52 protein-coding genes (2 of these 52 cut by a window edge) are annotated in these 57,671 nt (G+C 34.2%); 38 read left to right on the forward strand and 14 right to left on the reverse strand.

Going from position 1 to position 57,671, the window contains the following annotated elements; genetic code table 11:
- The 3 genes from OZP10_RS00780 to OZP10_RS00790 all read left to right on the forward strand — a co-directional run.
- Positions 1-514, forward strand: the 3' portion of a protein-coding gene (locus OZP10_RS00780) for a helix-turn-helix domain-containing protein (protein WP_281633065.1). 410 nt of this gene lie to the left of the window's left edge; 514 of the gene's 924 nt are visible here — the last part of the coding sequence; its start codon lies off the left edge, out of view; it ends in the stop codon at positions 512-514.
- 300 nt (positions 515-814) lie between these two features.
- Positions 815-1,540 carry an SDR family oxidoreductase gene (locus OZP10_RS00785; RefSeq protein WP_281633066.1) on the forward strand — a complete coding sequence of 242 codons (726 nt, stop codon included), beginning with the start codon at positions 815-817 and terminating at the stop codon, positions 1,538-1,540.
- Between the two features lie 113 nt (positions 1,541-1,653).
- Entirely contained in the window at positions 1,654-2,418 is a 765-nt protein-coding gene (locus OZP10_RS00790; protein ID WP_281633067.1) for an SDR family oxidoreductase, read from the forward strand.
- 314 nt (positions 2,419-2,732) lie between these two features.
- Here OZP10_RS00790 and OZP10_RS00795 read toward each other — a convergent pair whose 3' ends face one another.
- The 3 genes from OZP10_RS00795 to OZP10_RS00805 all read right to left on the reverse strand — a co-directional run bounded on the left by OZP10_RS00795 (position 2,733) and on the right by OZP10_RS00805 (position 5,068).
- Entirely contained in the window at positions 2,733-3,137 is a 405-nt protein-coding gene (locus OZP10_RS00795; protein ID WP_281633068.1) for a hypothetical protein, read from the reverse strand.
- 192 nt (positions 3,138-3,329) lie between these two features.
- Positions 3,330-4,034: a LytR/AlgR family response regulator transcription factor gene (locus OZP10_RS00800; RefSeq protein WP_111377136.1), complete on the reverse strand. Its 705-nt coding sequence runs from the start codon at positions 4,032-4,034 to the stop codon at positions 3,330-3,332.
- Positions 4,031-5,068 (reverse strand): sensor histidine kinase, encoded by a 1,038-nt coding sequence (locus tag OZP10_RS00805; RefSeq protein ID WP_281633069.1) that lies wholly within the window; start codon positions 5,066-5,068, stop codon positions 4,031-4,033. The genes OZP10_RS00800 and OZP10_RS00805 overlap by 4 nt, the downstream gene beginning before the upstream one ends.
- Before the next feature lie 175 nt (positions 5,069-5,243).
- Here OZP10_RS00805 and OZP10_RS00810 point away from each other — a divergent pair, with 175 nt between their 5' ends.
- The 6 genes from OZP10_RS00810 to OZP10_RS00835 all read left to right on the forward strand — a co-directional run bounded on the left by OZP10_RS00810 (position 5,244) and on the right by OZP10_RS00835 (position 14,411).
- Entirely contained in the window at positions 5,244-6,629 is a 1,386-nt protein-coding gene (locus OZP10_RS00810; RefSeq protein ID WP_281633070.1) for a TolC family protein, read from the forward strand.
- 12 nt (positions 6,630-6,641) lie between these two features.
- Positions 6,642-9,926 (forward strand): efflux RND transporter permease subunit, encoded by a 3,285-nt coding sequence (locus OZP10_RS00815; RefSeq protein ID WP_281633071.1) that lies wholly within the window; start codon positions 6,642-6,644, stop codon positions 9,924-9,926.
- Complete coding sequence (locus tag OZP10_RS00820; RefSeq protein WP_281633072.1) at positions 9,916-11,001, forward strand: efflux RND transporter periplasmic adaptor subunit; 1,086 nt, start codon at positions 9,916-9,918, stop codon at positions 10,999-11,001. Before OZP10_RS00815 ends, OZP10_RS00820 begins: the two co-directional genes overlap by 11 nt.
- Positions 11,002-11,246: 245 nt before the next feature.
- A complete protein-coding gene (locus OZP10_RS00825; RefSeq protein ID WP_281633073.1) occupies positions 11,247-12,533 on the forward strand; it encodes a DUF262 domain-containing protein in 1,287 nt (428 codons plus the stop codon).
- Positions 12,533-13,546: an AAA family ATPase gene (locus tag OZP10_RS00830; RefSeq protein ID WP_121360705.1), complete on the forward strand. Its 1,014-nt coding sequence runs from the start codon at positions 12,533-12,535 to the stop codon at positions 13,544-13,546. Before OZP10_RS00825 ends, OZP10_RS00830 begins: the two co-directional genes overlap by 1 nt.
- 1 nt (position 13,547) lies before the next feature.
- Positions 13,548-14,411 carry a hypothetical protein gene (locus tag OZP10_RS00835; RefSeq protein WP_121360704.1) on the forward strand — a complete coding sequence of 288 codons (864 nt, stop codon included), beginning with the start codon at positions 13,548-13,550 and terminating at the stop codon, positions 14,409-14,411.
- Between the two features lie 60 nt (positions 14,412-14,471).
- Here OZP10_RS00835 and OZP10_RS00840 read toward each other — a convergent pair whose 3' ends face one another.
- Positions 14,472-14,708 carry a hypothetical protein gene (locus OZP10_RS00840; RefSeq protein ID WP_281633074.1) on the reverse strand — a complete coding sequence of 79 codons (237 nt, stop codon included), beginning with the start codon at positions 14,706-14,708 and terminating at the stop codon, positions 14,472-14,474.
- 684 nt (positions 14,709-15,392) lie between these two features.
- Here OZP10_RS00840 and OZP10_RS00845 point away from each other — a divergent pair.
- The 4 genes from OZP10_RS00845 (at position 15,393) to OZP10_RS00860 (ending at position 17,944) form a co-directional block, all read left to right on the forward strand.
- Entirely contained in the window at positions 15,393-16,010 is a 618-nt protein-coding gene (locus tag OZP10_RS00845) for a hypothetical protein (protein ID WP_281633075.1), read from the forward strand.
- 24 nt (positions 16,011-16,034) lie between these two features.
- Complete coding sequence (locus OZP10_RS00850; protein ID WP_281633076.1) at positions 16,035-16,829, forward strand: helix-turn-helix domain-containing protein; 795 nt, start codon at positions 16,035-16,037, stop codon at positions 16,827-16,829.
- A gap of 327 nt (positions 16,830-17,156) precedes the next feature.
- Positions 17,157-17,579 (forward strand): DoxX family protein, encoded by a 423-nt coding sequence (locus OZP10_RS00855; protein ID WP_281633077.1) that lies wholly within the window; start codon positions 17,157-17,159, stop codon positions 17,577-17,579.
- A 20-nt stretch (positions 17,580-17,599) separates the two neighbouring features.
- Positions 17,600-17,944, forward strand: a complete 345-nt coding sequence (locus OZP10_RS00860; protein WP_281633078.1) for a dimethylsulfonioproprionate lyase family protein — start codon at positions 17,600-17,602, stop codon at positions 17,942-17,944.
- Positions 17,945-18,026: 82 nt separating this feature from the next.
- Here OZP10_RS00860 and OZP10_RS00865 read toward each other — a convergent pair whose 3' ends face one another.
- The gene (locus OZP10_RS00865; RefSeq protein WP_281633079.1) at positions 18,027-18,461 is read right to left on the reverse strand and encodes a cupin domain-containing protein; all 435 of its coding nucleotides are present in this window, start codon (positions 18,459-18,461) and stop codon (positions 18,027-18,029) included.
- Positions 18,462-18,586: 125 nt separating this feature from the next.
- Between OZP10_RS00865 and OZP10_RS00870 the strand changes: the two genes are divergently transcribed.
- The 22 genes from OZP10_RS00870 to OZP10_RS00975 all read left to right on the forward strand — a co-directional run bounded on the left by OZP10_RS00870 (position 18,587) and on the right by OZP10_RS00975 (position 42,800).
- Positions 18,587-18,814 (forward strand): DUF2683 family protein, encoded by a 228-nt coding sequence (locus OZP10_RS00870; RefSeq protein WP_281633080.1) that lies wholly within the window; start codon positions 18,587-18,589, stop codon positions 18,812-18,814.
- Positions 18,804-19,103 (forward strand): type II toxin-antitoxin system RelE/ParE family toxin, encoded by a 300-nt coding sequence (locus tag OZP10_RS00875; RefSeq protein ID WP_281633081.1) that lies wholly within the window; start codon positions 18,804-18,806, stop codon positions 19,101-19,103. Before OZP10_RS00870 ends, OZP10_RS00875 begins: the two co-directional genes overlap by 11 nt.
- Positions 19,104-19,288: 185 nt before the next feature.
- Complete coding sequence (locus OZP10_RS00880) at positions 19,289-20,212, forward strand: SMP-30/gluconolactonase/LRE family protein (RefSeq protein WP_281633082.1); 924 nt, start codon at positions 19,289-19,291, stop codon at positions 20,210-20,212.
- A 332-nt stretch (positions 20,213-20,544) separates the two neighbouring features.
- Positions 20,545-21,138, forward strand: coding sequence for a TetR/AcrR family transcriptional regulator (locus OZP10_RS00885; RefSeq protein ID WP_281633083.1), 594 nt, complete (start codon positions 20,545-20,547; stop codon positions 21,136-21,138).
- A gap of 247 nt (positions 21,139-21,385) precedes the next feature.
- Positions 21,386-22,603, forward strand: a complete 1,218-nt coding sequence (locus OZP10_RS00890; protein WP_281633084.1) for an efflux RND transporter periplasmic adaptor subunit — start codon at positions 21,386-21,388, stop codon at positions 22,601-22,603.
- Positions 22,604-22,615: 12 nt separating this feature from the next.
- Positions 22,616-25,780 carry an efflux RND transporter permease subunit gene (locus OZP10_RS00895; RefSeq protein ID WP_281633085.1) on the forward strand — a complete coding sequence of 1,055 codons (3,165 nt, stop codon included), beginning with the start codon at positions 22,616-22,618 and terminating at the stop codon, positions 25,778-25,780.
- 128 nt (positions 25,781-25,908) lie between these two features.
- The gene (locus OZP10_RS00900; RefSeq protein ID WP_281633086.1) at positions 25,909-27,327 is read left to right on the forward strand and encodes a TolC family protein; all 1,419 of its coding nucleotides are present in this window, start codon (positions 25,909-25,911) and stop codon (positions 27,325-27,327) included.
- A 223-nt stretch (positions 27,328-27,550) separates the two neighbouring features.
- The gene (locus OZP10_RS00905) at positions 27,551-28,003 is read left to right on the forward strand and encodes a hypothetical protein (protein WP_281633087.1); all 453 of its coding nucleotides are present in this window, start codon (positions 27,551-27,553) and stop codon (positions 28,001-28,003) included.
- 348 nt (positions 28,004-28,351) lie between these two features.
- Positions 28,352-28,957: a Crp/Fnr family transcriptional regulator gene (locus OZP10_RS00910; protein ID WP_281633088.1), complete on the forward strand. Its 606-nt coding sequence runs from the start codon at positions 28,352-28,354 to the stop codon at positions 28,955-28,957.
- 69 nt (positions 28,958-29,026) lie between these two features.
- Positions 29,027-29,758 (forward strand): GNAT family N-acetyltransferase, encoded by a 732-nt coding sequence (locus OZP10_RS00915; protein WP_281633089.1) that lies wholly within the window; start codon positions 29,027-29,029, stop codon positions 29,756-29,758.
- A 309-nt stretch (positions 29,759-30,067) separates the two neighbouring features.
- Complete coding sequence (locus tag OZP10_RS00920; protein ID WP_281633090.1) at positions 30,068-30,448, forward strand: DoxX family protein; 381 nt, start codon at positions 30,068-30,070, stop codon at positions 30,446-30,448.
- 13 nt (positions 30,449-30,461) lie between these two features.
- Positions 30,462-30,674: a hypothetical protein gene (locus tag OZP10_RS00925; RefSeq protein ID WP_281633091.1), complete on the forward strand. Its 213-nt coding sequence runs from the start codon at positions 30,462-30,464 to the stop codon at positions 30,672-30,674.
- A 173-nt stretch (positions 30,675-30,847) separates the two neighbouring features.
- The gene (locus OZP10_RS00930; protein WP_281633092.1) at positions 30,848-31,357 is read left to right on the forward strand and encodes a DinB family protein; all 510 of its coding nucleotides are present in this window, start codon (positions 30,848-30,850) and stop codon (positions 31,355-31,357) included.
- 24 nt (positions 31,358-31,381) lie between these two features.
- Positions 31,382-31,849 (forward strand): DUF1440 domain-containing protein, encoded by a 468-nt coding sequence (locus tag OZP10_RS00935; protein ID WP_281633093.1) that lies wholly within the window; start codon positions 31,382-31,384, stop codon positions 31,847-31,849.
- 224 nt (positions 31,850-32,073) lie between these two features.
- Positions 32,074-33,132 (forward strand): glycoside hydrolase family 130 protein, encoded by a 1,059-nt coding sequence (locus OZP10_RS00940; protein ID WP_281633094.1) that lies wholly within the window; start codon positions 32,074-32,076, stop codon positions 33,130-33,132.
- Entirely contained in the window at positions 33,113-35,383 is a 2,271-nt protein-coding gene (locus OZP10_RS00945) for a glycosyltransferase (RefSeq protein WP_281633095.1), read from the forward strand. Before OZP10_RS00940 ends, OZP10_RS00945 begins: the two co-directional genes overlap by 20 nt.
- A gap of 267 nt (positions 35,384-35,650) precedes the next feature.
- Complete coding sequence (locus OZP10_RS00950; protein WP_281633096.1) at positions 35,651-36,409, forward strand: MlaE family ABC transporter permease; 759 nt, start codon at positions 35,651-35,653, stop codon at positions 36,407-36,409.
- Between the two features lies 1 nt (position 36,410).
- Complete coding sequence (locus tag OZP10_RS00955; RefSeq protein ID WP_281633097.1) at positions 36,411-37,190, forward strand: ABC transporter ATP-binding protein; 780 nt, start codon at positions 36,411-36,413, stop codon at positions 37,188-37,190.
- Between the two features lie 22 nt (positions 37,191-37,212).
- Entirely contained in the window at positions 37,213-38,040 is an 828-nt protein-coding gene (locus OZP10_RS00960) for an MlaD family protein (protein WP_281633098.1), read from the forward strand.
- Between the two features lie 228 nt (positions 38,041-38,268).
- Entirely contained in the window at positions 38,269-41,091 is a 2,823-nt protein-coding gene (locus OZP10_RS00965) for an AsmA family protein (protein WP_281633099.1), read from the forward strand.
- Positions 41,091-41,594, forward strand: a complete 504-nt coding sequence (locus OZP10_RS00970) for a low affinity iron permease family protein (RefSeq protein ID WP_281633100.1) — start codon at positions 41,091-41,093, stop codon at positions 41,592-41,594. The genes OZP10_RS00965 and OZP10_RS00970 overlap by 1 nt, the downstream gene beginning before the upstream one ends.
- Before the next feature lie 6 nt (positions 41,595-41,600).
- The gene (locus OZP10_RS00975; RefSeq protein ID WP_281633101.1) at positions 41,601-42,800 is read left to right on the forward strand and encodes an NAD(P)/FAD-dependent oxidoreductase; all 1,200 of its coding nucleotides are present in this window, start codon (positions 41,601-41,603) and stop codon (positions 42,798-42,800) included.
- A gap of 88 nt (positions 42,801-42,888) precedes the next feature.
- Here OZP10_RS00975 and OZP10_RS00980 read toward each other — a convergent pair whose 3' ends face one another.
- A complete protein-coding gene (locus OZP10_RS00980) occupies positions 42,889-43,839 on the reverse strand; it encodes a bifunctional helix-turn-helix transcriptional regulator/GNAT family N-acetyltransferase (protein WP_281633102.1) in 951 nt (316 codons plus the stop codon).
- 232 nt (positions 43,840-44,071) lie between these two features.
- Positions 44,072-45,097, reverse strand: a complete 1,026-nt coding sequence (locus OZP10_RS00985) for a helix-turn-helix domain-containing protein (RefSeq protein WP_281633103.1) — start codon at positions 45,095-45,097, stop codon at positions 44,072-44,074.
- Positions 45,098-45,268: 171 nt separating this feature from the next.
- Here OZP10_RS00985 and OZP10_RS00990 point away from each other — a divergent pair, with 171 nt between their 5' ends.
- A complete protein-coding gene (locus OZP10_RS00990; RefSeq protein WP_281633104.1) occupies positions 45,269-45,754 on the forward strand; it encodes a DNA-deoxyinosine glycosylase in 486 nt (161 codons plus the stop codon).
- A 300-nt stretch (positions 45,755-46,054) separates the two neighbouring features.
- Positions 46,055-46,489 (forward strand): DUF6526 family protein, encoded by a 435-nt coding sequence (locus tag OZP10_RS00995; RefSeq protein WP_111425530.1) that lies wholly within the window; start codon positions 46,055-46,057, stop codon positions 46,487-46,489.
- A 74-nt stretch (positions 46,490-46,563) separates the two neighbouring features.
- Here OZP10_RS00995 and OZP10_RS01000 read toward each other — a convergent pair whose 3' ends face one another.
- From OZP10_RS01000 to OZP10_RS01010, 3 genes are all read right to left on the reverse strand, one after another.
- A complete protein-coding gene (locus tag OZP10_RS01000; protein ID WP_281633105.1) occupies positions 46,564-47,727 on the reverse strand; it encodes a hypothetical protein in 1,164 nt (387 codons plus the stop codon).
- A gap of 177 nt (positions 47,728-47,904) precedes the next feature.
- Positions 47,905-49,326 carry an MATE family efflux transporter gene (locus tag OZP10_RS01005; protein WP_281633106.1) on the reverse strand — a complete coding sequence of 474 codons (1,422 nt, stop codon included), beginning with the start codon at positions 49,324-49,326 and terminating at the stop codon, positions 47,905-47,907.
- A 60-nt stretch (positions 49,327-49,386) separates the two neighbouring features.
- Positions 49,387-49,863, reverse strand: coding sequence for a MarR family winged helix-turn-helix transcriptional regulator (locus tag OZP10_RS01010; RefSeq protein ID WP_281633107.1), 477 nt, complete (start codon positions 49,861-49,863; stop codon positions 49,387-49,389).
- Between the two features lie 175 nt (positions 49,864-50,038).
- Between OZP10_RS01010 and OZP10_RS01015 the strand changes: the two genes are divergently transcribed.
- Complete coding sequence (locus OZP10_RS01015; RefSeq protein WP_281633108.1) at positions 50,039-50,953, forward strand: hypothetical protein; 915 nt, start codon at positions 50,039-50,041, stop codon at positions 50,951-50,953.
- A gap of 515 nt (positions 50,954-51,468) precedes the next feature.
- Here the strand turns inward: OZP10_RS01015 and OZP10_RS01020 are convergent.
- The 4 genes from OZP10_RS01020 to OZP10_RS01035 form a co-directional block, all read right to left on the reverse strand.
- A complete protein-coding gene (locus OZP10_RS01020; protein ID WP_281633109.1) occupies positions 51,469-53,487 on the reverse strand; it encodes a glycoside hydrolase family 97 protein in 2,019 nt (672 codons plus the stop codon).
- 25 nt (positions 53,488-53,512) lie between these two features.
- Complete coding sequence (locus OZP10_RS01025; RefSeq protein ID WP_281633110.1) at positions 53,513-54,757, reverse strand: glycoside hydrolase family 99 protein; 1,245 nt, start codon at positions 54,755-54,757, stop codon at positions 53,513-53,515.
- Between the two features lie 174 nt (positions 54,758-54,931).
- Positions 54,932-56,443, reverse strand: a complete 1,512-nt coding sequence (locus tag OZP10_RS01030; RefSeq protein ID WP_281633111.1) for a RagB/SusD family nutrient uptake outer membrane protein — start codon at positions 56,441-56,443, stop codon at positions 54,932-54,934.
- Positions 56,444-56,471: 28 nt separating this feature from the next.
- On the reverse strand, positions 56,472-57,671 hold the 3' portion of the coding sequence (locus tag OZP10_RS01035; protein ID WP_281633112.1) for a SusC/RagA family TonB-linked outer membrane protein. The gene runs 1,818 nt beyond the window's last position; only the last 1,200 of its 3,018 coding nucleotides appear in the window; the start codon falls outside the window, past its right edge; its stop codon occupies positions 56,472-56,474.

Raw genomic sequence — 57,671 nt, forward strand, 5'->3', positions numbered from 1 at the left:
TTTTCAGCTTTCTGACGAAGAAGTTTCAGAAGTTGAATTGATTTTCAATAAAATACAAAAAGAAATTAATTCTGATTATATTTACAAATACGATTTAATTCGAAATTATGTGGCTGAATTAATTCATTTCGGACAAAAATTACAGCCTATTACAGCATTGTATTCGAAACATAATTCGGCTGCGAGGGTTTCTTCTTTATTTGCTGAATTATTAGAAAGACAATTCCCTATTGAATCCCCAAATCAAAGATTGGAATTGAGAACCGCAAAAGATTTTGCGGAAAGATTATCCGTTCATGTAAATCATTTAAATAAGGTTTTAAAGGAAAACACCGGAAAAACCACAACAGAATTAATTACAAACCGATTAACAAACGAAGCTAAAATACTCTTGAAACAAACCGATTGGAATATTTCTGAAATCGCCTATTCACTTGGTTTTGAGGAATTAGCACATTTCTCTAATTTCTTTAAAAAGCAGACTTCTTTTACGCCGATTGCTTTTAGAGCTTAAATTTTGTTTCAGGTTTAAAGTTTCAAGTTGATATTCTTTGTGTGTTTAACCGCAAAGTTCGCAAGTTTTTTTCTAAACTTTATGTAATATAAACGCAAAGTTTGCAAAGCTTTACGTAAAAAAAACTTGCTCCCGATAGCTATAGGGATTGCGTAATCCCTAGCGTTCTTTGCTGTTAAACCTGAATTTTAGAATTTAAAACATCCTGATTTGAATTTCGCAAACATCCATTTGATATTTACAACTCCCCAACTCTACTTCGCTCCTACCTTTGTCTCATCAAATTAAAAGAACGAAAAGATGAAATTATCAAACAACAAAATTTTAATTACTGGCGGTGCAAGCGGTATCGGACTTGGACTTGCCGAACGATTTATTCAGGAAAACAATACCGTGATTATCTGCGGAAGGAGAGAATCGGTTTTAAACGACGTAAAAGCAAAATTTCCTTCGATTATTACTAAAGTATGCGACTTGTCTATAGAACAGGAACGAATCGCGCTTTACGAATGGATTGCAGCAAATTATCCTGATTTAAACGTTTTAATCAATAATGCAGGAATTCAAAACTGGAAATCAATAACAGATGCTGATTTTTACGAAAGCATGAAAACAGAAATTAGCACCAATATTGAAGCTCCATTGCATTTAACTTCATTATTTATTCAATTACCATCGCTAAAAACAGTGATGAATGTAACCTCTGGATTAGCCTTTTCTCCTTTTGCAAAAGTTCCAGTTTATTCGGCTACAAAAGCGTTTTTTAGATCGTTTACGATTTCGCTACGTCATTTATTAAAAGCTAAAAATATCGAAGTTGTAGAAATTATTCCACCAGCGTTAAACACAGATTTAGGCGGAATCGGACTTCACGACGCACATCCAAGCGTAAGCAGTTTTATCGAATCTATTTTTGAGCAACTTAAAGAAGGGAGACAAGAATTGACTTTCGGAACAAGCGAAACCAGATTAAACGCAAGCGCAGAAGAGTTAAGAAATCATTTTAATGCAATGCATGCTTCTTAATTGTTAATTATGAATGGTGAATTGTTAATTGAAAAAGGCAAAAAACATTTGACATCTCACTATTCATCATTAATAATTTACCATTAACAACTCACAATTAACAATTATAAAAAATGGCAGTAAATACAAAAATAGCTCTAGTTACAGGAGGTAGCAGAGGTTTAGGAAAAAATATGGCAATTGCGATTGCAAAAAAAGGACTTGACGTAATTATCACCTACAATAGCAAAAAAGAAGAAGCAGATTTAGTTGTAAAAGAAATTGAAAGTTTAGGTCAAAAAGCGGCTTCATTACAGCTAAATGTTGCTGAATCAAGTACTTTTGATTCTTTCTTTAAAGAAGTAGAATCAACACTAAAAATCACTTTTAAAACAGACAAATTTGATTTTCTAGTAAACAACGCCGGAATCGGAATTCACAATTCATTTATTGGAACAACAGAAGCCGAATTTGATCAATTGACTAACATTCAGTTCAAAGGACCATTTTTCCTAACTCAAAAAGGATTAAACGTAATGAACGACGGTGGCGGAATCGTAAATATTTCAACTGGTTTAGCAAGATTCTCGTTTCCTGGTTATGCAGCTTACGCTTCTATGAAAGGTGCAATGGAAACTTTGACAAAATATCAGGCAAAAGAATTGGGCGCAAGAAAAATTAGAGCCAATATAGTTGCGCCTGGTGCAATCGAAACCGATTTTGGCGGAGGTGTTGTTCGCGACAATGAGCAAATGAACCAGCAAATTGCTTCTGTAACGGCTTTAGGAAGAGTTGGTTTACCAGACGATATTGGCAGTGTAGTTGCCTTTTTATGCACCGAAGATGCACGCTGGATAAACGCTCAAAGAATCGAAGTTTCTGGAGGAATGATGTTGTAAGGAGGTTTCAAGTTTCAGGTTTCACGTTTCAAGTTTCAAGTTTCAGGTTTCAGGTTTAACCGCAAAGAACGCTAAGGTTTACGCAATCCGATAGCTATCGGGAGCAAGGTTTTTTTTACGCAAAGCTTTGCGAACTTTGCGTTTATATAACATACAGCTTAGAAAAAACCTTGCGCACTTTGCGGTTAAAACACACAAAGAATATCAACCTGAAACTTGAAACTTGAAACAAAAAAATACAAAACAAAACCCGATAAGTAACCAAAAACTCATCGGGTTTGTCATTTCAAATAATATTTGAATTAGTAAGCGTTTTAGTTTTTTTCTACAGAGACATCAAAACCTCCTTCTGCGTCAAAAACAATATCATAAAATTTAGTATCTTTTTCTACACCAACTTCGTAGGTTGTTTTTTTCTTATCATCTACAACCATTGCAATTTCTTGAATCGCTTTTGCCTTATAATTCTTTTTTAAATAAGACTGCGCTTTTATCGGAAGCTCTTTAAACGGAATCTGCAATTCATACGCTTTCATGTTTCCTAGATTATCGTAAATCGCCACAGCTTTCGTTCTATCACTTACATTATATCTCGCTTCAAATCGAATCTCATCTGCGTCGTCTCCAACATATTCTTCAGACCAAACCGGAACTTTTCCTGGATATTCCCTCTCAAAAGCTGTTCGAACCACATCTGGCGGTGTTACAACTTTTTTCATATTGGTTCCCTCTTGGGCTATTAAAAAACTACTGCACAAAAAAGTAAAAGATAAAAACACGTTTTTCATAGTTTCATTTTTTAAAATTAAACTTCAGCAACGTATTAAAATTAATAATTTTTATCTTACGATAACAAGAAGAAATTAACATTTTTTATCCCCAGAAAAAACTCTTTAAAATCAAGTATTAAATTACAGTTCGAGCTTTTTTAATCGGTCTGTTAGTTCTCTTTTATACGTAATTCCGATTGGGATTCTTTCATTTTTAATGACGACAAAATCTTTTTCAGTTGCATCAATTTTATCCAGCGCCACGATATACGATTTATGAATGCGCATAAAACTCTTTTCTGGCAGGCATTTTTCAAACTCTGTTGTGGTAATAGAAGCCAGATAAGTTCTTTTGGTTGTGTGAAGTTTTACATAATTGCCAAAACTCTGCGCGTATAAAAGCTGATCTAATTCAATATCCATTAAATAACCGTCTACTTTTACGCTAACCGAATTTACAGTTTCTTCTGCCTTTTGTTTTACACTTTCGGTCGCAAAAAAACGGTCAATTGCTTTTAAAAATCTTGGAAAATAGATTGGCTTCAGCAAATAATCAATTACGCCGTAATCGTAGCTTTCAAGTGCAAATTCAGAATATGCTGTAGTCAAAATAGTTTTAGGATGCGTTGGAAGAATTTTAAGCAATTCCATTCCCGAAATTTCAGGCATATTGATATCCAGAAACATTAAATCGACTGGATTTTCTCTGAGATAATTCATCGCTTCAATGCCATTATATCCCTGAAAAACCAATTCCAATTGCGGATTCTGTTTGATATAATTCGCCAAAACATAATGCGCAGCGGGTTCGTCATCTACAATAATGCATCTTTTTGTTTCTCTCATCCTACAAACTTTTTAAGCTGTATTTCTAAATCTACAATATAAGTCTGTTTATCGTCTTTAACATCTAATTTATAATCTTTTCCATAAATTAAATTCAGACGTTCAATGGTGTTTTTTAAACCGATTTTAGTTGAAACCACATCATTTTTCTTCGGAATTGAATTCGCAACATGAAGATGCAGCGATCCTTTTTCGACCGAAATGGTGATTTTTACAAAGCATTTTTCAATCGCGCAAGTTCCGTGTTTAAAGGCGTTTTCGATAAATGCAATTAAAAGCATAGGTGAAATTTTATACGCATTTTCGTTATCAACATTGCTTTCAAAAGTAATATCGCAACGATAACCGACACGCTCTTTTTCTAACTGCACATAACTATTTATAAACTCCAGCTCGTCTTCTAAAGAAACACATTGTTTGCTGTTACTTTCTAGTTGATAACGCATTAACTGCGAAACCTTCATAATTAAATCGGGCGTTCTGTCTGGAAACTGAAGACTGATTCCGTAAAGCGTATTAAATGTATTGAACAAAAAATGCGGATTTAATTGCCCTTTCAATGAATTTAATTGCATTTGATTGAACAATAAAGCCGCATCGGTTTGTTTTCTGTGAATACGATAAAACTTAAAAACAATAATCGGACTCAGAATGCAGACCAAAGTTCCTAAAACACTCGCCAATTGGTACGCATAACTTCTCTGATGTGAGTTTTGATACAAATGGCATTTGGCAAACATATCCATTCTTGTAATTTCATACAAAATGACAGAAAACACAAAAACTCCAAATAGCGTTAAAATGATATACGTAAAAGGTTTGTTTGCTTTAAATAAAATCGGAAGGAGAAAAAAGCGATTAAACTGGGCATGCATGTACAAAATGCAATAAAAAAACACACCCATTGCAATCGAAATGAAGGAACTAAATAACATCCAATCATTTTTCAGGGTATATATTGTAAATGAAAAAAGGACAACGGCAACCTCCTGCCACCATTTGTTATCCAGTATGTTATCAATTCTTTTGTTCATTCTTAATTTTGAAATAGTTTACAAAGTACGAACAATTATTTAATTATTTTTTTCAAAAAATGACCAATTCAATTCGTCATTTACTAGTGCAGTACATCACTTAACCTGACTTTTATCAGTATAAGAGAAATAAATTTGTTGCATCAAAAAACATTTCTATTCACACCTTGAGTTTATGTATTTCAAAAAAATTACCTTATTATTTTTATTGATTTTTGCCTCAATCGGTTATGCTCAAACCCTGTCTTTAAAAGAAGCATTAAAGATAGGTCTTGAAAACTACGGTTCTATCCGAGCAAAAAACAATTACACCAATGCATCAAAAGAGACTCTAAAACAATCTCGCCGTGATTACCTGCCAAACCTTAACTTATCGGCACAGCAGGATTACGGAACCGTAAACGGACAAAACGGACCGCTTTATGGTTTTGGAGGTTTAGGAGTTGCTTCATCAGGACTTCCGTTACCAGAGCAAAACTGGAACTCGGCTTTTGGCGCGCTTTATTTAGTCAACATGAACTGGGATTTTTTCACTTTCGGAAAAACACAGGAAAAAATCAATTTATCTAAAATTGATGTTCAGGCTAAAGAAAAAGATTTACAGCAGGAAAAATTCCAGCAGGAAATCAAAATTTCGGCTGCTTATTTAAATCTATTGGCTAGCCAAAGATTGCTGATTTCGCAGCAAAAAAACTTAGATCGCGCAGAAGTCTTCAAAAAGACAGCTGTTGCGAGAGTTAAAAACGGATTATTGGCCGGAGTAGATTCTACATTGGCTACAGCCGAAGTTTCTAAAGCTAAAATCGCTTTAAACTTAGCCAGAAACTTTGTTAAGGAACAAAACAACAAATTAGTCGATTTAATGGGCGTTGCGCCACAGGATTTTGTAACCGATACACTTTTTGTAACTCAGATTCCGAAAGAATTGGTAACAAAAGAAACTGCGCCAGATAGCCTTCACCCATTATTACAATTTTATAAAACCAAAATCGATTACAGCAATCAGCAGGTTAAATTATACAAACGTTTTTATTATCCAACGATGAGCGCTTTTGGGGTTTTACAAACCAGAGCTTCAGGATTTGATAATTCGTACGCAACCAATCAAAATGCTTTTACAAGAAATTATTGGGATGGCGTAAATCCAGATCGCACCAATTATTTGGTTGGAGTTGGAATTACGTGGAATTTAACCACGCCTTTCAGATCAAGCAAACAAGTAAGCGCTCAGAAATTTGTTTCTCAAGCTTTGCAGGAAGAATACAATCAGGCCGATAGAGAATTGAAATCGCAACTGACATTTGCCGAAGATAAAATCAAAATTACTTTGGAAAATTATGCAGAAGCGCCAATTCAGGTCGATGCCGCAAAAAGAGCTTACATTCAGAAATCGACGTTGTACAAAAATGGTTTAACCGATTTAACTGATTTAACTCAAACCATGTTTACGCTAAATCGCGCTGAAATCGATCGAGATATTGTCAATAACAATGTGTGGCAATCGTACTTATTAAAAGTCGCTGCAACAGGAAATTTTGACTTATTTATAAATGAATTTTAATTAAAAATCCTAATGAATTTAATACGTTTTGCACTCCGCAAACCCATTTCCATTTTAGTATTGGTTGCGGGTCTATTTTTCTTCGGAATTGGTGCCATCAAAGACATTAAGGTAGACATTCTGCCAAAAATGAATTTGCCGGTTATCTATATTGCCCATCCGTTTGGAGGTTACACGCCAGATCAGATGGAGGCTTATTTTGCCAAAAACTACGTAAACGTTTTACCTTTCTCGAACGGTATCAAATCGGTAGAAACCAAAAATATTCAGGGGTTAATGATTATGAAATTAACCTATTATGAAGGAACCAACATGGCTCAGGCAGCTGCCGAGTTAAGTGCTCTTTCGAACAGAATCCAAGCGGCTTTCCCTCCAGGGACACAGCCTCCGTTTATCATTCGTTTTGATGCTTCTTCACTTCCAATTGGGCAATTGGTTTTGAGCAGTAAAATACGTTCCAACAACGAACTGCAGGATTTAGCCAATGTTTACGTTCGTGCTTCGTTTACTGCAATTCCAGGGTTATTATCTCCAGCTCCTTTCGGCGGAAGTCCAAGAACTATTGAGGTAAACGTTGATCCAGATTTATTGCGTTCTCATAATATGACGCCAGACCAGATTGTTGATGCGATTCGTTTGAACAACCAAACAGCGCCATCTGGAAACGTTCGTATGGGCGACAAAAACTATATTACACCAACAAATAATACGATTAAAGAAGTTAAAGATTTTGAACAGATTCCGTTATTCAAAGGAGGGGTTCAGAACTTAAAATTAGGCGATGTTGCTTCTGTAAAAGACGGTGCGGATATCACGGCAGGTTATGCTTTGGTAAACGGAAAACGTTCGGTTTATATTAGTATTGCAAAAGCGGGAGATGCTTCGACTTGGGATGTGGTTCAGAAATTAAAAAAAGAACTTCCTAAAATTCAAAGCACACTTCCTGAAGACGTAAACATTACATACGAATTTGACCAATCGGTTTATGTAATCAACTCGGTTAAAAGTTTGATTACTGAGGGAATTATTGGTGCGGTTCTAACGGGATTAATGGTTTTATTATTCTTGGGCGACCGTCGTGCCGCTTTAATCGTTATTATGACGATTCCGATTTCGATTATTTCTGGAGTTTTATTCCTGAAATTATTCGGCCAAACCATCAACTTAATGTCTCTATCAGGATTAGCTTTGGCCATTGGTATTTTGGTGGATGAAAGTACCGTAACGATCGAAAATATTCACCAGCATCTCGACATGGGAAAACCAAAAGCACTCGCCATTTGGGATGCCTGTCAAGAAATTGCTTTACCTAAATTATTGATCTTACTTTGTATTCTGGCAGTATTTGCGCCAGCATTTACTATGGTTGGTATTCCGGGAGCGTTGTTCTTGCCTTTGGCTTTGGCAATTGGTTTCTCAATGGTTATTTCATTTTTACTGTCTCAGACTTTTGTACCTGTAATGGCCAACTGGATGATGAAAGGACATGAAAAACACGCACACGGACCAGAAATTACAGACGATGAAGCTGAGTTTAACGACAGCGGTTTAACGCCAGAATCAGAACAAAATCTAATCACTCAGAAAAAGGATTATGTAGAAAGAGCAGATACTAATAACAACGGAAAAATTAGTGCTTTCGAACGTTTCAAGATTCGTTTCATGCGAACTTTAGACCGTTTGTTTGTTCATAAAAAAATAACGACTGTAACCTATTTGGTTGGAGCAACATTTTTAGCAGTTCTATTGATCAATTTTATCGGAAAAGACGTTTTCCCGAGAACCAATTCTAGTCAGTTTCAATTGAGAATGAGAGCAACAGACGGAACGCGTTTGGAAAGAACCGAAGAACAAGCTAGAATTGTTTTAAAAGAATTGGAAAAAATGGTCGGTAAAGATCATATCGGAATCACATCTGTATATGTGGGTCAGCACCCTTCTCTATTCTCCATCAACCCGATTTATCTGTTCATGGCAGGTTCTCACGAAGCGGTTTTCCAAGTGAGCTTGAAAGACTATCATGAAGATATGGACGATTTTAAAGATGAGTTTAGAGCAAGACTTAAAAAAGTGCTTCCTGATACTAAACTTTCTTTTGAGCCAATCGAATTGACAGATAAAGTTTTAAGCCAAGGTTCTCCTACTCCAATTGAGATTCGAGTGGCTGGAAAAGACAAAAAACGAAACGAATTGTATGCGACTCAAATTGTAGACAAACTAAAAGCGATTTCGTATTTCAGAGACGTTCAAATTGGTCAGCCAATTCATTATCCAGCAATGAATATTGATATTGACAGAACCCGTGCTGCCGAATTGGGAGTTGATATGAATGATATTTCTCGTTCGCTTGTAGCTTCAACTTCATCTTCACGTTATACCGAAAAAAATAACTGGGTCGATGAAAAAGCAGGATTATCGTATTCTGTTCAGGTTCAAGTGCCATTAAATAAAATGAAAAGCAAAACCGATATTGGAGAAATTCCGGTATTGAAAAATTCGCTTCGTCCTGTTTTAAGTGACGTTGCCAAAATTACACCAGGCTTTGTAAGCGGTGAAAATGACAATTTAGGGGCCATGCCGTACATTACCGTTACTGCAAACATCTATCAAACCGATTTGGGGACGGCTTCAAAAGATGTGAGCAAAACAATTAGTTCTTTGGGCGAATTGCCTCGTGGTTTGTTTATCACGCCAATCGGACTAAGTACTGTACTAACAGAGACATTAAGCAGCTTGCAGACAGGATTATTGGTCGCTGTGTTTGTAATCTTCTTAATGCTGGCCGCTAATTTCCAGTCGTTCAAAGTTTCGCTGGTAATTCTAACCACAGTTCCTGCCGTAGTTTTAGGTGCTTTATTAATGCTGACTATTACAGGTTCTACACTTAATTTGCAATCGTACATGGGAATCATTATGTCGGTTGGGGTTTCTATTGCCAACGCCGTTCTTTTGGTTACAAATGCCGAACAGCTCAGAAAAATAAACGGAAATGCGTTAGAATCTGCGCGTGAAGCTGCTGCGTTGCGTCTTCGTCCGATTATCATGACTTCGGTTGCGATGATTGCGGGAATGCTGCCAATGGCAATTGGTCACGGCGAAGGAGGCGATCAGGTTTCTCCGTTAGGAAGAGCGGTTATCGGTGGATTATTATTTTCTACTTTTGCCGTGTTATTAATCCTTCCGCAGATATTTGCGTGGGCACAAGAAAAAACATCGACACAATCTGTTTCTTTAGATCCTGAGGACGAAGAAAGCATCCATTATATCTCATCATTAAAACCAAAAAATGAAAAGTAACATTATAAAATCTACAGCGATACTATTTACAGCTTTGGTTGTACTAAGCTGTGAAAAGAAAAAAGAAGAAACTGCGAAAGCAGAAATTGAACCTAAAGTTGAAACTTTCGCTTTAGCGAAAGAAAAACTAACAACAGAATTGCGTTTGCCAGCAGAATTAACAGGTTTTCAACAAGTTGATTTGTATGCAAAAGTGAGCAGTTTTGTAAAATTATTAAAAGTTGATATTGGTTCTAAAGTGAAAAAAGGACAGCTTTTGATTGTTTTAGAAGCTCCAGAAATTAGTTCGCAATTGGCTGCAGCCGAATCGAGATTGAAATCTATGGAAGCGATTTACGCAACGAGCAAAAGTACTTACAACCGTTTGTACGAAACAAGCAAGGTTGAAGGAACGATTTCTAAAAACGATTTAGAAATGGCTAGCGGAAAAAAGAATTCTGATTACGCTCAACTTCAAGCTGCAATTGCGGCTCATAAAGAAATTGCGATTATGAGAGGATATCTTGAAATTCGTGCGCCTTTTGATGGTGTTGTAGCGGCTAGAAATGTGAATTTAGGAACATTTGTTGGCCCGGCAGGAAAAGGATCTGATTTGCCTTTATTAACTATTCAAGAACAAAGCAAATTACGTTTGGCGGTTTCTGTTCCAGAATTGTACACAGGATATTTGCACCCAGGCGACGAAATGAGTTTTAATGTAAAATCTCTACCAGATACTTTTACAGCAAAAATTACAAGAATGTCTGGCGCTTTAGATTTAAAACTGCGTTCTGAAAGAGTTGAAATGGATGTTCACAACACCAAAGGAAATTTATTGCCTGGAATGGTTGCCGAAGTTTTATTACCGCTTAACGCGAAAGACAGCACATTTGTAGTACCAAAATCGGCAGTAGTAAGTTCTGCAGAAGGAATATATGTGGTAAAAGTAGTAAACCACAAAGCAACAAGAGTTGACATTAAAAAAGGAAGAGAAATCGAAGATAAAATTGAAATTTTCGGCGACTTAACTCCAAACGATAAACTGGTAAAAATTGCCAGCGAAGAAACTAAGGAAGGCGATGTCATAAACGAATAACCTGCGTTTTAGTCTTCAATTTAGTGATTACCAAAAACTGTACGCATTCTTAGGAATGCAAATTTAAAAATTTGCCTAAAAGGGCAGTTCTTCTTTAATTGGAGGGACTGTCCTTTTTTTACATTACAAAAAATATCTTTTCATTACTTTTTGTTGTTTTTTTTAACAGAATGTTTCTTTCATATAAATCAAATCTTTTGTTTTGCTCGGAAAAAAAATATTATTTTTGAATCAAATGAAATTTTATGATAGATAATAAAGACATAAAAAACGAAGAATTTGATTTTGAAGGAGAACAGACCTTACACATCGATTCAGTAGAAGATGATCAAAATGATGAAGATGTTTATCCTTATAAAAATATAAACATAGCACGAGATACTCTCTCTGCATTTCAACTGTACCGAAAATACAAAAATGGCATAATAAAACTTGATCCAGAATTTCAGAGAGAGGGAGTTTGGAATCCAAAACAAAAATCTGAACTTATTGAATCAATAATAATCGGAATCCCTTTACCCATCTTATATATAAAGGAGAATAAAGATGGAAACTGGATTTTAATTGATGGGAGACAACGTCTTTCAACAATTTTTGATTTTATGGATAATCATTTTTCACTTTCAAATTTATCAATACTGAAAGAGTTTAATGGTAGGAAATTTAGCGAGGAATTAGAAAAAAGTATTATACCTCAAAGTAAACATAAAGATTTCATCGACTCAAACATTAGAGGAAAAATTGAAGATGTAAATCTTGTTTTGCATATTATCAAAGAGCCAACTCCTGAAAGACTAACATACGACTTATTTGATAGAGTTAACAGAGGAGGAACTCGTCTCAATAATCAAGAAATGCGAAATGCAATTTATCAGGGAAGCTCAACTAAATTTCTTAAAGCATTAAGCAAAATAGACACATTCAAACTTGTTACATCAAATATTCCTACAACACGAATGAAAGATCGATATCTTGTTTTAAGAACTATTGCTTTTTATTTGTGGAAGAAAAAAATTTCTAATGAAAATGGCATTTCAATTGAATATCGAAGTGACTTGGAAGACTTTCTAGCAAAAACTATGAAATTTTTAAATAAGTATGCCTTCGATATTGAAACTTTAGAAAATGATAAGTATTCAATTTCTAAAATTGAAGAAAAAATCATTGATGATAGTGAATTATACCGAAAAGTTTTAAAATCCTTTAATAAAGCAATGGAAAATGCAAATAGATTATTTGGTGATGATTGTTTTAGATTACCCAAAGATGGTAAAATTAGAAGACCAATTAATATGGCACTTTTTGAAGTTATAGTTTACTTCTTTATTGAACTCGAAGAAGAATTTAAATCTAAAGAAAAAGAAATAAAAGAAGAATATAAAAATTTAATTAATAATTCAAAATTTAGAAACTCTAATAAAGAAGATGACAATTTCGTAAAAAGTTTAACATATACTGTAGACAGCAATAAAGCTGTCCAAAGAAGATTTGATATTGTTGAGGAATCTATTAAACTAATAAAATTGTACTAATGATAAATAAACTAATAATTGATAACTTCAAATGTTTCGACAATATTGATATAAATTTAAAAAAGCTTAATGTCTTTTGTGGAACTAATTCATCAGGAAAATCTTCTGCAATTCAGTCTCTCCTTCTGATAGATAATTTTTTAACAAATGACTATTCACTAAATAGTCAATGGTTAAATCTAGGGCAATTTGAAGAGATAAGAAATTTTATAATTCGAAGAGAATCTGTATCTATTGGAATAAAGCAATTTGAAGAAGAATATAAATTCGACATAACCGAAACTGAAATAAAAACCTCATTATCAAACAAATACCAACCAATTTACTATATTTCTGCTAATCGAGTTGGCCCTAAAGATTTTTATCATAAAATAGCCTCAAATAAAAATTTCATAGGTGAAAATGCAGAGTATCTAATTGATTATTTCTATAAGAACTCTAGAAATTTAGTGGATGAAGAAAGAATAATCAATAACGATAGTAATACTTTAGATTTTCACGTAAATTATTGGTTAGCTAAAATTTTGAATGTAACAATTTCATTAGACAATATTACATCTGGTAATATTGTTACTGCCAATTATTCTTATAATGGCAATAAAAATGTTCGTCCATATCATGTTGGAGCTGGAATTAGCTACATAATAGGAATATTAATTCTGTGTTTAAGCATAGAAAAAGGAAAAACAGTTATACTTGAAAATCCAGAAATCCATCTTCATCCGAAAGCACAATCTGAATTGGCATCTTTCTTAGCATTCATTTCAAAAGCAGGTGTGCAAATAATTTTAGAAACCCATTCTGATCATATATTCAATGGTGTTCGAAAAGCGGTTCATAAAAATATATTAAATAATAATGATGTTAGTATATATTTCTTTGAAATGGATGAAAATAACTTATCAAATAACATTCAAGTAGAATTAAACGAAAACGGAAGAATTATTAATGTAAGAGAAAATCTTTTCGATCAATTTGATAATGATCTTGATGAATTACTAAATTTAGTTTAATATGGAAATTCTATTAAATGAATTATCGTTTCATAATCAATTTGAATCATTTGAGCATTTTCAAAATGGAGCTTTAATTGAAATTATTAATTTTTTGGATTTACAAAAAAGTGGAAAATCAACTGTACTAAAAAAATCAGATATTTATTCAAAAAAAGTTTACCAAAATAAATCCCTTCATGAAATTCTAATATCAAAAGATAAAGAAGGTAAGTCCGATGAAATTCGAAAATTAAAGTCTCAACTTGGGAGTATAATTTATGCTCCTTATTGGGATATTAATAAATTGTGTTGTGGAGAATCTAAATACTTTTATCAAAAAGAAAATGTAAACGATACTTGTTTAGCAGAAAGTTTCGAACGGGAATCTAATATTATTTCTATCAGTCCTTCTAATTTTTTACTTGATGAACTAAGTGTTTCTAAAAACGAGGAACTAAAAAACATTTTTAATTTTTACTCTTTCAAATCTCTATTGAAAAAACAATATGAGACAAACATTGTATCATTTGATTTTTTTTGTAAACATTTTTTCAAAGGAACAAAACTAAATTTTTCATTTGTAAATGTTAATGAAAGTTTTAAACACATATCAACTAAAAATGAGGAAGAAGAATTTTTTAACAGCTTCAAAATGTTTAGTGAAATGGAATGGAACGACATTATTCAGCAAGGAGGAAAAGGAGAAAATAAAGTAGGATTAGCATATCAAAAGTATCATGATCAAGAGTACTTTAAGAAATATAATCCTACCAATCCAATTTATAAATTTAGAACTACACAGAAGTATCGTGTTTTTGGTTATAGATTAGATGATACATTTTATGTCCTTGAATTTGATTTATCACATAGACTAAGTGATTAAATTTTTGCAAATAAAAAACCTCGATCCTAAAAAAATCGAGGTTTTTCCATTTAATAAACTTTACTCCTCACTCAAATAAGGATTCAAAATCTCTGCCAATTCATTGAGCCAATAATAATTGTCTTCAAAATTGGTTAGTCCGATTTGAAGGGTTTCGTGTTGTCGCATTACGCCGAGAGCTAAAATGCAATTTACTTGTCTTAAGACTTTAGCCATATCTTCGGGATCTATAATATGGTTAAAAAAATCAATCAGCCTTGTTTCGGCTTCTTGGGAAAGGGTGTTTTTTGTACTCATAATGTCGTAAATATTTAGGAATATAAAAACCCTTGCATCTTAGTGTTCCTAACGCTTACGACGGCGTTTACGGTCGTTTCCGATACCGTACACATAATACAAGGGCAAATCTTGCTCAAATTTAAAGTCGTAATTTTTCTAGGAACTTCAAATGTAGAGAAAACTATTCTAAAATGAAAGATTTTTCTTTCAATAAATATATTCGTTTTATCAAATATAAGAAATCTATATTTCAGGAGGTATTTACCGCATTTTTGTCATTTCGACGTAAGGAGAAATCTTCGCGAGAAACTCCGCAAACTTAATCTCCAATCTTTGTCGAGCTACTTGTGGAGATTTCTCGTTCCTCGAAATGACAAACAGAACGTAAAAAAGACGAAACATTTGTCAGGCTGAGCGAAGTCGCAGTCCCGCAATCTAAATTGCCAATCTTTGTCGAGCTACTTGTAGAGATTTCTCGTTCCTCGAAATGACAAACAGAACGTAAAAAAGACGAAACATTTGTCAGGCTGAGCGAAGTCGCAGTCCCGCAATCTAAATCGCCAATCTTTGTAGAGCTACTAATGTGGTCTTCGACTTCGCTCAGACTGACAACAAAGCTCAACAAAAACACAAACAATTCTAAACCCAAAATCTCTACAAAAATATTCCTATTTTTGAATATAAAATCTCGCAAACTTTAATATGATTAACAGCATTAGTGATTGGGAAGAAAAACAAAAAGGTTATTTGGTTGTATCTGTATTGTGTCTCATTTTTGGAGCTTACTTTTTTATCAAAGTCATTAGCGGAAGTTATAACATAGAACAGTCTGATCTTGAAGTTTATGAAAACCTGATCATTTCGAACGCTCCAAAATTCAAAGAAAGAAAAGGAAAAAGAAGCAGAAAATGGATAGAATTTAACTGCATTAATAATCAAAGCACTTTTGAGATTGCTAGTTATGACTATCGTTGTGTTAATGATGAAGAAGTTATAAATGAAATAAAAACTGGAGATACCATCTCAATTGCTATTTTAAAAGATGATTTGGATGATTTCGATACGCAAAATTCTTGTGAAATTCATTCGCTGATCAAAAATGATAAAGAATACCTCGATCTTAGATGCAGAAATGAAGAAGATACTGGAGGAGGAAAAAGGATTTTTCTAATTTTGTTTTCAATCTCTATTTTGACAGCCATTGTATATTCTCTTCCTAAAAAACCTAAACTTTTTGATAAAGTCGATCCTATATTATTAGTTGGAATTGGATCAATAGTACTTGCTTTCATTTTTAATTTGATTACATTAGAGTTATAGCAAACGAATAAAAAACCAAAACAAATGATTGATATAAAGACGTTTGAACAAGCCGAAGATTTAAAGCATCCTAGGCGTGTATTAAAATATGTGCTTCTATTTTGCACATCTGGCGAGATAACTCTTTCGGTAGATGAAAACGAATATCTAATCACAAAAAATTCGGTCTTAACGATAACGTCTGGTCAAATTCATTTTATAAAAAACAGCAAAAATGCAGTCGGATTTGTTCTCGAATTTACTTATGATTTTTTCTGTAAAAATGATAATGACATTGAGCTGATTTTTCACAACAGTTTGTTCTGTCATTTTGCAATGAATGAAGTGATACAAGTAGATGACGACAAATTGGTTATGGATGCTTTAGAGCTTATTCAGCAGGAAATTGCCCAAAAACCGTATCAATACCTCATTTCTATTCATTCTAGAATTCAATTGATTTTAATAGAAATCAATCGTTCTAAAATAAAACTAGGAGAAGAAATCTACAAACCAGACGCTTTGTTTCTTCATTTTCTGGAAGCCATTCGAGGGAATTTTGATAAAAATCTTTCGGTAAATGAAATTGCCAATTTAATCGGCACAACCGAAGCCAAATTAAACGAACTATCTAAACTGCATTGCAATAAAACAGCACAAAATATCATTTTCGGATTAATCATTTCTGAAGCAAAACGTTTGTTTACCTACGAGAAATTATCGGTAAAACAAGCGGCTTATGCTTTAGGTTTTAATGATCCTTTTTATTTTTCGAACTTCTTTAAAAAACACACTAATATTTCTCCGAAATCTTATAAGGAGAAAGTTGTTCAATTGTAGCGATTGTTTTGTTGAACGCAGAAAATTGCTCACAAAGTCACAGATTTGCAAAGTTTTATCTCATTTTATGTCATTTCGACGAAGGAGGCTCGAGCGATAGCGAACTGGCGAAGCAAATCTTCGTGAGAAGCTCCACAAAGATTGGCTTTTAGAAACGGAGCCACTTGTGAAGATTTCTCCTTCGTCGAAATGACAAATAGTACGTTATATTAGTCAAAAGACTTTTTGACTTCAAGCATAATTACATGCTTTTTCCAAGATTCTCTATTCTTTAAAAAGAGCCACTGCCTGATCTTTGTATCTGATTAATTACTAATAAAATAGTTTATGAAAAGATATCAGGATTATGCCATTTTGCTTTTACGAATCGCAATGGCAATCGGATTTTTATCTGCCGTATCAAGTCGGTTGGGTTTGCTTGGGAAACAATCTTCAGGATGGGAAAATTTTCTGGCTTACGCCGAACAAGTAAATTCTTTTTTACCTCAAAGTTTTATTCCGTCAATTGCAATTGCAAGCTCTTTTCTAGAGACTTTATTTGCTGTTTTATTGCTGATTGGATATCAAACCAGAAAAACTGCCATTGGCGTTTCTATCTTAACTTTTCTATTTGCGCTGGCAATGACTTATTCGTTCGGAATAAAAGACCCTCTTGATTATTCTGTATTTGTCTTTTCTATGGGCGCTTTTCTCTTAGCAACCGCCGACAAATACCGATGGAGTTTGGATGAATATCTTTTGAAAAATTAACTAATTAAATTTGAATAACTATGGAAACTAAAATCACAAAAAGCAATGAATTAGAGTGGAAACCTCTTCATGAAGAAGGTGTAAAAACAGACGGAATTTATGCTAAAGTATTACGCTTTGATGCCGCCACTAACCGTCCTCCTACTTTTCTTTTAAAATTTGAACCTGGCGCGTCGTACCCAAATCATGTACATCCAGCGGGTGAAGAAATTTATGTTCTAGAAGGTGAAGTGCGCTCTGGAAAAGACGAATTAAAAGCTGGCGATTATTTGTATATGCCTCCAGGAAGCACACATTCTGTATTTTCTAGAACTGGCTGTACACTTTTGTTTATGATTCCTGAAGAAGTTGTTATATTGAAGTAAATAAAATATTCAATGGCCTTTCGAACAGCTGCGTAAAGTCAGAGACATTTGCGCAGCTTTTACAAGACATTACAAAAGATTTTTACCTCAAATCCTTTTTAATAACCAAATATTTCAAATCTGTTTTACCTGCATTACTAATTCCGTGTTCCGCATTTGGTGGACAATAGAAACTGGTATTTGGACCAGCTGTAATGGTTTTTCCGTCAAGGAAGAATTCGGCGGTTCCTTCTAAGATATAAAAAAATTCTTCTTCAGGATGGTGATGTGGCGCATGTGTCGATTTTCCAGGTTCGACAATACTCATTTTTAAAGTGTTTTCTTGAGTGAAATCTTTATTAGCAAACCAATATTGATAACCCACTTTGGTTTTGGTGGCTTTATTTATATCAAAATGATTGACACAGTTTTCGATGGTGTATTGTGGCGATGCAGTTTCTTTTTTAGTTTCCTGAGAGAAAATCTGTTGGAAAAATAAAACAGCGATTGTGGTTTTTAGGATAGTTAGCGTTTTCATTTTTTTATTGTAATGTTACGAAAAAATGCAATTTGCAATTGCAAAGAAAGAAATAAATTATAGAGTTAACATGTAAATTAGACTTTTGTCTTAACTTTGTTGATCAACTTTAGTAAATTAATATTATGCAAGCAATTAACATCACAGCATATACAGAAGATGCTTCTCAAATTGAAGCTGTAAAAGCTTTTATGAAAGCGCTAAAGATCAAATTTGAGATAGCAAATGTAAAACCATATGAGTTATCTGAAGAACAACAAAATATCTTAAATGATCAAGTTATTTCAGATAAAAACCTTTATACTGATGCTGAATCTGTTTATATCGATTTAAAAAAGAAATATGAATTATAAGATTATAGTTTCTCCAATTGCATTAACAAATATTGAAGAAGCCTTAGAATATTATATTTTAAAAGTCAGCAAAAAAGTTGCCCTTGATTTTCTTAATGATTATAAAAAGGTTTATAAAGCCTTACAGATAAATCCTTTTTATCAATTTCACGATATTAATTATCGTTATCTTCCATTTAAAAAATTTCCATATGTGGCATTTTTTATTGTTGATGAATTATCAAAGACAGTATTTTTAAATGCTATTTTTCATACTTCACAAAATCCACAAAAATACCCCGTAAAATAAGAATTGTCGATCATCATTACCGCTTTGACTTTGCTCAGCTTGACAAAAATTTTCTAATTTCTTTTTGTAATGTTACGCAAAAAAAGTCTTCAACTACGAGCAAATTTGAACCCGACTTTGCAGAATATCAAAAATAAAAACTACTTTTAAAACCACTTCAAAAGCAAGATTTAAACCCTTTTATAATGAACCAACTCCAACCAAAAATAAAATCATCCTTTTTATTTCTTATTACTTTAACTTTTACAAATTTTATATACGCTCAGACATCAAAAGAAAAAAGTTATTCCATAATAGCAAAAGGTGCAGTTCTCACAAAACTATCAGATCAATTCAGTTTTACAGAAGGACCTGCTTCAGATAAAAAAGGAAATATTTATTTTACGGATCAGCCTAATAATAAAATCATGAAATGGTCGGTTAATGGTAAACTTTCTGTTTTTATGGAAAATGCAGGAAGAGCCAACGGTATGTATTTTGATCACGCAGGCAATCTTTTGGCTTGCGCCGATGAAAAAAATGAACTTTGGAAAATAGACAAAAACAAAAATTATACTGTAATACTAAACAACTTCGAAGGAAAAAGGCTAAATGGTCCTAATGATCTTTGGGTTGATCCAAAAGGCGGTATCTATTTTACAGATCCTTTTTACCAAAGGGATTACTGGACACATCCCTCCAAAGAAATAGAGAAAGAATGCGTTTACTATTTATCTCCGGATAAATCCAAAATTATAAACGTTGCGAATGATCTTGTAAAACCAAATGGCATTATTGGAACTTCGGATGGGAAAACCCTATACGTAGCGGATATAGCAGGAAATAAAACATACTCTTATACGATCGAAAGTAATGGTTCTTTAAGTAAAAAGACGCTGTTTACCGAATCAGGTTCAGATGGAATGACAATAGATGAGTCGGGAAATATTTACTTATGCGGAAAAGGAGTTACCATATTCAATCCACAAGGAGAAAAAATAACTCATATTGATGTTCCTGAACCTTGGACAGCTAATGTTTGTTTTGGAGGGAAAAAATTTAAAACATTATTTATTACTGCTGGTAAAAGTGTTTATACGATAGAAATGAATGTTCGCGGAATGAAGTAATCAATAAATCATCGATTTTATTATCGATTTTTCACAAAGTTTGACAAAGTTCTAATGAAAAAATTTATGTTCTCTCCTAGCCCCGATCGAAATGGCATCTTTTTGTGGTGGTGTTCACCACAAAAAATATAATGTAGAGCGGGACAAAACGTTCTTAAAAACGAAAAATGTCCTGCTTCTAAAAAATATTAAAAGCGAAAACCTCAATAAATTCAAGGCTTCCTAATCCATCTATGGAACAATAAGAAAATATTATGGTAAAAATATTTCATAATCAGAAAATCTGCCATACATTTGCCTAACAGTGTTAAACGATTTAATACTTGAATACAATGGCTAGCAAAGATCGAATTTTAAGACAAAAAGAAGAGACAAGGAACAATATCCTTGGCGCTGCTTATGATATCGTAAAAGATGAAGGCTGGAATGGTTTGAGTATGCGTAAAATTGCCGACAGAATCGAATATACTGCTCCTATTATTTATGAATATTTCTCGAATAAAGAAGCAATACTAGAAGAATTGACAGGCAAAGGTTTTTTAAAACTGGCTAAAGAGTTGCAAACTGCAAAAGACAAGTTTGAGAAACCCGAAGATCAGTTAGAAGCCATGTGGATGACTTATTGGAATTTCGCTTTTACTAATACTGAAATGTATCAACTTATGTTTGGTGTTCAAATGACTTGCTGTGCACAGCGATGTTCGGCTCAGGAAGCACCTTACAAATTGTTTACTGGTGTTATTGCTGAAATTATGAAAGACAGCAATCCTAGTGAAGATATCATTAAACAAAAATATTTTACTTTCTTTTCTGTTATTCATGGTTTAATCGCCATCAACATCATTAACAAAAGTGATATTTTAGAAACAATAAATGCTCAGATTTTGAAGGATGCTATTACTGGTATCATCAAATCTATACAATAAAAAAATTTTCAATTTTACTTAACAGTGTAAAATGATTTAAACGGGATAATGTAAAATCCTTTTTTTTATAACTTTCGCTTAACACTGTTAGAAAATTTAATAAAGGTAATAAAAGCTCTTTTTTTAGACTTTTACTTAACAACGTTAGATAATTTAATACTGATTTTAAATAAAATTGGAAAGGTTTACTGTATGGAAATTTGCGCGCTTTTACTTAACAACGTTAGATAATTTAATTCAATTAAATATGAATCCCGAGAATGCCAGAATGCCAAAGAATTTTATCCGAGAAAATGTTCAACCAATTAAAACCACTATGAAAATGAAAAATGTAATTATAACCAGTTTTATTCTGGCCTTAGTATTAAGCAGCTGTGCCGACAAAAATCAGGCACCTACTGCTCCACCACCACCGGTTTTACCAGTTTTAGCAATCACAAGTGCCAATACAACTACTGATGCTGAATATCCTGCTTCTATACAAGGAACTGTTGATGTTGAAATTCGTCCACAAGTAAGCGGAAACCTAGACAGAATTTATGTTGACGAAGGTGCTTATGTAAGTAAAGGACAAACTTTATTCAAAATCAATGAGCGTCCGTACCGTGAGCAGTTAAACAATGCATTAGCAAGTCTTCACGCTGCAGAAGCGGCTTTGATCAATGCTAATCTAGAAGTTGATAAATTGACTCCACTAGTACAAAACAAAGTAGTTTCTGATTATCAGTTAAAAACAGCTAAAGCTTCTCAGAAAATTGCTGCTGCTAATATCGAACAGGCTAAAGCAATGGTAGGTTCTGCTAAAATTAATTTAGGCTATACAAACGTAACTGCTCCAGTGAGCGGATACATTGGAAGATTGCCAAAAAAACAAGGAAGTTTAGTTTCTGCTACTGATGTTGAAGCTTTAACAACTTTATCTGACGTTCACGAAGTTTTTGCTTATTTCTCTTTGGGTGAAACTGATTTCATCAACTTTAAAGAGCAATATAAAGGAAGTTCTCTTGGTGATAAAATCAAAAAACTGCCACCTGTTACTTTGATTTTGGCTGATAACAATGCGTATCCTCAAACAGGAAAAATCGATATGGTTGACGGTCAATTTGATAAAACTACAGGTGCCATCACGATTAGAGCGACTTTCCCAAATGCAAACGGAACATTACGTTCTGGAAACACAGGAAGAATCCGTTTAGGATTAAATCACGATGATGCGATTTTAGTTCCACAGGCCGCTACAGTAGAAATGCAGGACAAAGTATTTGTTTTCACTGTAGGCAAAGACAACAAAGTAACTAAAATGCCTATTACAGTTGTAGGTAAAAGCGGTACCAACTATTTAATTAAAGAAGGTGTAAAAACAGGCGACCAAATCGTGTTAAGCGGTATTGACAAACTTCAGGACGGGCAAGCGATTCAGCCTGAAAAATCAACTAAAGTTGCCGAAGTAACTAATCAAAAATAATTATAAAAGACAATGTTCAAAATATTTATACAAAGACCTGTACTGGCAACCGTAATTTCCATTTTATTGGTGATTCTGGGGGTATTGGGTTTAACTAAACTGCCTTTACAACAGTTTCCTGATATTGCGCCTCCATCGGTTTTGGTAACGGCGGTATATCCGGGAGCCAACGCAGAAACGGTTTTACGTTCTGTGGCACCTTCTATCGAAGAATCTATAAATGGTGTAGAAAACATGACGTACATGAGTTCTACAGCCAGTAACGACGGTACTTTGGCTATTACAGTTTTCTTTAAACTAGGAACTGATGCCGATCAGGCTGCGGTAAACGTACAAAACAGAGTTGCTCAGGCAACCAGCCAGCTTCCTGCCGAGGTTGTACAGCAAGGTATTGTTACGGCGAAACAACAAAACAGTTTCATCATGGCAATTGGTATGTACACCGAAGATGAATCAAAATACGATCAGACTTTTGTTGCCAATTATGCACAAATTAATATTATTCCGGAACTAAAACGTATTCCGGGTGTGGGTTCTGCCAGTATTTTTGGTGGTGTAAAAGATTACTCAATGCGTGTTTGGTTGAATCCAACGCAAATGTCGACTTACAAAGTAACTCCAAGCGAAGTTATGGGCGCGATTCAAGACAAAAGTTTGGAAGCGGCTCCAGGTAAATTTGGAGAGCGAAGCAAAGAAGTTTTTGAATACGTTATTAAATACAAAGGGAAATTAACCAAACCAGAAGATTATGAAAATATTGCTATACGTTCTAATGCAGATGGCTCAGTACTTCGCTTAAAAGATGTAGCGAGAGTCGAACTTGGTGCTTATTCTTATAACAGTTTAACTCGTTTAAATGGTAAAAAAGGAATTGTAATTGGGGTTATTCAGTTAGCTGGATCGAACTCAAATGATATTCAGATTGCCATTAACAAAATGATGGAAAAGGCTTCTAAAGATTTTCCAAAAGGTATCAAACACAATATTTTCTATAGTACAAAAGTTTCTCTTGACCAATCTATTGAGCAAGTTGAGCATACATTACTAGAAGCTTTTATACTGGTATTTATTGTGGTATTTATCTTCTTGCAAGATTTTAGATCGACACTAATCCCGGCTATTGCTGTACCTGTAGCAATTTTAGGAACGTTCTTCTTCATGCAGTTATTCGGATTTTCGATCAACCTTTTAACGCTTTTCGCATTAATTCTGGCGATTGGTATTGTGGTCGATGATGCCATTGTGGTAGTCGAAGCGGTGCATGCGAAAATGGAGCACAAACGCTTGTCTCCAAAAATCGCAACCCATGAAGCAATGCACGAAATAACGGGTGCTATTATCTCGATTACGCTGGTAATGGCTGCTGTATTCCTGCCGGTTGGTTTTATGGAAGGTTCAACAGGAGTTTTCTATCGTCAGTTTGCCTTTACGATGGCAATTGCAATTGTAATTTCGGCAGTAAATGCCTTAACATTGAGTCCGGCGCTTGCGGCATTATTCTTAAAAGATAATCACGGAGCACACGATCACAATGAGTCTTATGTGAAAAAAGGATTTAAAGAGAAATTCTTTACCGCGTTTAACAGCAGTTTTGAATCGCTAACAAATCGTTATGTGGGCGGACTTAAATTCTTAATCAGAAGAAAATGGTTGAGTATGGGCGGATTAGCTTTAATTGTTGTTGCAACAATTGTAATGGTTAAAACAACTCCTGCAGGATTTATCCCGACAGAAGATCAAGGATTTATTGCAATCGCAGTAAATACGCCATCTGGAACATCATTGGACGGAACTCAAAAAGTAATGACCGAAGCTGAGAATACTTTAAAAGCATTAGACGCTTCACGATTTGTAACGGCGATTTCAGGTTTCAACTTATTGACGAATTCTACAAGCCCATCTTCAGCCGTAATTTTCGTATTGCTTAAACCAAACGAAGAACGTGGAGGAATAAAAAACATTGACGAAATCATGAATCAGGTTCGCGGTAAATTGGGCGGAATTTCTGGAGGAAGTTTCTTCGTGTTCAGTTTCCCAACTGTCCCTGGATTTAGTAACGTTGAGGCTTTAGATTTAGTGCTGCAAGATAAAACAGGAGGAAAACTGGATAAATTCAGTGGAATTTCTCAAAACTTTATCGGCGAATTAATGAAACGTCCTGAGATTGCAGTTGCTTTTACTTCTTTTAAAGCAGATTATCCGCAATTGCAATTGGAAGTTAACGACGAAAAAGCAAATCAATTGGGTGTTAATGTAAAAGACATTTTACAAACGATGCAAGCTTACTTTGGTAGTGCACAGGCATCTGACTTTAATCGATTTGGTAAATATTACCGTGTGGTTGTTCAGGCCGATATCGAAGACAGAGCAGATCCAACAGCAATTGACAGAGTTTTTGTAAAAAACAAAACAGGCGAAATGGTACCAATAAATACATTAGTGAAACTGACTCGTATTTATGGTTCTGAAACCGCTTCAAGATATAATTTGTTTAACTCAATTTCTATTAATGCCATTCCGAAACCAGGATTTAGTTCTGGAGATGCCATTAAAGCAATTGAAGAAGTAGCAGCACAACAATTACCTGCAGGTTACGGGTTTGAATTCTCGGGCCAAACGCGTGAGGAGATTTCGTCAGGAGGACAATCTGCAACTATATTTTTACTGTGTTTGATATTCGTTTATTTCCTACTTGCTGCACAGTACGAAAGTTACATTTTGCCTTTGGCAGTAATCTTGTCAATCCCTGCAGGTATTTTTGGAGTATTCGTTGCTATTGGTTTAACTGGAATTGAAAACAATATTTATGTACAAGTTGCTCTTGTCATGCTTATTGGACTTCTGGCCAAAAATGCCATTCTGATCGTCGAATTTGCCGTCCAGAAAAGAAAATCGGGACAAGCGTTAGTTAGAGCTTCAATTGATGCTGCCAAATTACGTTTACGACCAATTATCATGACGTCTCTTGCTTTTATTGTTGGTTTAGTGCCAATGATGAGTGCCACAGGACCGTCAGCTCAAGGTAACCACTCTATTAGTATTGGTGCCGCCGGAGGTATGATTTCAGGGGTAATTCTAGGTTTGTTTATCATTCCGGTATTATTCATCATCTTCCAACATTTACAAGAAAAGGTTTCTGGAAAACCAGTTGCCGTAATTCATAACGAAGAAAAATAATAAATGGAAAACTATATCACAACAATCCTTGTCGCCATCATATTTGGTATCGGATATATATCGTACAGAATCTCAAAAGATCTTGAAACTAGAAAAGATACTTGTACAGAAATTTAATAAAAAGACTAATGAAAAATCATATAACCAAAATCGTGACCTTCGCCATTCTGATCACGACTTTAATATCCTGTAAAGTCTCAAAGGATATTGAAACTCCAAAAGATGCATTTCCTGAGAATTTCAGGAATGCATCGGTTTCGAGTGATACAACTAGTATTGCCGATGTGGAGTGGAAAAATTTCTTTACAGAAAAAGATATTATAAAATTAATTGACAGTGCCGTTGCAAGAAACAACGACCTTCAGATTGCCGAAAAGAACATCGAAATTGCGCAATACCGTTTTACACAATCAAAATGGGGAAATATACCTCAGGTTAACTTGTTTGTAAACGCAAGTACAAGCAATCCGTCTGACAATAGTTTTACGGGATTAAACTTAAATCAGGCAATTGGAGCTAAACATATTGACGACTATTCTGCTGGAGCTTCTCTTTCTTGGGAAGCTGATATTTGGGGAAAGATCAGAAACCAAAAGAAAGGGGCTTATGCAGGATATCTTCAATCTGAAGAAGTAAAAAAAGCATTGCAGACTAATATTGTTGCTAATGTTTCTAGAGGATATTATAATCTTTTGATGTTGGATGCACAATTGGATATTGCCAGACAAAATCTTCGTTTAAATGATAGTACAACCAATATTATCAAATTAAAATACGATGCTGGTCAAGTAACCACTTTAGCAATTCAACAATCTGAAGCACAGAAATTAAACTCAGCGCAATTGATTCCGTTATTGGAACAAAACATTGCGATTCAGGAAAATGCTTTGAGTGTTCTAACAGGTTCATTTCCTGATTCAAAGGAAAGAACAATTCGCTTAAGCGCTATTGAAGTTAAAAACAATAACGCAATCGGAATTCCGTCTTCATTAGTAAGCAGAAGACCAGATGTAAAAAGTGCCGAATTGGCTCTTAAAGTCGCCAACGCAAATGTCGGTATCACAAAAGCCGATTTATATCCAGCTTTAAGAATCACGGCTCAAGGCGGTGTAAACTCTTTCGAAACCAGTAATTGGTTCAACATTCCGGCTTCATTGTTCGGAACTGTTGCAGGAGGTTTAACACAACCTCTTTTAAACAATAAAAGATTAAAAACGCAATATAATATCGCTGTTGCGGAAAGAGAAAAAGCGGTTTTAAGTTTTAGACAACAAGTTTTGGTTGCCGTAAGCGAAGTTTCAGATGCTTTGGTTAAAGTGGAGAAATTACAGCAGCAAGAAACCTTCTTAAAAGAAAAAGTAAAAACATTACAGCAAGCGATTAAAAATGCCAATCTTTTATTCAAAAATGGTTTAGCAGAATATCTTGAAGTTTTAACTGCACAAGCCAATTTATTGCAAAGCGAACTAGAACTTGCTGATATCAAAAGACAACAACTTACAGCCAATACAGATTTGTATCGCGCACTAGGCGGAGGCTGGAAATAATACCCGTTACCCGTTAATTATTTATTTTTTGAGATGAAAACGCTGTGAGACCTTTGGGTTTCATGGCGTTTTTTGTTTCTTAACCGCAAAGAGCGCAAGGTTTTACGCAAAGAACGCAAAAGTTTTTTTGAGTTTCTCGCAAAGACGCGAAGTCGCAAAGGTTTTTTAGAGATTATTCTTCATGATTTTCTTACTTTTGATTTTATCTTAATAAATAAAACCCATGAAAAAAATTACATCTATTGCACTTTTGGCTTTACTATTTACAAATTGCAAACAAAGCAGTAATGAAGAATCAAAACCTATCGAAAAACCGGCAGATACAATTACTGTTGTAAAAGAAGAAAAAAAGACTGAGCCAAAAGAAGATTGTAAAGATATCGAAGTAGAAATGGGAGATGGAAGAGAATGTATATTACAGGATACTAATTTGGATGAAGTTTATCAAAACATCATCAAAAATAAAGAAGTCGAAGAATCGAATTATTTTTTAAGTACGATTCCGAGCGAAAGAAAATCTGTTAAAGTAAATAAAGAAGGATTAATCTCTATTGATTATGAAATTTTTAAAGACAAAGTAACTATTTCGATGAATTACGAAGGTGGTGTGACAGAAGTAACACTAGAAAAAATAAACAATACTGTTAAAAGAAGCATTTTTCATTATGCTGATTAAGCTCTAAAACGATACAAATTACTGCAATTTAAAACCGCTAAAAGCTTTGAGTTTTTGGCGGTTTTAATTTTTTTGCTGCTAAGGCTCGAAGTGATCTATTTTTAAGTCTCTCGCAGATTATGCAGATTGTTCAGATTTATTCTCATTTTTGTCATTTCGACGAAGGAGAAATCTCCACAAGTAGCTCCGCAACGAAAATCAATCTTTGTAGAGTTTCTTGCGAAGACTTTTCCTTCGTCGAAATGACAAAATTGCGCTTATTTCTTTATTTTTGAATAGTAAATCTAGTGCATTAAAATAAAAAAAACTTTGTGCCTTAGCGCCTTTGTGGCAAAACCAAACCAATCTATGACTTTCAACAAAGAAACATACCTCAACAATCTAAAATTATATTTCGAAAGTTACGCTCCTATCTCTGAAAAGTCTTGGAATTTGATTGAGAGCCTGACACATTTCCAGACGATCAAAAAAGGAGAAATACTACTAGAAAATGGAGAAGTCTGCAAAAATCTTTATTTTATTGCCAAAGGAATTTTACGAACTTTTATTACAGACGAACAAGGAAATTTCTATAACAAAAACCTTTTCCTCGAAAACAAACTTGCATGCTCTAAAGTTTCATCAATATTGCAAACTCCTTCTAACTTTACCATCGAAGCTTTAGAAGATTGCATTTTAATCAATCTTGATTACAAAAAATATACCCAATTGATTAGCGAAAATGATGATCTCAAAACGTTTTATATCGCATACTTAGAAAAAAATTGGATTATTGAAAAAGAACAAAGAGAAGTCGCTTTAGTCATGCAGAATGCAACAGAAAGATATCTTAATCTTCTGGAGACGCATCCTACAATCGCTGACCGCGTTCCATTATTGCATATCGCTTCGCATTTGGGCATTACACCAACACAGCTAAGCAGAATCAGAAAAAGTCTCGAAAAAGAATTGTAAATCAACATATGTAAAGGCTTTTCTAAAAGAACCGATTTATCTTTGCTTTATAATTAAAACACGTCAAAAATGGACCATACAAACCTCATCAAAGATAATATCGACAACCTAACCACTCTTTGGAAAACCGTTGCCACTCCTCTTCTTTCCTATCATAAAAATGATCCTTTTGAAGTTTCTCAAATCAAAAACTCTGGTTGGCCAAATAGATTATGGTCTAGAGAAGATATTACTGAAGAAAATTTTCCGCTGATTCAGGAAATGATGGAGAAAAAACCAGGATTGGTTGTTCCGTATTGGGATATTTTTGGAAGCAATTCTAAAGAAATTTTCGAAAAAAACGGCTTTCATATCCGAATTCAGCTTGTAGCTATGGCCTTAAAACTAGGAGAAAAATTCGCACTTGAAAACAATCTTACTTTTAAAAGAGTATTAAATGAAGAAGATGCCAAAACTTGGTCAGATATTTATCCGCTGTCTTTTAGTTATGTAATCAGTAAGGAAACTTTAGTTAACAATTACGAAAATGCTAAATTTCATTTAGTTCATTATGAAGGAAAAGCGATTGGAACATTGACTCTTTTTCAAACAGAAAATACAATGGGAATTCACGGTGTTGGCGTTATTCCCGAAATGCGAAAAAGAGGTTTCGCAGAAGAAATCATGAAATTTGCCATCAACGAAGCTATTGACGCCGATTGTGAATATGCGCAACTGCAAGCTTCTGCTTTAGGAAAAGGCATATATACAAGATTAGGTTTTGAGGATTTATTTACGATTACGAATTACCAACTGACGTAAATTCCAAATTTTAAAATCCAAATTCCAATTAATCAGCTAATTAATTCTCTCGCAAAGACGCAAACTCGCAAAGTTTACTTTTTTAAGTTATTTTTCTTTGCGACTCCGTGCCTTTGCGAGAACTATTTACAATCTAAAATCTAAAATCTACACTCTAAAATCTACACTCTAAAATCTACACTCTAAAATCTAAAATCAGAATCTTGTCCCAAATGCCCCCAAAATAGTCATAAATAGGTATTTTGTAAAAAAAGAAGAATAGTATATTTGTAATACATTAACTAATAACTACTTAAAAACAAATACCCCATGAAAACAACCAAAATCATTTTCTGGATTACTACAATTCTTATTTTTTTATTTGAAGGCGTTATGCCGGCATTAACTTCTCAGAGTGAACTAGCCAAAGAAGGAATCAGACACCTTGGCTATCCCGAATATTTCGGAAATGCATTAGTTGTATTTAAAATCCTTGGCGTTTTAGCTCTAATCATTCCGCAAGTCCCAGGACGAATCAAAGAATGGGCGTATGCCGGATTTGCATTCGATTTTATTTTTGCTTCAATAAGCCATTTTGCAGTTGACGGAATCGGTTTTCAAGGCTTCTTTCCTTTAATCGTTTTTGCAGTTTTAATCGTATCGTATGTAACATATCATAGAATACAGCGTTATAAAAACATAGCACTCTAAAAATCAAAACTTTATGATTATTGAAGTTTTTAAAACAAATGTTCAGGAAGAATCTCAATGCCAAGTTATCATTGAGAATCTTCTTGAGCATTTTCCAAATAGTTCGATCAACTTCGATTTAGAAGATTGCGACAAAATCCTTCGTATTCATGCACCCTTCATTTCGAATACAAAAATTATCTCCATTTTAAATTCGCACGGCTATTTCTGCGAAGTCCTTCCATAAAAATTAACAATATACAAATATTTGATTTATAGCATTTTAATATTTTTTATTGTATATTTGAAGGAGTATCATTTTCCCCTAATTCTATAAATTTAATTTCACAGATTTAATGTACTGAGGTTTTAAAACCAATCGGTATACAATCGAATTTTTAATTTTTAAAATTAAAAAAAATGAAAAGCGCTATTCAAAATACCATACTGGAAACCTACAGTAAACTAGGTGATTTAATTTCTTCTTTTTCAAAAGAAGAAATTAATATTGTTCCTTTCGAAGGAAGCTGGACAGGAGGACAAACGGTACAGCATATCATTCTCGCGTGCTCAGGTTTGACAATGCTTTTTGCAGGGAAAACTGAAAAAACAACCAGAGAACCTGACGAAAATGTAAAAGGACTCGACGCTATCTTTTTAGATTATACGACCAAATACCAATCACCTGAAAACATAAAACCTCCTGCTATTGAGTATGAAAAAGACACGCTGCTCGCTTCTGTCAAAAAAATACAAAATGATTTATTTGAAGCTGCAGAAACTTACGATTTGACATTGACGTGCATGGATGCGAAAGTACCAGGATTTGATCATTTTACCATTTACGAATGGCTTCATTTTGCCATTGTGCATACACAGAGACATACACGCCAACTGCAATCAATTTACGAGTATATGAAAAAACAATAGATCAGTATAATTAAAACTATTTTTATGAGATCAAAAGTTAGGACCATTGTTTCATCGGGTTTAGTTGCAGGAACATTAGACATCACTGCTGCTATTGTGGTTTATGCTGTAATACTTCATAAAACAACAGCCGAAAAAATTTTGCAGTCTATAGCAAGCGGAATTTTTAAAAAAGAAGCATACACAGGCGGAGCAGAAATGACTTTTGCGGGTTTGGGACTTCATTTCTTAATTGCTTTTATTTTTGCTTGGTTTTATTTTAAGATTTTCCCTTATATCCCTTTTTTCAAAATAAACACTTTGCTCTCGGGAGTCTCCTATGGTTTCTTTATTTGGGTTGTAATGAACCTCGTGGTTCTACCTATTGTATTTCCGGTTCTACCAGAAAAAAAACTAGATTTTCCGCTTTTGCTTTCCATATTGATTGTAATCTGCTGCGTCGGAATTCCGATAGCATTTATTACTCGGAAATATTACGCAAAATGGTATTAGAAAAAGAGACAAAGGTTCAGAGATACAGAGGCACAAAGAAAATCCTTTAGCCTTTGTAACTATTATCCTCTGAACCTCAAAAAATACAGACTACACGCCTCTTTCACTATTATTTAAGAGCCTTACAGAATTACCATGTTTATGCTTTTGAGTTAATTTTTTAATGGATTGCATTAATCGTCGCTTCTATCTCAAAGTAATTTTAAATAAAATTTATACGCATAATGGAAGAAGCTAAGAAACATGGCGTCATTTTAGAAAAAACAGATCGAACTTTTGAGGAATTAGGCGTTTTAAATCCAGCGATTTATCAAGACGGAAATAATGTACACATGTTTTACAGAGCGGCAAAAAAAGGAAACTTCTCTACTATTGGTTATTGTCGTTTTGAAGGACCGACAACTTTGGTAGAAAGACGTTCAAATCCGATTTTTCTTCCTGAATATATTTATGAAATTCATGGTGTCGAAGATCCAAGAATTACTAAAATAGATGATCTGTATTATATGACTTATGTCACTTACGATGGTCTTAATGCCTGCGGTGCTTTGGCTGTTTCTAAGGATTTGGTAAAGTTCAAAAAGAAAGGAATTATTACACCGAGATTTATTCTAAACGAATTCACCAATCTTATTAGAAAGCATTTACAAAACCCCAGCATTGCAAGAATATTGGCGTTTAATACAGAAAGAAATTATCCGTTAACGGAAACAATGAAAGAGCATTTGTATGTATGGGATAAAAATGTAGTTCTTTTTCCGAAGAAAATAAATGGAAAATTTGTTGCGCTGCACCGCTTGTTTCCCTCTATTCAGATAGTTTCTTTTGAAAAGAAATCAGAATTAACAGAAGAGTTTTGGAAAGAGTATTTAAAGAATCTTCCAGATCATATTGTAATGGAACCAAAATATGATCATGAAACTAGTCATATTGGTCCAGGGGCTCCTCCGATCGAAACGGCAGACGGATGGCTTTTAATTTATCATGCTGCCGAAAAAAGAGTAAAAGGTTTGGTTTATCACGCTGCCGCTGTTTTGCTGGATTTAGAAGACCCAAAAAAAATAATTGGCAGATTGCCAAAACCCATTATTACTCCATCCGAATATTATGAAAGACATGGTTATGTCAATTACGTAGTTTTCCCGACTGGAACTGCCATTTTTGACGGCCAACTATATATTTATTATGGCGCTGCCGATGACAAGATTGCGGTGGCATCTTTGAACCTAAGCGAGTTATTAACCGAGCTAAAAAAGAATCCTCATGAAGACAATATCAAATAAATCAAAAATCGTTTTTTTATCAACTTTTCCGCCAACGCAATGCGGCATAGCAACTTATACGCAAGATACCATCAAAGGAATTACAGATGTTTATGGTAAATCTATAAAATGCGAAATATGCGAATTGGTTACAGAGCCTATTGAAGAACCAACGCAAGCTTTTACCTTAAACACAAAAAATAGAGCAGAATATGCTAAAGTAGCAGAAGAAATCAATAATGATGAAACTGTGAAATTAGTTCATATTCAGCATGAATTTGGTTTGTTTTCAGGAAATTATGGAGATCATCTTTTAGATTTTTTAAATGTTATTAAAGCCCCTGTCACTTTTACTTTTCACAGCGTAATTCCAAATCCGAATGACGAATTGAGAACTTTTGTGAGACTGCTGTTAAGCTACAGCAATTCGGTTTTTGTAATGACCAATAAATCCAAAGAAATTCTAATTAACGACTACGACATCAATGAAGAAATAATTACTTGCGTACCTCACGGAACCCACATTGTAATATATGAAACTCCACAGCAGGCAAAAGAAAAATTAAACATTGAAGACAGATTAGTGCTTTCTACTTTCGGACTTTTGGGCGAAGGTAAAAATATAGAAACAGGCTTACAGGCTCTACCAAAAATTATCGAAAAAGCGCCAAATGCTTTATATCTAATTATTGGTAAAACGCACCCAAACTTAATCAAAGATGGTGTTGATGCTTATCGTGATAAATTAGAAGGTATCGTCAAAGAATTAAATCTTCAAGACAATGTTAGATTTATCAATCAATATTTAGATACCGATGAGCTTTTAGAATATCTCCAAGCCACAGATATTTATATGTTTACATCCAAAGATCCAAATCAGGCTGTAAGTGGCACTTTTGCTTATGCTATGAGTTGTGCTTGTCCAATTGTGGCTTCTAAAATTCCGCATACAAGAGAAGTATTAACTTCAGATTCTGGAATTTTGTGTGATATTGGAAATTCTGATCAATTTGCTGAAGCAGCAATTAAATTAATTGAAGATGAAAATTTAAGACACGAAATGGGAATTAGTTCTTTTACAAAAATGAGAGCTTCTTCATGGGAAAATGTTGGAATTACTCAAATGAATACCTATCAGAAACTGATTAAAAATCCATCCGAAATTAAATACAGCTATCCTCCTATTCAATTAAAACATATCAAAAAACTAACAACCGAATTAGGAATTATTCAGTTTAGCAAAATTTCTATTCCAGATTTAGATACAGGATATACTTTAGATGATAATGCGAGAGCTTTAATTGCCTTTTGCATGCATTATAAACTGACTCAAGACAAAGATGATCTAGCATATATTTTAATCTATTTAGATTTTATTCAGCGCTGCCAGAAACCAAAAGGAGATTTTATCAATTATGTCGATCAGGAAAACCGCGAACATATTGAGCAAAATGCCGAAGTAAATTTAGAAGATTCTAATGCCAGAGCTATTTGGGCGTTAGGGACTGTGGTTTCAATGTCGGATATTCTTCCCGAGGCTATTACCAAAAAAGCCACAAGATGTTTACTGAACACTCTAAAATGGGCCGAAAATATTCAATCGCCACGTTCAATTGGTTTTGCTACAAAAGGTTTGTATTTATACCATTCTACAATTCCTAATTTGTACGTTGCTGCAATCATTAATAAACTGAATGCCAAACTGCTTAAAAATTATGAAGATACCGCTACAGAAGACTGGCAATGGTTTGAAAATTATCTGACTTACGGAAATAGCGTTTTGCCAGAATCTATGCTTTATGCTTATTTAATTACCAATAAACCCGTTTATAAAAAAGTAGCTTTAGATTCTCTAGATTTCCTAATTTCTAAAACTTTCAAAGAAGGAACTTTCAAAGCCATTTCAAATCAGAGCTGGCATTATAAAGGTTCAGAACCTGATCAATACGGCGAACAGCCAATAGATGTTACCTATACAATTCAGAGTTTAAATGCGTTTTACAATGCATTCAAAACTCCAGAATACAAAAAGAAAATGAGAGCTGCTTTTAACTGGTTTTTAGGTAAAAATCATTTGAACCAAATTATGTATAATCCAGTAAGTGGCGGTGGTTACGACGGACTTGAGAAACATAATGTAAACTTAAATCAAGGTGCAGAATCTACCGTTTGTTATTTGACTGCAAGATTATTAATGGAAAAACTAGCCCTGTCACAATCACGCGTTATTCCGTTAATGAAATCTCGAAGCGGCATCGCCATAAATTTATAAGAAAAGTTATTGAAGCTAACCAAATACTTCACTTTTTTAAACCCTGAAAATCCCTTTCTTACTGAAAGGGATTTTTTGTTTGCGGTCACTAACGTCAAACTGTTTTAATTATTGTGAGTTTATGAAAATTATATAAGGCTCATAAAAAGTTGTGTAATATATTTTAACAAGTATTGAGCTAACTTTCCTATATCAATTAATGATTTGAAAAAAACTGTTAAATAATTGATTTTCAATTCACATCATTCACCTTAAAACCAGAACATTTTGATCCTTGCTATTAAAAATACATTCGCCGAAATTGGAGAAACCACACTATTCGCCAAAAGGTTTTTTAAGGAGGTTTTTGTTCCGCCTTATGAAACTCGAGAGTTCCTAAAACAATGTTATGTTATAGGATATAAATCTCTGCCTTTGGTTGCTATTACCGGTTTTATTATGGGCTTGGTGCTTACGCTTCAATCTCGTCCGACTTTAGTAAAATTTGGAGCAGAATCGTGGCTTCCGGGAATGGTAGCGCTTTCGCTGATTAGAGAAATTGCTCCTGTAATTACAGCATTGATTTGTGCAGGAAAAATTTCGTCTGGAATTGGCGCCGAATTAGGTTCAATGAAAGTAACCGAACAGATTGATGCCATGGAAGTCTCGGCTGTAAATCCGTACAACTATTTAGTGGTAACTAGAGTTTTAGCCTGTACTCTGATGGTTCCTATTCTAGTATTTTTTGCAGATGCGATTGGAATCATTGGCGGATATGTTGGAATAAACATTCACGGAGATGTCAATTTTTATAGGTTTTTAACTCAAATTGTTCAATCCCTAGAATTTCTAGATCTGTTTCCAGCAACAATAAAGACTTTCTTCTTTGGATTTATTATTGGAATTATTGGCTGTTTTAAAGGTTTTAATGCTTCTAACGGAACAGAAAGTGTAGGACGAGCAGCAAATTCTGCAGTAGTTACAGCATCATTAAGCATTTTTATAATTGATATGGTCGCTGTTCAAATAACCGATTTATTCTTTTAAAATGATGAAGGAAAAATTACATAAAGAACCTAAAACAAAAGAAAAAGATCTAACTCCGATTATTGAGATTAAAGATCTGCACAAAACTTTTGGAAAAGATAATGCCGTTTTAAAAGGCGTAAATCTCACTTTGAATAAAGGTGAAGATCTAGTGGTTTTAGGGCGTTCAGGCTCTGGAAAATCGGTCACGATAAAATGTATCGTGGGATTGATCGAACCAGACAAAGGCGAAATCAAAGTTTTTAATGAAAACGTTCTTAATATTTCAAAAAGCGAGCTGAATGAAATTAGAGTCCGAATCGGATTTTTGTTCCAAAGTGGAGCACTTTACGATTCGATGTCCGTTAGAGAAAATCTCGCTTTTACTTTGACCAAACACAAACGCGATTTAAGCCGTGAAGAAGTTGATAACGAAGTAATGGAAGCATTAGAAAATGTTGGTTTGGCAGATGCTGTAGACAAAATGCCTTCTGAACTTTCAGGCGGAATGAAAAAAAGAATTGGTCTGGCGCGCACGCTAATCTTAAAACCTGAAATTATTCTCTATGACGAACCTACAACTGGTTTGGACACGATAACGTCAAGAGAAATCAGCGAATTGATTTTAGATATCAAACACAAACAAAAAACCTCTTCGATTATTATCACGCACGATATGGCCTGCGCAAAAATGACGGCCGATCGAATTGTAGTTTTAAAAGATGGTGTAATTCACGCCGAAGGCACATACGAAGAATTAGAAAAAGACGAAGACGAATGGGTTCGCTCATTTTTTGAATAAAGCAAAATAAATAATAGAAATCATGGAAAAGCAATCTGGATATACTTGGAAATTAGGAATGTTTGTAACGATAGGGTTACTGCTTTTTATACTGGCGGTATATTTTATCGGAAAACAACAAAACCTCTTTGGTTCAACGTTTCATATTACTTCTCAGTTTAAAACAGTAAGCGGTTTAGAAGTCGGAAATAATGTTCGTTTCTCCGGAATTAATGTGGGAACAGTCGAACAAATTCAGTTAAAAAATGACTCAACCGTCGTGGTAGTTTTGGTAATGAAAGAAGAGGTTCGAAAATTCATTAAAACCGATGCCACAGCCAGTATTGGATCAGATGGTTTAATGGGCGACAAAGTGCTGACCATTTCGCCAGGCGTCAAGTCCAAAAAAGAGATCGAAGACAACGGACAGATTGCTTCTGTTGACGGAATTGAAATGCATGATATCATGAAAAGCGTAAAGAAAAGCGTAGACAATATTGGTGTGATTTCAGATGAAATAGCCATTTTCAGCCACAGCATGAACAACGGAAACGGTGCTTTGGCAAGATTGGTTAAAGATGATAAAATGGCAAACAGCGTTTCCAACACGCTTTCTAATCTAGAAACGGGAACAAAAGGTTTCAGCGAAAATATGGAAGCTGCAAAAAGCAATTTCTTATTTAGAGGCTACTTCAAGAAAAAAGAAAAGGAGAAAAAGGAAAAGCAAGAGGAAAGAAAAGAGAAACAAGAAGAAGCTAAAAAAGAGAAGGAAGAGAAGAAAGAAGCAAAAAAAGAGAAGCAAGACGAGCAAAAGAAAGAGGAACAGCAAAAACAGGAAGAAGCTAAAAAAGCTGAAACTGAGAAAAAGTAACGAAAATTTCGAATTGCTCCGCCTGTTTGCGATCGCTCGAGTCTAAATTTCGATTCTCATTTGATGTCATCCTGAGCGAAGTCGAAGGACACGCTATGTAGAAAGCACAGAATAGATTAAGCATGCGATCCTTCTACTCCGCTCAGGAGGACAAATATTAGGAAAAATTAAAATCCAGCATATCACAATTCACAACTCACAATTCACAATTCACAATTAAAAAAGTATATGCCTAGTACATTTAAACATACCGCCTTAAAAGTTTTAAAAATTACTGGAATTACGATTGCGGTGATTTTGTTTTTGCTGTTTATTATTCCGTTGCTATTTCCTGGAAAAATTGCTTCGGAAGTGAAGAAAATTGCCAATGAGCGTCTGGATACCAAATTGGAATTTACTAAATCTAAACTTTCATTTTTCACACATTTTCCTGCGCTAACCGTTTCGCTAGACGATTTGTCTTTAACGGGATCTAAACCATTCAGCAATGACACTTTATTAAAAGCCGATCAAGTTGCTTTTGGAATTGATATCAAAAGGCTGCTTTTTGACAATGAAGTTAAAATCAATAAACTATATGTTTCAGATGCTTTAATCAATGTGATGGTCAATGAAAAAGGTCAGGCGAATTACAATATTTATGTAGCACCCGAGGATCGAAACAAAAAAGAAGATCCGAACGCTCCAGAAGAAGGAACTGCAATCAGACTAGAACGTATAGATTTACAAAATTGTCATGTAAAATATAATGATCGCTCTGCAAAGATTCTGGTCGATGCAAAAGGCTTTAATTATATTGGAAAAGGAAATTTGAGCGATGATATTTTTGATCTCGCAACAGATGCCAAAATTGATAATCTTGATTTCTATTATGACCGAACTGGTTATTTAAGACGAAAAAAAGTAAGTGCCGATTTAATTACCCGAATCAATACGCATGCTCTTACATTTATTCTGCAGAAAAACGAACTTCATATTAATAAACTACCCTTAAAATTTACTGGGCTTTTTACCATTTTACGTGAAGGCTACAAAATCAATATTAAAGCAGCTTCAGAAAATACAACTGTAAAAGACTTACTTTCTGTAATGCCTCCCGAATATCTAACCTGGCTTGAAAAAACTGAAATTTCTGGAAGAAGCGATTTACTGCTTACTTTCAAAGGAGATTATAATGTTTCTAAAAAGCAAAAACCAAACTTGGCTTTCAATTTAAAAATTAATGAAGGTTCGGTAAATTATAAAAATGCGCCAGTTCCTTTAACCGATTTTCAAATGGATTTGAATGCGATGCTTCCGTCTCTCGACACCGAACAATTGCTGGTTAATTTGAGAACCTTGAAATTTAAAGTAGGCGAAAAAGATTATTTCAATGCTTATCTGCACAGCAAAGGTTTAAGCGAAATGTCGATAAATGCAAGCGTAAAAGGTGCATTGGATCTTGCTGTTGTTGACGCCGCATTAGGGTTGGAAAATATTGATTTGAAAGGAATTCTTAAAACCGATATTCAGGCTCGAGGAGTTTTTAGCACTTCTAAAAAATTATTTCCTAAAACGATTGGCGGTATTTCTTTAAGAAACGGATGGCTGAAAACGAAATATTATCCAAATCCTATTACCAACATCACTTTTGTAGCCAATATGCTGAATAAAGCAGGAACTTATCAGGATTTGATTGTTGCCGTAGCGCCTGCTTCTTTTGTTTTTGAAGGAAATCCAGTGTATGTCAATGCTACTTTATCCGATTTTAGCGATCTGGCTTATAACGCCAAAATTAAAGGCGAATTGAATGTTGGCCGAATCTATCAGGTTTTTTCTCAAAAAGGTTTGGATTTAACAGGTTATGCCAAAGCTGATCTTTCTTTAAAAGGAAAACAAAGTTACGCCACGACTGGCCAGTATGATAAACTCGATAACAAAGGGACTTTATTGCTAAAAAATATAAAAGCAACTTCCGAATTGTTCCCGAAAGCTTTCTTTATCAAAGAAGGACATTTCCGTTTTCAGAATGAAAAAATGTGGTTTGAGAAGTTTAACGCTTCCTATGGAAAATCAGATTTTGACATTAATGGTTACTTGCTCAATACTATCAATTATTTCTTAGAATCTAAAGGAACTTTGAGCGGTAATTTCAACCTAAAATCAAAACTGATTAATGTTGACGAATTTATGGCGCTTAAAGAAGGGGAAAACAACGATCGAAATATTGAAGTAGAATATGCCAAAGAAGACCATCCGAAAATGAGTGGCGTTGTCATAATTCCAGAAAACTTAAATGTCACTTTAAATGCAAATGCTGACAAAATAGAGTACAATAAATTGATTTTTAACAAACTCAATGGAAAAATCGGAATAAAAAAAGAAGGATTTTACTTAGAAAATATTACCTTTAATATCATTGGGTGCATTTTAGGCATTGATGCATTGTACAAAGACGAGTCTCCTACGGCTGCTCATTTTGATGCTCATTTTACAGCAAAAGACTTTGATGTTCAGAGAGCTTACAAAGAGATTCCAATGTTTCATGATATGGTTACTGCAGCTGAAAAAGCGCATGGAATAATCTCTGTTGATTACAACGTAAAAGGTGATTTGAATGGAAATATGGGACCAATTTATGAATCTATGCAAGGTGGAGGAACGATTAATTTACGTGATGTAAAAATTAAAGGACTGAAACTTTTTGACGGAATCAGTTCTAAAACGGGACAAAGCGGTTTAAATAATCCTGATATGAAAGGAATTGAAATTAAATCGACTATAGATAAAAATCTTATATATATTGAGCCATTTACCTTTAATGTCGCCAGTTTCAGACCGACTATTAAAGGAACTACAAGCTTTGACGGACTTCTGGATCTAAGAATGCGTTTAGGTCTTCCGCTTTTCGGAATTATAGGTTTTCCAATTGTAATTACGGGAACGCATGAAGCTCCAAAAATCAAAATATTCAGCAAAACAGGACAAGAAATTGATCCGGCTGTTTATGATGAAAAAAACAATAAAGTTATTCGAGAAGAAAAAATAAGCAAATCCAAAACAAAAAAATAATGAATTCTAAATCTCAACATAGCAGCAGCGCATTCGAAAAATTTGCTACAAAAGTTTCCAAAGCCGCAGGAAGCACAACAGCTTTTATTGGCGCCTTTGTAATTGTTGTTGCGTGGGCTGTTTCGGGCCCTATTTTCGATTATTCAGAAACTTGGCAGCTAGTCATTAATACAGGAACTACCATTATTACTTTTTTAATGGTGTTTTTAATTCAGAAAGCACAAAACAAAGACTCACTTGCCATTCAGTTAAAATTAAACGAACTCGTGGCTTCAAATGAATTATCCAGCAATAGTCTTGTGGATATTGAAAGCATGACCGAAGAAGAAATGATCATCATTCAGAAATACTACCATAGACTGAGTGAACTTGCTAAAAAAGACCAAAACATTAAAACCTCACATTCTATAGCTGAAGCACAAGAACTTCATAATCGTAAAATGGAGAAAAAGATAAAATCAAATAAACCGAAAAGAACTTCCAAAAACAGCACTAAAAAATAACCAGAAATGAAACTAAGTTCTACCGAAACCTATTGGCCATTAAAAAATGCCCAGAAGCAAAGTTATCCTTCTATTAATTCTGATATCCATACCGATGTTTTAATTATCGGCGGTGGCATTACAGGTGCCTTAACGGCATATAAACTATTAAATGAAGGAAAAAAAATTGTTCTAGTAGACCGTCGGGATGTCTGCGGCGGAAGCACTTCTGGCAGTACGGCTTTACTGCAATATGAAATAGATGTTCCTTTGCATCAGCTCATTAAACTTCGTGGTGCAAGATGTGCGATAGACAGTTATCAAAATGGGAAAAAAGCAATTTTTGATCTTCGAAATATTATTGATGAAGTAGGATGTGATTGCGGTTTTGAATTCAAAAAAAGCATCTATTTTACCACGTTAAAAAAAGATGTTCCGTATTTAAAAAACGAATTTAAAGCCAGAAAACAGCATGGTTTTGAAATCAGCTGGCTCAGCCGATCGGAACTTCAAAAAATGGGACTGAATGCCATTGCGGGTATAGAATCTAAAACCGCAGCAGTTATGGATCCGTTTAAATTGGCGACTGACCTTTTGTTTCATTGTCATGAAAAAGGAATGCAGATTTTTGACCGCACTAATATTGCTTCCATCCAGCATCAAAAAGGCAAAATTATTGCCACTACGGGTTCCAAACACGTCATTACAGCTGATCATATTATTCATTGCACAGGTTACGAAAGCACAGAAACATTAAAAGAAAAAGTAGTTGATTTAAAAAGTACTTACGTTATTGCTTCAGAGAGTCAGCCCGATCTTCCCGAAAATTTTAAACACGTTATATTTTGGGATACCGCTTCACCATATCATTATATAAGAACAACCGAAGATAATCGTATTATAATGGGTGGCGGTGACGAAGATTTTAAAGACACCAATAAACGAGATAAATTGCTGCCTAAAAAAGAACAATATCTTTTGAAACAATTCTACAAACGCTTTCCTGATCTGGATTTTAAAATCGATTACTCCTGGGCAGGCACTTTTGGAGAAACCAAAGACGGTCTTCCCTACTTTGGCAAACCAAATCCGAGGAAAAACGAACATTATATTCTAGGTTTCGGAGGAAACGGAATCACCTTCAGTGTCCTCGGAATAAACTCAATCCTGGACTCTCTTCATAACAAAAAAAATACAGATTTGGAGTATTATAGGTTTGGGAGATAAGGTTCTGAGGTGCTAAGGCGCTAAGATTCTAAGGTCTTAGACCCTGAAGAAAAAACTTAGTCCCTTAGCATCTCAGAACCTTAGCAACTTAGAGTACTAACTCCATCTGAATATTACATCTTTTGTACGGAGTTTCAAGACCAAAAACTTTCTCAAAACCTAGTTTATAATATAAGTTTATCGCAGGTTTTAAGATGGTATTGCTTTCTAAATATATTTTCTTTGCTCCGAGTTTTTTTGCTTTTTCGGCGATTGCTTTTCCTAAAAGCCAGCCAATGCTTTTTCCTTGCGCTTTTGGCGAAACGGCCATTTTTGCCATTTCAAAATCGTATTCCGAATTATTCATTTTAATCAAAGCACAAACACCGACAGGTTCATTTTGATATAAAGCCACTAGAATTTTTCCGCCTTTTTTCAAAATATAATCTTCAGGATTATCCAGCGCTTTATAATCGGCTTCTTCCATTTCAAAATATTTCGAGATCCATTCTACATTCAATTCCCTAAAAGCTTGCTGATATTCTGCTTTATACTCCACAATTTCTACGTCTTTACTTTCTCTCTTCTTCTTTTGTTCACGAACTCTTTTAATCAGAGATTTTTGCTCCAATAAAAATTCCCATTCTTCTAATGCTGCCCATAGATTATGTTTGCTTTCTGCAATTATTTCATCAATCGCCACATCAATATCTTCCAATTGCTGTTTGATATTTTTCGAAATCAAACTTCCTTTTTCAGTAAGAACGACATTATTTTTTCTTTTATCTTCTGTTTTTGCAGTTTCTTCAACCAGCCCAGCGCCAATCATTTCCTGAATAATTTTACTCACAGAAGGCTGAGAATGCCCAATTTCATTAGCAATTTCGGTAATTGTAATCTCGCGTTCCTCTGCTAAAGTATAAAATACAGGAAACCATTTTGGCACAAATTCAACACCATACAATTCGTAAATTTTCGCGGCATCATCTGTAACAACTGCAGTCATTAAACGTAAACGACTTCCTAAGGCCGCTTTTCCAACTTTATTAAAAAACTCCATAACAATAATTAATTATATAACTAGTTATGCAAATGTATAAATTTTTTAGATACTAAGAAACTAAGGTTCTAAGATTCTAAGTTTTTTTTTTGAAAACTATAGAATCTTAGAACCTTAATGTGTATATAATGTGCTTTAGAGCTAGCGACTTTATTTTTTGAGGTGCTAAGATGCTAAGGTTCTGAGGCTCTAAAGTTCTCCTTAAAGCTTAGAATCTTAGCAACTCCGGCCATTAGGCGGTAATAGCCAATGCATTCAAATTAAACTTATATTCTTTTGGGCTGCAGTTGAATTTTTGTTTGAAAATTTTAGAGAAATAGCTTCTGCTGGTAAAACCAATGCAGTACACTATTTCTGAAATATTTAAATCTGAGGTTCTGATCAGGATTTCTGCTTTAAGCACTCGCATGTGTGTAATATAATCGTTAACGGTTCGGTTATGAATCATTTTAAAACCTTCCTGAAGTTTATTTGGAGAAAGACCCGATTTTTTGCTTAGCGATTTAATAGAAAAAGCTTCTTCTGGATTTGATTTTATAAATTCAGAAAGCTCTTTAACCTCTTCTAGTTCTCTTAATGTCAATCCGTTTGCTTCGTTTGCAAAAGCATGCAAATCGTCAGAATGCTGCTGAATTTCCATGGCAAGGATAATTCTCATGATTCCTTCTTTCAATAAATTCCTAACAATTCCGGTTTGAGTAATCGAATTAAGCTGTTCGATTTTCTCCGCAATCTGCAAATTATAAGATCCGATATAAAAGAAATCTGCAATCTGATTATTCTCAAAAAAGGTATCTTTTACTTGTTGGTTTAAAGAATGCGTCTGACTCGCAGCATCAATCTGAGTTCCGACAATAATTAAAGTCAGTTTTGTTTTTTTTCCTTTTTCAAAGAATAAAACATTGTCCTGATTGTGTTTTGATGTAACAATTGCAGTTTGAAAAGTTTTTAGTTTTCGCTCCTCTCCATTTAATCCAAAACTATGCGAAAGATTTCCTTTAGAACAATAAGCAAAATAAATTGGTGACGATTTTACATTAAGAATATCCAACCTGACGTCTGTAGAAAATGTCATATCAAACTGAACGTATGATATATTATCATTAAAAGAAGCTCCAATAATTGCACCTTCGGCAAAACTATTTTCTACTTCAAGTGAATATTCGTCTAAGTCAAAAGTCACCTTTCCGCCAAAACTAGTTTGAAGTTCGTCAAATATATTTTGAGTTTTTTCTGTATTTATAGTAACTATTTTCATGGTCCGCCGGATTTAAAATTATAATTTGCTAAACAGATTATTTCTAGAAATCTGAAATTCAAAGTTCGTTTAAAGACAGACCAAAAATGTTATATAATTTTTCGGTTTTGTTTTATAATTCCTTATTAATGTTTATTTTAACATAAACCTGAATTACATTAAAAAATAAATATGAAAAGTTTTTCGTTTGCTCCAATAAGTTCTCCAACTTCCAAAATTCTGATTTTGGGCACAATGCCAGGAACAAAATCTTTAGAATTAAGTCAATATTATGGTCATAATCAGAATAACTTTTGGAAATTTATGTTTCAAATTCTTGGCGAAGAATTTTCCAATAATTATGAAATACGAAAAAACCTGTTAATAAAAAATAATATAGCACTTTGGGATGTCTTACAATTTTGCGATCGTGTTGGAAGCTTGGACAGCGCTATTAAAAATGAAATCGCAAATGATTTTGAAAGTTTTTTAGAAACTCATCCTAAAATAGAGAACATTCTTTTTAACGGACAGAAAGCAGCGGCGTTTTTTAAAAAGCATGTTCATTTAACAAAAGAATATAAAACATTTACACTTCCGTCTACAAGTCCAGCCAATGCTGGCAAGACTTTTCAAGACAAATTAAATGAATGGAACGTTATTAAAACCTTAATATAAAGACTGCAATTTTATAGAATAAAAAGACGAATATTGAAATCATGTAACTTTTTCCGATTAAAGTATAACAAAATACAGCCACTCTCGATCTAATTTTACATCAAAGAAAAATAAGCCATAATGAAGATTTGATTAGCGAAATGAAAAGGCTTTCTTCTTATTAAAATTTACAAAGCAAACTGTAAAAAGTTTAGTCTATAAAGAGAACATTGGTTATGTTAGTTTATTTTTGGGAAAAAGCTACTCTATAGAAATATAGAGTAGTTTTGTTTTTATAGGCTACCATTAAAAAATAAAAACATGAAAATTCAGACATATTATAATCATATACGATTTTATACCCCACACCATTTTATATACTATCCTGTTTTAATTTTATTCTTGATTGCGAGCATTTATTTGAGCATTACAACAGAAGATCATTTGATATGGGCATTTATAAGTGTTGCCTTTATCTTTCTTTTTGTATTGGCTTATATGCTGCGTCAGCACTATGCATTGACGCTTCAAAATAGAATTGTACGGTTAGAAATGCGTTATCGTTATTTTACTTTAACAGGCAAAAGATTTGAAGAATTTGAATACAAACTTACAGATGATCAAATATTTGCTTTACGATTTGCGCCAGATAACGAATTGATTCCGCTTATAGAAGATGTTTTAAAAAACAGCTTAACTGGCGATGCTATCAAAAAAGCAATCGTACACTGGAAAGCAGATTACCATAGGGTCTAAAATAGCAATGTTATTAAAATAAAAAAGCTCCATTTGAAGTTTTCAAAATGGAGCTTTTTTATTGAATATTATTATTAAACTTTCTTTCTATTGAAAATAAGATAAAACAGAAACAATACAATCCAAACTGAAAAAATCACAATAAAATAAATTGCACTGATATTTGGATGCAGAAAGTTAGGATTGTAAAACAGTTTATCCAAAGTCGTGAATTTTTCTGTTAAAGCTTTTCTATCAAAATTATTTCTAATTCCGTTAAGCGGTTCATCTTGATTATTTCTGTAATGATATACATCTGGAGTCAAAAGCTTTGGAATCACGTTTGTTTCTATATTGTATTTCTTCAAAAGCGTGTCCAATTTTTGGAAAGTATACGTTAGTGAATCTTTCTTAGAATTGTACAGCAATTTATAACGATCTACAGCTGCTTGATACGTTTGTTTACTAATCGAATCGCCTTTAATAGGATTGAATAACGTTTTATTCTCTAGAAAAATACAAATGTCCTCATCATGCTCCGGATGCACCTGAATGCTTTTAAAAACAATTTCGGTGCTATCTCCAATAACCGTTTTTGAGATTACTCTTTTGTATAATTCCGCTTTATCAAAGCCTAGAATATCAAAAATGCTATCTGCTTTATTTGTCGTTTTATCAAAACTGCTTGTTAACGCTTTTATGGTATCAACACTATAATAACTCCTTTCTATTATCGGATATTCACCTGGCGAAATAGTATCCTCCTGCTTAATTACGGGATATGGTTTTGGATATAAAATGTTCTCGTAATTAAATAATTTCTCAGAACTATAAGAAGTATATCCATACAAAAACGGATTTAAAACATTCAGCAGTTTTTTGTCATTATTAAAATCATTTTCAGACAATTCCGCTTTCAGTTTAGCATTCATTCCAAAACTATAACTCATGAAAAACGAAAAAGTCAAAAACGAAATCAGCAGCAGACAAACGGCCACTTTAAAAAGATTTCCTCCTTTATAATTTTCTCTCGAATGATTACGAACAAGAAAAATTAGAAAGAAAAGCAGAAACAATCCGCTTACAAAAAAATGAGAAATCGAAACATCATCATAAAACTTAAATCGGTAAAATTCTGTATAGATATTGATTTTTCCGATTCCTTTAAAAGTAAAATAACCGTATAAAAAATAAGCTAGATGAATTAAGGCTAGTACAATAAAAGATTTTATAAAATAACGTTTTAGATTTTTGGTCATTTTTAAAAGGTGCTAAGGTTCTGAAGCACTAAGGTGCTAAGTTTTTAGTTGTAAAGTTTGAAAGATACTGAAATTTTATTTCAACGTTAGCAATAAAATGTAAGAAAAATAAAAAAGACGCACATCTGTGCGTCTTAAAAAACCTTAGTATCTTAGTATCTTAGCAACTCAGAACCTCTATTTAGAAATATCAAACCCTTCCTTCACTATTTCACTTTCGACCTTATCTATTAATTTATTCGTTTTTCCTGTTAATCTTTCTTTTTTCCAATCGCCTTTTACATAAAGAATTAGAGTAATTAAAGCAGTTACAACAGAAGAAATTGGGAAAGCCCACCAAATTCCAATTTTGCCTAATGAAGTATTGTGCGACAAAATAAAAGCAAGCGGAAATTGTATTACCCATTGCGAAACCAAAGTCAGAATCATAGGCAATTTGGTATTTCCAACAGCTCTAAAAACACCTGTCAAACAAAGCTGCAAACCTAGAAATCCCCAAGAAAGGCAAGTGATTCTCAGCAATTCTGTTCCACCCTTAATAACCGCTTGATCATTTGGAACAAAGAACGCAATTAAATACGGCGCGAAGATAAAAGCGATAATTCCAAGACCAGTCAATAATCCGAAACCAAGATACGCTCCTAGTTTTGAAATTTCAGCAGCACGATCAACATTTCCTGCTCCAATATTTTGTCCGACAAGAGTTGCAATCGCCATTGATAATCCCAAAGCTGGAATTAAAATCAGCTGAATCAAATTGGAACCCGCACCGTAAGAAGCAACTGTTAAAGTACCAAAACGGACAATCAAAAATGTAATTGCCATCATTCCCAAAGCTCGCATTGACTGCTCGATTGAAGATGGAAATCCAATTTCAAAAGCTCTTTTTATATGTTTATAATCTGGTTTAAAATCGGAAATGCGAAGATGAATTCCGTGTTTTCCTCTAAACAAAATTGCAAATCCGATAATAATAGCCAAAAGCTGTGTAAATAAAGTTGCCAAAGCTGCTCCTTTTACGCCTAATGCCGGAATGAAATTCCATCCGTAAATAAATAACGGATCTAGCGCAAAATTCAAAATAACAGTTCCGAGCACAATATAAACAGGTAACGTTACACGCCCAACACCTCGCATAATCGACTGGAAAATCATAAATCCGAAACTAAAAACCAGTCCCACAAAAGCCACTCTCATAAAACCTAAAGCATCTACATAAACCGTAGGTTCAACCTTTAATAGATATAAAAAGTATGGACTCAAAATATATCCTATAATAGACAGAAAAACAGAGACAATAATCACCATAGACAAGGTCTGCGCTGCTACGTGATTAACCATTTTCTGGTTTCCGGCTCCAAAATATTGCGCAATTAAGATAGAACCAGCAATTGCCAATCCCGTTCCTAAAGCAATGGTTAAAAATATTACAGGCGTACTGATCGAAACTGCCGCAACGGCATCTCCGCCCAAACGTCCTACCCAAAAAGCATCTACCAACTGATATGCGGCTTGTAAAAGATTAGCAATCATAATTGGAACTGCTAATTTTAATAATGAAGAAAGGATTGGCCCTTCTAACAATTCATTTTTTTTCATTTAGTTCAAATAGTTATTTAAAAATCAGTTGACATATCAACTTTTAAAGTTCAAAAAAAATTAAAGCGTTTCTAGTTTGTCTGCATACGATCTTACTGCATCAAGCGCCTCTACTCTTTCTTTTGGAGTAAAAACAGACATTACTTCCTCTTCGGCTCTTTTCATCAAAGATCTAATACTTTTGGCTAGAGTAATTCCCTCGTTTGTAAGACTTACAATGTTTTTACGTTTGTCCATTTTGTCTTTTACCACCTCAACAAGATTCTTTTTTTCGAGTGCTGTAATACTTCGTAAAATAGACGATTTGTCGCGCATTGTTTTGTCCGACAATTCTCTTTGCGAAAGGCTTTTATGGTGCAGAATCATCAATAATGGCAATTGTTCCAGCTGCAATGTAATTCCAGCTTCATTCATTAACGCATTTGTACGTCTGAAAATTGCTCGTTTGATGCGATGAATCTGAAAGAAGAAACTATCTGATATTTCTTCTTTCCAAAAATTTGAAAAATTCTCTTTATCGGTATGTTTAATTTCCATTCGACAAAATTACAAAAAAGAGTGACATGTCAACTATTTTTCTAAATAAATCTTTATTTTATTGATATACAATTCATTCCTAAAAATAATTCGAATAAAAAAAGAAAAATGAACGATTATTTTTACTAACTTTAATTGTTAAATATTGCCTAATAAAAACTTAAAAATTACTCTGATGAAACAATTATTTATTTTTTTGGTAATGATGCTCCTTTGGATTCCGCTAAACGCTCAAACAGTTGCAGAAACCAGTAAAGACGAAGACTTAACAACAACTCTAAAAACTGAAAAAGATGATTTCCAAGATACATCTTTAGAAGATCTGCCCTGGCACAATAGAAAATTTAAAGTTACTGCTGGTGGATTTTTTCCTGTAAATAATACTCAAGTTCAAGTTGAAGGCAATAACGGAAATATAGGAACTGAAATTGATCTTGAAAATGATTTAGGATTTTCTAAGTCGACCGTATCATTTTTAGGAACATTTGATTGGCGTATTTCCAAAAGATCACGATTAGGTTTTGAATATTTTGTACTAGATAGAACTGCAACAAAAACATTGCAAAGAGATATAAATTTCGGAGACCATACTTATCCATTGAACGGAAGTGTTCGTGGTACTTTTAATGTTCAGATTGCTAGAATTGCTTATGGTTACGCTATTTTATCCAAACCAAAATATCAAGCTGGTTTATTAATTGGTGCGCATGTTCTTTTTGCAGATTTAGGCCTAAAATTAAATGCCAATACACAAAGTTTAGAATATCATGATAAGTTTGACTTTACTGCTCCACTGCCAGATGTTGGAATTTGGGGAGAATTTGTTCTCGGAAAACGCTGGGGTTTATATGCCAACGTAAATTATCTTGCTGTAAAAATTGATGAAACCGATGGCCGAATCATAAGCTATAATTTATCGGTTCTATATAATGTAGTAGACAACTTTAGTCTTACTGCGGGTTATACTGGTTTGAATTTTAGAGTAGACACGGTTCAAGAACGTTTAAACGGTTTCTTAAAATGGGGATACAACGGACCTACAATAACAGCTGTGTATACTTTTGGAAAGCATGTTAAAGTAACTAAATAAAGATTCTAAGAGGCTAAGATTCTAAGATTCTAAGGTGCTAAGGTGCTAAGGTGCTAAGGTGCTAAGTTTTTTTTAACCGCTAAGAACGCTAAGAATTACGCAAAGTTCGCAAAGTTTTTATACAAAGCTTTGCGAACTTTGCGTTTATAATATACTTAACGTTTATTATAAGACACTAAGATTCTACTTTTTAGTTGAATGGAATATTCTCGCAAAGTCGCAAAGTCGCAAAGTTTTTTTATATTCTTTGCGTCTTTGCGTCTTTGCGAGATTAAAACTTCAAACAAAAACTTTGCGAACTTTATGTGTTTTACAAAACCTCAATAAAAAAATCTTTGCGTGCTTTGCGTAAAAACTTTGCGCTCTTTGCGGTAAAATTATACTCAAAGTATCTCCAACCTGAAACTTGAAACTTAAAACCTGAAACAAAAAAATAAACCCGATAACTCTCCAGCTATCGGGTTTATTGCCAAACTTACTTAACTTAACTCAAAATAAAACTTAACTCAAAATATTTATTTTTCGATTGGAGAGAATTTTACTGCTGTTCCTCCGCCAGCTGCCAATTTGATATCTAAAACAGTTTTACTGTTTACTTTTTGTTTAGAGATTGTAACTGGATACGGATTGGTTTTATAATTTGCTCCAGGTCCGTCTGCATAGATTTCTGCTTCGTATTCTTTGTCTTTATCTAAAAATGACAAGGCTACTTTTAAATCTCTTGCGTTTCTATTTGTGATTGATCCTAAGTACCAATTTTTCTCATCCCAATCTTTACGGGCAATTGTAGTGTATTCTCCAATTTTAGAATCTAATACTTTAGTATCAGACCAAGTACAAGGCACGTCTTTTACGAATTGAAATTCTGGTTTGCCTTCATAATTTTCAGGTAAATCGGATGCCATTTGCAACGGACTGAAAATAATAACATACAATGCCAATTGATTTGCTAATGTAGTTTGCACTTTTGCTCCAGATGGAGTTTTGTAATCAAAATTGAAGTTTCCAGGTGTGTAATCAAATGGTCCAGAAAGCATTCTTGTAAATGGCAAAGTTGTCAAATGCTCTGGTGTATTTCCTCCGTCTACAGACCATGCATTATATTCTTGTCCACGTCCGCCTTCTTGAGACATAAAGTTTGGATATGTACGCTGTAAACCCGTTCCTTTCATTGGTTCGTGGTTATCAATCATAATATGATATTTAGCAGCAGTTTCGATCACTTTTCTGTAATGACGCGCTCCGTATTGGCTATCATGCCATTCTTTTTTATCCAAATATTTGTTTACATAACCTGTTTTTACTGAGTTCACTCCCATTTTCTGATACAGTTTGAAAGCATCTTCTAATTGGTTTTCATAATTTTTAGTTGCTCCAGCCGTTTCGTGATGTCCAATTAAACGAACATTTTTTACAGCAGCATATTTGGTAATTTCTTCCAAATTAAAATCTGGATAGGCTTTTACAAAACTAAATGCAGAACCGTCAGCAGTCCAGTCGCCATCCCAGCCTTCATTCCATCCTTCAACTAAAACTCCGTCAAAACCATTTTTCGCAGCAAAATCAATGTATTCTTTTGTATTTTTGGTTGTTGCGCCATGTTTTGGACCTTGTCCCCAAGTGTATTTTTCTAAATGCATTCCCCACCAGATTCCAATATATTTTGAAGGAGTAATCCAAGATAAGTCTTCAATTTTTGAAGGCTCATTTAAATTAAGCATAATAGTTGAAGTTGCTACATCTCCAGGAGTTTTCCCTACAACAATAGTTCTCCAAGGTGTTTTAAAAGGCGTTTCGGCATATACTTTTACACCATCTGCCCATGGCACCAAATCACTTTTGTATTGTTTGTCTGTAGTTTTTAAAAGCGTCATTGAAGCAAAATCTGTTAAATTGGCTTCGTGAATGGCTACATACAATTTGTCTTTGGTTTCAAAAGTGGCTGGCGTATTAATCGTATCGGTTTTGCTCATTAACGTCTTGCGGTATTCACTTTCGTAATAACTGTTTTCGCGATGAACTGGAATCCACCAAACTTCGTTATTATCTTTAAAAGTAAATTGTGTCACTTCATTAGAGATTTTGACTTTTCCTAAGTGAGGCTGTTTTGGAAATTCATAACGAAATCCAACTCCATCATCAAAAACTCTAAAAATAATATCGACTAAGCGCTCCTCGCCTTTTGCTTCTTTTAAATGAACAATCAGTTCGTTATGATGGTCTCTTACTTTTTTGAATTCGCCCCAAGGCTGTTCCCAAGTTTCATCTGCCGATTTTTCTTCTGTAGAAACGACTTCAAAACCATCTGTCATTTTAGCTAAACCTTGAAATTCAAATCCCATAAGTGAAGGTTCAATAACCGATTTTCCGTTAGAAGAAAAACTGTATTGCGGCTGTCCTGAAGGAGTTAATTCAAACGTTAATTCAGAGACTTTTTCTGGAGAACTGATTTTATACGTTTTTTTAGTACTGCAGGCCATAACCAGCATTGATGCTAAAGCCACAAGACAGTATCTATATTTTCTGTTTTTCATTATTTAAATTGTATTAATTACAGCTCTATTTTATTTCGCTTATTATTTGTTTTGCTTTTGCTGGTTGCATCGAAACAAAATAATTAAACGCTTGGTCAAGTTTTTTCTGGATCTCGACATTTCCTTTTTTCTGTACGCGTAAATCATACAATTTGCTGATATCTGGAAATACGCTTTCTGTGCTTTTTACTCCGGCAAAAGTTTTGATTTTTTCGATAAAAGAATATCCAAATTCTACTGTTGGTTCAATCATGGTTCCTTCTCCGAAATCGTTCCATGTAATCAGCTGCAGGTAATTTACATTTGCATTTTTGGCTAAAGTCAAAGTTTCATCAAGTGTCGCTCCATTGTTATGTTCTATCGTCCATCCAATTGCTGCTCCACCTCCGCCTGCGGCATAAAAATCTTTAAAACCAGGATAAGCACTTCCCATTGCCACACCCAATTTTGGTTTGGTGTTGGTATAAAAGTTTGTGAGATAAGTGTTGTCTTTGTATACCCAAGCATATTCGCCAGAAGCATTATCTCCTGCCATTGAAGAGTGATCCCAAAGTGTCAAGAAAGTAGGTTTTGCTGTTAAAGTATTAAAGACATTTGTCCATTCAGCTGGGGTCTGTAGCACAATTGGTCCAAAATTCATTAACAGCGGTTTACCATTAATCTTAATATAATTAGCATCAGAGAAATAATTCTTTTCTACATAAGCCAAATCTGTTTTTGCTGCACCGGTTACCGAAATTGCTTTTCCTGCGTTTACAACATTTGTTAGAAATCGGTCTTCGTATACAATGGCATATTCTAAACCTACTTTGTCTAACATTTCGATTAATTGATCTGTATTTTCTTTGATCATTCCGTAATCATTTACATCGTAAGTACCGTACCAATCAATCAGAATTCCATCAATTCCTGAATATTTCATCAATAATAAATGATTTTCGATCACATTTTTATCTCCTGAGTGATAAGGTCCAATCAGCGGATAATAGTACGATGCAATTTCTCTTCGGCCGTTTGCTCCTAAGTTGTTCGGATTTTTGTTTGCCATTGTCCAGTGATATCCCCATTTTTTATCGGCACTGCTTTCGTTGGTTTCAAACCACGGCATGTAGTGCATATAAATCTTGGTGCTATTGGTTTTCTCAATCGCAACAGGGTTTGTTTTCTCTGGTTCTACTGGTTTGTCTGAACCTTTGTCATCGCTGCTGCATCCAGCAACCATCGCAATACTCATCAAACCAAAAACCAACGATGTGATATATCTTTTCATATTGATGTACTGTTTGTTATTTTTATATTTTGCCACAGATTAAAAGATTAAAAAGGATTATTAATCTGTGAAAATCCTTTAATCTGTGGCTAAATAAAGCCTCGCAGATAATCATTTTAAAAACATGTCAGCCTTCCACGACTAACCAACATGGAAGACTGACATTCTAGTAACCTAATTTGGATACCCAGGATTTTGTTTTAGATTTTTATTGGTAGTTAAAACGCTGCTCGGAATTGGGAAAATTGCTCTGTATTTTTCCGTTGTGCCTTTTGACCACCATGGCTCGAAGAATGTTCCAAAACGAATGTTATCTGTTCTTCTTCTTCCTTCAAATGTGAATTCTTTCAGTAACTCTTGATCAATAAATTTAAGATCAATTGTTGTTGGCAATTCTTCACCTGCACGAGACGCAACTTGCTGTACAAATGGTCTTGCTAAATCTGGCGATCCTAAACGAACGTAACATTCTGCCTGCATCATTAAGATTTCAGAGTAACGAATTAATACAAAATCATGATCGCGCTCCCATTGCTCTCCTGCTTTCATTTCGTATTTATGCAAACGAACTCCTTCATTTTCTTTTGCATCTTCAAGACTTGTTAGGTTCTCTGTATAAGTAAGAGGCTCTCCGTTACTCATAATAATTACACTTCCTGTCGCAAGATTGATCTGATCGCCTTCTAGCATACATTTCTTTCTTTTGTCTGTATCTGCAAAAGAAGAATAAACTCCTGGCTGCGCGCACATACCGTTTGCACTCCAAGGATAATTATTTGGAATTGCAGAAATAGCTAGATTTTGACTGTAATGGCAAGACATTGAGTTCATGTAGTTTCCAACTGTTCCTGCTTTTGAATCGTAAGGGATCGCAAAAATAATTTCTGGCGAAGTTTGATTTTCTGTCACGAAATTCGAAAAGAAATCTGGTGTCAAACTGTATCCTGTAACCTTTTGGCACATATTGATACAATCTTGCCAACGTGGCTGACCGATAAACGCTTCTGAATTAAGATACAATCTTGCCAAAATAGAATACGCAACATTTCTAGTCATCTTAGAATACACCACATTTGGATTTAAAAACGGAAGAGCGTCTGTCAATTCTTTTTCAACAAAATCATAAACTTGTTTTCTTGTTGAATTGGTTGGAAGATCTGTATCTTCAAAATTGGTTACAATTGGAACATTTCCGAATAAATCTAAAAGATTGTAATAGTAATAGGCTCTAAGCGCTTTTAATTCAGCAAAAATCGGTTCTTTTGATTTCTCGCTAAGAGACGATTTATTGATTTGATAGATAATTGCGTTGATTTTTGCGATTCCGGTATAGTTGTAACGCCAAGCCGAAAGAATCATTCTATTATCTGATTTCCAAGTATGCTTTTGCGCATCTTGGTATTGTCCTCCATCGTACCAGTTTGTACCTCTTGTCGGAATTGTAGCTTCGTCTGAAACTACTTCATTCAAAAAGAAAACATATTCGCAAGTCGGGTAATTATTTGAGATATCATCTTTGAATCCTCTTAAAGAAGAATAAGCTCCACCTACCAGCGCATCAACTTCTTTGGTTGTATTTCCGAAATTTCCATCTTCTACCTGATCATACAGCTGCTCGTTCAAATCAGTACAAGATACTGTAAAAAGCATGCTTAAAAGTATTGCTGCTGTTATTTTGATTTTCATTGTTAATATTTTTTGGTTATCAATTCGCTTAGTTATTCAGCGTAAAATTTAATCCAACAGAAATAGTAGTTGGTCGAGGATAATTGTTGTATCTGTCAATTCCAGGAGCTGCCAAACCAGTTTGATCCATTACTCCCGTCTGGCCAATTCCGTCCTGAGCATTTAAACCAATCTCTGGATCTACACCTTTGTAACCTGTAATTACAAATAAGTTTTCTCCCATTACATACATTCTAACTTTAGATTTTTTGTATTTCAATGGTAAAGTATAACCAAAAGTTAGGGTCTGAAGTCTAAAGAAAGAAGCATCTTCGATCCAGTAATCAGAATACTTAGGCGCAGAAGTAATGCCGCTGCTTAAGAAAGCATCTGGCACATTATACGCTGGCAATCTAGTTGGATCGTTCAACATCATGTTTGTCGCGTTCAAAGCTTTTTGTCCAAACATTCCGTATCCAGAAAGTCCAAGATCAAAATTTCCGTATGTAAAATTCATTCCGATACCTACTGTCAAATCTGGCTGAATGTTTCCTAAATCTGTTTTATCTGCATCAACCAAAGCACTTTCATCAACAACTTGTCCTGCGGCATTGTAATACTGTATTTTTCCGTTAGGATCTAAACCTGCGTTTTTGAATCCCCAGAAAGTACCAACAGGATATCCTTCTGCAATAATTTGAGAATACTGCCCAGACATACCAGCTAAACCATGAAGAGATCCACTGTAGATAACATCTGTTTTATAAGTTGGGTTTGAAAGTTTTTCAATTTTCTGAACGTTGTGTCCAAGAGTTAAATTAGCATTCCAGTTGAATTTATCTCCTCTGATAATATCAGCATTCAAAGTTAACTCTACCCCTTTGTTTGACATTTCTCCAACGTTTGCCAACATTGTTCCCACTAAATATGGTGGCTGAGGAACTTCGTAAGTATATAATAAATCTTTTGTCTTTTTAGAATAATATTCGAATGATCCTGTAATTCTGTTGAAAAGACCAAAGTCAAAACCAACGTTAATTTGCTCTGTAGATTCCCATTTCAAATCAGGATTTGGGTTTTGTTTTGGAGAATAAGCCAAACTCCAAGTTTTAGTAACTGGATCGTAATAACTGTCATTTCCAACTCCTAAGATAGAAAGTGATTTGTACTCACCAATTCCATCTTGGTTACCTGTAATACCCCAACCTACTCTTAATTTTAAGTTGTCTAACCATCCTTTTGAAGATTC

Source organism: Flavobacterium luteolum (genome assembly GCF_027111275.1).
GTDB classification, from domain to species: Bacteria; Bacteroidota; Bacteroidia; order Flavobacteriales; family Flavobacteriaceae; genus Flavobacterium; species Flavobacterium luteolum.

Coding starts and splice junctions, on each gene's coding strand:
- OZP10_RS00855 (WP_281633077.1), top strand. CDS start 17,157: ATGAAAAGATATCAGGATTATGCCATTTTGCTTTTACGAATCGCAATG.
- OZP10_RS00935 (WP_281633093.1), top strand. CDS start 31,382: ATGAGATCAAAAGTTAGGACCATTGTTTCATCGGGTTTAGTTGCAGGA.
- OZP10_RS00830 (WP_121360705.1), top strand. CDS start 12,533: ATGATAAATAAACTAATAATTGATAACTTCAAATGTTTCGACAATATT.
- OZP10_RS00985 (WP_281633103.1), bottom strand. CDS start 45,097: ATGAAAATAGTTACTATAAATACAGAAAAAACTCAAAATATATTTGAC.
- OZP10_RS00850 (WP_281633076.1), top strand. CDS start 16,035: ATGATTGATATAAAGACGTTTGAACAAGCCGAAGATTTAAAGCATCCT.
- OZP10_RS01030 (WP_281633111.1), bottom strand. CDS start 56,443: ATGAAAATCAAAATAACAGCAGCAATACTTTTAAGCATGCTTTTTACA.
- OZP10_RS00920 (WP_281633090.1), top strand. CDS start 30,068: ATGAAAACAACCAAAATCATTTTCTGGATTACTACAATTCTTATTTTT.
- OZP10_RS00910 (WP_281633088.1), top strand. CDS start 28,352: ATGACTTTCAACAAAGAAACATACCTCAACAATCTAAAATTATATTTC.
- OZP10_RS00995 (WP_111425530.1), top strand. CDS start 46,055: ATGAAAATTCAGACATATTATAATCATATACGATTTTATACCCCACAC.
- OZP10_RS00790 (WP_281633067.1), top strand. CDS start 1,654: ATGGCAGTAAATACAAAAATAGCTCTAGTTACAGGAGGTAGCAGAGGT.
- OZP10_RS00900 (WP_281633086.1), top strand. CDS start 25,909: ATGAAAAATCATATAACCAAAATCGTGACCTTCGCCATTCTGATCACG.
- OZP10_RS01025 (WP_281633110.1), bottom strand. CDS start 54,757: ATGAAAAGATATATCACATCGTTGGTTTTTGGTTTGATGAGTATTGCG.
- OZP10_RS01005 (WP_281633106.1), bottom strand. CDS start 49,326: ATGAAAAAAAATGAATTGTTAGAAGGGCCAATCCTTTCTTCATTATTA.
- OZP10_RS01010 (WP_281633107.1), bottom strand. CDS start 49,863: ATGGAAATTAAACATACCGATAAAGAGAATTTTTCAAATTTTTGGAAA.
- OZP10_RS00810 (WP_281633070.1), top strand. CDS start 5,244: ATGTATTTCAAAAAAATTACCTTATTATTTTTATTGATTTTTGCCTCA.
- OZP10_RS00815 (WP_281633071.1), top strand. CDS start 6,642: ATGAATTTAATACGTTTTGCACTCCGCAAACCCATTTCCATTTTAGTA.
- OZP10_RS00915 (WP_281633089.1), top strand. CDS start 29,027: ATGGACCATACAAACCTCATCAAAGATAATATCGACAACCTAACCACT.
- OZP10_RS00940 (WP_281633094.1), top strand. CDS start 32,074: ATGGAAGAAGCTAAGAAACATGGCGTCATTTTAGAAAAAACAGATCGA.
- OZP10_RS01015 (WP_281633108.1), top strand. CDS start 50,039: ATGAAACAATTATTTATTTTTTTGGTAATGATGCTCCTTTGGATTCCG.
- OZP10_RS00890 (WP_281633084.1), top strand. CDS start 21,386: ATGAATCCCGAGAATGCCAGAATGCCAAAGAATTTTATCCGAGAAAAT.
- OZP10_RS00825 (WP_281633073.1), top strand. CDS start 11,247: ATGATAGATAATAAAGACATAAAAAACGAAGAATTTGATTTTGAAGGA.
- OZP10_RS00845 (WP_281633075.1), top strand. CDS start 15,393: ATGATTAACAGCATTAGTGATTGGGAAGAAAAACAAAAAGGTTATTTG.
- OZP10_RS00980 (WP_281633102.1), bottom strand. CDS start 43,839: ATGGAGTTTTTTAATAAAGTTGGAAAAGCGGCCTTAGGAAGTCGTTTA.
- OZP10_RS00955 (WP_281633097.1), top strand. CDS start 36,411: ATGATGAAGGAAAAATTACATAAAGAACCTAAAACAAAAGAAAAAGAT.
- OZP10_RS00925 (WP_281633091.1), top strand. CDS start 30,462: ATGATTATTGAAGTTTTTAAAACAAATGTTCAGGAAGAATCTCAATGC.
- OZP10_RS00865 (WP_281633079.1), bottom strand. CDS start 18,461: ATGAAAACGCTAACTATCCTAAAAACCACAATCGCTGTTTTATTTTTC.
- OZP10_RS00885 (WP_281633083.1), top strand. CDS start 20,545: ATGGCTAGCAAAGATCGAATTTTAAGACAAAAAGAAGAGACAAGGAAC.
- OZP10_RS00960 (WP_281633098.1), top strand. CDS start 37,213: ATGGAAAAGCAATCTGGATATACTTGGAAATTAGGAATGTTTGTAACG.
- OZP10_RS00895 (WP_281633085.1), top strand. CDS start 22,616: ATGTTCAAAATATTTATACAAAGACCTGTACTGGCAACCGTAATTTCC.
- OZP10_RS00795 (WP_281633068.1), bottom strand. CDS start 3,137: ATGAAAAAAGTTGTAACACCGCCAGATGTGGTTCGAACAGCTTTTGAG.
- OZP10_RS00875 (WP_281633081.1), top strand. CDS start 18,804: ATGAATTATAAGATTATAGTTTCTCCAATTGCATTAACAAATATTGAA.
- OZP10_RS00990 (WP_281633104.1), top strand. CDS start 45,269: ATGAAAAGTTTTTCGTTTGCTCCAATAAGTTCTCCAACTTCCAAAATT.
- OZP10_RS01000 (WP_281633105.1), bottom strand. CDS start 47,727: ATGACCAAAAATCTAAAACGTTATTTTATAAAATCTTTTATTGTACTA.
- OZP10_RS00880 (WP_281633082.1), top strand. CDS start 19,289: ATGAACCAACTCCAACCAAAAATAAAATCATCCTTTTTATTTCTTATT.
- OZP10_RS00945 (WP_281633095.1), top strand. CDS start 33,113: ATGAAGACAATATCAAATAAATCAAAAATCGTTTTTTTATCAACTTTT.
- OZP10_RS00840 (WP_281633074.1), bottom strand. CDS start 14,708: ATGAGTACAAAAAACACCCTTTCCCAAGAAGCCGAAACAAGGCTGATT.
- OZP10_RS00800 (WP_111377136.1), bottom strand. CDS start 4,034: ATGAGAGAAACAAAAAGATGCATTATTGTAGATGACGAACCCGCTGCG.
- OZP10_RS00860 (WP_281633078.1), top strand. CDS start 17,600: ATGGAAACTAAAATCACAAAAAGCAATGAATTAGAGTGGAAACCTCTT.
- OZP10_RS00785 (WP_281633066.1), top strand. CDS start 815: ATGAAATTATCAAACAACAAAATTTTAATTACTGGCGGTGCAAGCGGT.
- OZP10_RS00835 (WP_121360704.1), top strand. CDS start 13,548: ATGGAAATTCTATTAAATGAATTATCGTTTCATAATCAATTTGAATCA.
- OZP10_RS00975 (WP_281633101.1), top strand. CDS start 41,601: ATGAAACTAAGTTCTACCGAAACCTATTGGCCATTAAAAAATGCCCAG.
- OZP10_RS01020 (WP_281633109.1), bottom strand. CDS start 53,487: ATGAAAAACAGAAAATATAGATACTGTCTTGTGGCTTTAGCATCAATG.
- OZP10_RS00805 (WP_281633069.1), bottom strand. CDS start 5,068: ATGAACAAAAGAATTGATAACATACTGGATAACAAATGGTGGCAGGAG.
- OZP10_RS00970 (WP_281633100.1), top strand. CDS start 41,091: ATGAATTCTAAATCTCAACATAGCAGCAGCGCATTCGAAAAATTTGCT.
- OZP10_RS00965 (WP_281633099.1), top strand. CDS start 38,269: ATGCCTAGTACATTTAAACATACCGCCTTAAAAGTTTTAAAAATTACT.
- OZP10_RS00905 (WP_281633087.1), top strand. CDS start 27,551: ATGAAAAAAATTACATCTATTGCACTTTTGGCTTTACTATTTACAAAT.
- OZP10_RS00930 (WP_281633092.1), top strand. CDS start 30,848: ATGAAAAGCGCTATTCAAAATACCATACTGGAAACCTACAGTAAACTA.
- OZP10_RS00870 (WP_281633080.1), top strand. CDS start 18,587: ATGCAAGCAATTAACATCACAGCATATACAGAAGATGCTTCTCAAATT.
- OZP10_RS00820 (WP_281633072.1), top strand. CDS start 9,916: ATGAAAAGTAACATTATAAAATCTACAGCGATACTATTTACAGCTTTG.